We start from the raw sequence: 50,371 nt of genomic DNA on the forward strand, positions 1-50,371 counted from the left end.
CCCGCCACGCCGATCGAGGAGGCGATTTTGCTTCCCGAACTCACGGCAGCATAATCAAATAACTGACCTGCACGGTGTCGAGAAAACTCCACCACTCAGCGGGACGTAACCACGGAACCCGGTTCGAGTCGCACCTCGGGCACAGCATGGCCTCTCGTGAGAAGGCTCTTTTGGTTTACATGTGTGCACTAAGAGAGTAATCCGAAACGCGCTCAAGCCAGCCATCCCACAGCACCAGGCCTTTACGCCGGCAGCGTTTCACAATCGCGGGGAGGAAGACACGCCTTCACAGGCTCGAGAACGCTGCCCAGCCTGCCCTGGGAGCTGAACCCCCTCAATCAAGCTCGCAGTGCCGCGCGGTCTCGCTTGGTCTGGAGAGGCGGGGCGGGGGGAGTTACGGCGTCTTCGGTCGAAGCGCTACCAGCCAGCCGGCCCACTCGCGGGCGGCGCTGAAAGTCCACGTCTTCGCCCCGCTTGGCCCCGCGATCGCCTGAATGCCGTCCGCAACCTCGAAGCGGCGTGCGCCGGCCTCGACTGCCTGGGCCATGCCGCCCGGCGGAGTGAGGCTGGCCGAGCTGGAGTTGACGCTCATGCAGCCGACGAGCATCGCGTTCGCTGTTGTGCTCGTTACCGCCGGGACGGTTCCCGAGGATGCCGCCGCGCCGGCCGCCGACGTCGCGGCAGTGTCAAGCCCTGATGCGCCGGAATACCTCGCGATACCCCCTCCGCTCGTCGTAGAAGTCGTCGTCCAGGAATAGCCCGCAGACTCGGACGCAGTGGCCACCTTGTAGTAGCCGTAGACTTTCGGATTTGCGATGGTGGTCACCGCGGCCAGCCGTGTCCAACCGGCCGGGACACCCGTCGCGGTGATGCTGCCACCGTTCAGTGAGAGACAGCTGACCAGGAGATCTCCCGGGGCGACGTTGGCGGGTTTGGGGATCGTGAGAGTCGTGCCCGCTGTGGTGTTCGTTGCCTGGCTGACCGACTCACGGACGATGATGCCGCTGCCGCCTCCCGGGTCGCTGGGGCTGACGCTCCAGGTCTGCGTCGCTGCCGTCGCATCGGTGTTGCCGGCCGCGTCGGTGGCCCAGACCCCGAAAGTGTGGGACCCGATCGACAACCCGGTGTAGGTCTGGGGCGACGTGCATGCGACGCGCGGCGCACCATCCAGGCTGCACTGAAACGTCGAATTGGCTTCACTCGAGGTGAACGCGAAAGAGGCGCTGGTCGACGTCGATGCCGAAGGTGGTCCCGACGTGATCGTCGTCTCCGGGGGCACAGTGTCCGCCGGCGGTGGGGTCGTGTCCACGGTCCACGTATAGCTGGCGGGAGTCGGGTCGGCGCCGTTCTGGTCAGAGGCACGAACCTGGAAGGTATGCACGCCAGCAGACAGTCCTGTGTACGACACCGGACTGATGCAGTTGGCGAATGCTGCCGAGTCGAGCGAGCAGGCGAAGGTCGCGCTGGTCGACGTCGAGGTGAAGCCGAACTGAGCCGATGTGGAGCTCGTCGGGCTGGCTGGCTGGCTCGTGATCGTCGTGTCCGGCGGTTGAGAGGTGGGGGTCCCAGCCCCGATTTTGCGCGGGTCGTAGGCAGCATCGACGAGTAGAGCAGGTGTGTAGGCGGCAGCGATGGACTGCCATGGCACCGCCTTGAAGTTCTGGTGCTGCCCGTTGTCGTTGCCGGTGTCCTGCGTGACGAAGAAGCCCTGGGGGAAGGGCCCGCCGACGCCGAAGTTGGTGACGTCTATCCCGTCCATGCCGGTCACAGCGTCGATCCCGTTCCCGGCCGGGATGGCGAAGGCTCCCAGTGGCCGGTTGTCGTCGCGGGCGTAGGCGTGGAATCGGTTGGAGCCCTGGCTCGCGGCCAGCAGGTAACCGGCGCCACCGCTGCCGTAGTAGATGCTGATGCCCTTGATGTCCTGGACGATGTCGCCGCCATTCTCGGTGGTGCTGACAACTTTCGTCCCGACGGTCGAGTCCCCGGGCTCGGCGCCGAAGCGCCAGATCCCGCCGATGTCCTCCTGCGCGATGTAGAGCCGCTTCATCTCATCATCGGCCACCAGGCCCTCGGTGTGGGCGGGCCCGCTCACCTTCCAGCTGCGCACGAGCCGTCCGGTTACTGATCCGGTGGAGCCATCAAGTTCCCACTGCTCGACCTTGCCGATATCGGTGACATAAGCGAAATACTTACCGGTGTCTGGGGAGTGGTAGAAGGAGAACCCGCGGGGCGTGCCGATGTTGGCGGTGGGAGCGAAGCTGCCGACCTTCGTCAGCGAGCGGTCCGACTCGTTGACCTTGTAGAAGTCAAGGCTCCTTACTCGGTTCGAGACACCGACCAAGCCGACGCGGCTGCTGCCGAGGGGGAAGTTGTAGCGGACATCAACATTGTTCATCCGTCCGTCGGGGTAGTAGAACAACTCCCGTCCAGACAGGTCGTAGACGACAAGACCGCGCCCATCTGTGCTCTTGTCCGTGCCGATGATGGTGCTCTTCGACGGGTCGGTGGGGTGGATCCAGATGGCCGGGTCGTCAGCGGCATCCCCTGATCCGTGGATCGGGGCCGTTTCGACCGTTGCGCTCACCTGCGCCACGGCCGCACTCGCGATCGGAGCGGCGAGCCCCACATGGAGTCCAGCGAGTAGTCCAGCCACCGTCAGCATGGCAGCAAGCTTCGATTTAGGTGTCACCTCTGGCCTCCCAAAGTTAGCTGCCGAGAGTTCCGGGCGACCGACGAGAAACTTGGCGGATCAAACAGGCTGCACATCGGCCGCCTCCGACTTCAGTCCTGCCGGGGCAGGTGCGGCAATCCGCGGTGCGACCCAGTGAGGCTGCCGGCCCATGACCGGAGGGATGATGGCCGGGTGAATTGACGCCCGGCGCCTTCCGGAGTCCGCGCCCGGACCGCGCGGTCTATATCGATTCGGAAGACTGCGCACAGACATCACGCCCTTCGTTCTGCCAAGCGCGGGCGTCCCAGCGCCGAACCGTGAGTTGTTTCGATGATTTTGAGGCCAGTGAGACTTGCCAGTGTATGCCCGGGATAAGAGGCCGAACAGCGTGGCAAGGGCTTCCCGCTACTCGTTTTTTCGCTTGCACTACCCGTCTTTTCAGATCCGGGCCAAGGCCGGTCTATGTGGTCGATGGTTCGGGCCTTTGTTACTTCTTCATGGGGGGGCAAAGCAGCCGCGAGCGAGCAGACGGCCTTCTTGATCCGCTGAGAACCGTTTCGTCAACCGGTCACGGAGTTGGGATGGTTTGATTAGTCCGTGCTCCGTCTAAAACGCCTTATGGTTTTCAGCCTGTTCGCAGTGTGCGTCATCACTGCGTTCTCGTTCTGGGTAACCCGGCAGCCCGGCGCAGACTCCCGCGGGACCCTCTCTGCACCTCCGCAGGCAGGGGCGAAACTTAAAATGTTGTCCACAGGCATGGCCACTGCCGTAAACGTAACGCCGAGCCCGGATGCCCGGTGGCTCATCCGGGCTGCCGAACAGACCGGGATCCCTGCCCGCGCGCTCCGGGCCTATGTTGCCGCTGCAGCCACGGCCAACGCTTCCGCTCCGACGTGCCGGATCGGCTGGAACACCGTGGCAGCTGTCGGCTTCGTCGAATCCGCGCACGGAACTTACGGCGGCGGCAGCCTTAACGCCGCTGGGCAGGCGAGCGGCGCACTTGTGGGCCCGAGCCTCAACGGCGCCGGGTTCGCCGCCATCGCCGACACGGACGCGGGTGCCCTGGACGGCGATGCCCGCTGGGACCACGCCGTCGGACCTATGCAGTTCATTCCCTCCACCTGGCAGCTTGCAGGGCGGGACGGGAACGGGGACGGAACGGCGGACCCGTTCAATATCGACGATGCCGCCCTCAGCGCGGCGACCTACCTGTGTGCCCGCGGCCGTGACCTCTCAACCGCGCACGGGTGGACCGACGCCATCTACTCCTACAACCAGTCCGATCCCTACATTCGCCAGGTGCAGGCCCAAGCCACCGCATACGCCGCGAAGACGGGCACCGCCGAATCAGTCCACGGCTGAAGGCCATGGCGGTGAATGGAAGTGGGTCCGGTGGATCCACGAGGTGCTTCAGGCCGCTGGCGACGATGCGGGAGGCGATGCCTTCCTCTGACTTGGCCAGCAGCTCCCTGAAGGGCTGCCGGCCGAACATCACTTCGAGAACGGAGGCGTGGAGGCCGACGGCGTGCACGGCGTCGACGGCGTCGACGGAACCTACGGCCGCTGGCTCGACTCCCTCGGCAGCCCGGAAGCGCCGAAAGACGGGGTGCTGATCGGGCCGGACTTCCACCTCGACGGTGCCGGTGCCGCCTGGGAAGCCCCGGACCCCGCCGCAGGTTTTCTTGTCGGGCTTCATGCCCGCGATCTGGCCACGGCATCACAGGTGCGGTCCGGCTGGGGCGGACTCCCTTCCGTCGGAGTTTGCGGGCGACCGTTGTTAGTGCGCGGAAGTAGGCCTCCGCTGTGGGCACGGCCCCACTCCGGGGACCGCTCCAGGAACCACCGTCACGGGTCAGGAAAGCCCTCGATTGCCCGCGTCCTGGACACTACGGAACAGGAAAGACCTTGCCCGGTGTCTGTTTGAAGTGAACTACGTGGGCGAGGGAATCAAGGGACCCATGCGACGAAACGGACCAGTGGTCCAGACGGCCGTGCCGCCTCCGTTGCCGCAGGGTAACCGTTACGCCCTGCTTAACGGCGTCAAGGCCTCTGCGGGGAAAGTCAAATCTCCAACGGGCATCTGCCCTAGCATGGGAGGCAGCCGCGGCATCGGGCTGCACTTTCGGACAGGATTTCACGATGAAGGCCCTGCAGTACCACACCATTGGCGCACCCCCGGAGGTCTTTGAGCTCGAAGTCCCCGAACCGGGGCCAGGACAGGTCCGGCTCAAGATCACCGCCGCCGGTGTCTGCCACTCCGACGAGTTCATCATGAGCCTCCCCGGGGACGTGTACCGGGCCAGCTACCCGCTGCCCCTGACGCTTGGCCATGAGGGGGCCGGCAAGGTCGACAAGCTTGGAGAGGGCGCGACAGGCTTCGAGGTGGGTGACTCCGTAGCTGTCTATGGCCCGTGGGGGTGCGGCTACTGCTACCCGTGCTCGAAGGGGCATGAGAACTACTGCGAGAACGCCGCGAAGCTCGGCATCACACCGCCCGGTCTGGGTAGCCCGGGGTCCATGGCCGAGTACATGATTGTCGACAGCGCCCGCCACCTCGTGCCGCTGGGTGACCTCGATCCGATCCAGAACGTCGCTCTGACTGACGCCGGCCTGACCCCGTACCACGCGATCAAGGAATCGGTTGGCAAGCTGATGCCAGGTTCGGTCGCCGTCGTCATCGGAGCCGGCGGCCTGGGCCACGTGGGCATCCAGATCTTGCGCGCCATCACCTCGGCCACGGTGGTGGCCCTGGACCTTAGCGAGGAGAAGCTGGGCCTGGCGAAGGAGGTGGGCGCCCACTATGCATTCCTGTCCGACCCCGGGGCGGTGGACAAAGTCCGGGAGCTGACCGGGGGCCGCGGCGCGCACGCCGTGTTCGACTTCGTGGGGGCACAATCAACCCTGAATCTGGGCCTGGCCATGATCCGGGTCGGCGGCGACCAGGTGGTTGTCGGTGTTGGTTCAGGCACTCTGCCGGTGGGCATGCTGGACAAGCCGTGGGAGTCCTCCATCCGCGCGCCCTATTGGGGCTACCGCTCGGAGCTGTTCGAGGTACTCGAACTCGCACGCTCCGGAGCCATCCATGTTGCTGCCGAGGTCTTCTCGCTCGACGACGCCCCGGCGGCGTATGAGAAGCTGCACGCCGGGCAGTTACGCGGACGCGCGGTAATCGTCCCCTGACGGTGACGGTCAGTAGGGGACCGACGCCGCATCCCGATCGCCAAGGGAAGACCGGGACGCGGCGTCGTGCCCTTTAGCCCGTGGATGAGCCGTTGCCGCGTTGGGATAAGCGCTCGATATGGTGGCTTCCACGGCCCAGGAGGGTCCGTTGCCCGCGTCTGGTCCGGCGCCCGCCGGGAATTTTCGGTCCGGGCCTGCGTTGGGTTTGAGTATGAAAGCAATCGTGTACCGTGCCACCGGCGATCCGTCTGTTCTCGAGCTCGTCGACCGCGAGATCCGCGACCCGGGCTCTGGGGAGGTGCGCGTGCGGATCATGGTCTCCGCGGTGAACCCCACCGACTGGAAGACGCGCCGCGGCGCCAAACCGGGCGAGGCGTTGCCCTTCGCGGAGGTCGTGCCGAATCAAGACGGCGCCGGAATAGTGGACGCCATCGGACCCGGCGTCGAGCACCTCCACGTCGGTGACAGGGTCTGGCTGGCCTTGGCCGCTTACCAGCGCGCCGACGGCGGGACAGCGCAGGAGCTCGCCGTCCTGCCAGCCGAGCGGGTCTTTCCGCTGCCGGACAACGCCGGGTTCGACCTCGGCGCAAGCCTGGGCGTTCCCGCGATCACCGCCCACCGGGCCCTGACCATCGCCGAGGACGGCCCGCGGCGGCTGCACCCGGGAGTGTTGGAGGGCAAGGTAGTACTCGTTGCTGGAGGGGCTGGTGCCGTGGGCCATGCGGCGATCCAGCTCGCCAAGTGGGCCGGCGCCGTTGTGATCACAACCGTGAGCGGACAGGCGAAGGCTGCACTGGTCACGGCCGCCGGCGCCGACCACGTCATCAATTATCGGGAAACCGATGCGGCAGTGGAGATCCGCCGGATCGCTCCCGACGGTGTCGATCAAATCGTGGAGGTGGCGCCCGCGCAGAACGCGGAACTCGACCTGGCAGTGATCCGTAACCGCGGCTCTATCGCGGTTTACGCCAACAACGGCGGCGATCAGGTGACCCTGGACGTGCGCAGGCACTTCAGCCTCAACGTCCGCTACCAGTTCGTGCTGCTCTACACCGTTGGTATGGCCGCGGTGCAGGCCGCCGCCGAGGACATTAATGCGGCCATCGCCGACGGCGCCCTTCCGGTGGGAGAGGCCGCGGGCCTGCCGCTGCACCGCTTTGACCTGGCTGCCACGGCTGCGGCCCACGAAGCGGTGGAAAAGAGCATCGTCGGCAAGGCGCTGATCGATGTGGCAGAGGGGTAGCCGATACTGCTCAGGGAGCCTCGCGGATCCGCCCAGTAGGCGTCGTAGCGGATCAGGCGCGCCGGGCGGTGCAGCCACTTCGCAGTGCTCGAGCAGGTAGTCGGCGGCCGGGCCCCATCTCGTGGGAGTGACGGCAGGATCGTTGCGCTGCTTTTGCGTCAAAGCGACCCGACTGGGGCAGACCGTGGCCCTCCCCGGCTCGGTCCGATTGATGGTGTCCCGACAGGTACAGCCCTGCGTGGTCAATGAGCCAGTCAACGGACGGGTCCACCGCGAACCAGGTTTGTTACTATGTCAGCACAAAGCGGAGGGCCTGTGCCTCCCGTGAGAATCGATATCGACCCTAAGGCGGACTAACATGACCGGGAACGCTCGCTCCCTGGGTCTCGCGTTCCAGAATCCCGCGATGCACCCCCGCTCCGCTGGGGGATCATGGGTCCCGGCTGGATTGCGGAACGCTTCACGGAATCCGTGCAGGCGCACACCTCGCAGGTGATTGCCGCGGTCGGATCTCGCTCGCTGGACCGCTCCGAGGAGTTTGCCGGTCGGCACGGCGTCCCAGGAGCCTTTGGTAGCTATGAGGAGCTGGCAGCCTCCGACGTCGACATCGTCTACGTGGCCGAATCCATCCGGACCATGGCCGTCGCCGACGCCATCAGGGATCGGCTCGGAATCGAGTTTCCCGGCGAAAAGCCACGGAATCCATGAACCCACAGGCCTGGGGCTGCCTCGAGGGTTTGCGCCGACGGCGTAGGATTTTGGCTGTTGGAAGGAGCGGGGTTCCTCCGCTGATGGGCAGGCCCGCTCTGTGCTTCCGGGACAACAGGATCGCCCAGAAGGTTCATCCGGCGAGGTCTGCTCCCCGGTGGGGGGCGGTCAATCAGCATTTTAGGCCCGATACGGCCATTCGACGTCTTCCTTCAGCACCTGAAGTCTTCCCTACCCTTGCCAGCTACGGGTAGGGAAGCCTGGAAGGACTTCCGTGCACTCAGCGCTGCGAAACCGCTGCCACATAACACTGTAATTCACACCAGATGATGCCTTGGTAAACAACAGTTTTTCGAGACACGATCCAGAGCTCAACTGAACCCGCCGAGTGGCTGAGAAAGCCGGGCTCCCTTCGCTCGGAAGACGTCTCACCATGGATCGTCTCGACGAGGGCGCGTTGGGGACTTTCTGAGTCGGAATGGCCTTTTGAGACAACCGGGTGGGTTCTACGTGGACAAGATGTCCCGGGGCCGCCACAAAACCGGCCCGGACATGCACGCTGGAGGACCGAATAGTCCGGTGATCGTCCGCCTTTTTCTTCCCCTGGCGGGTAAGAGCTAAGGGGCGGGATCGACGCTACGTTTCGTGGGCCGATAGCCGGCGAGTGCGGCGCGGACGTCGCCCTCTTCGTGCACGCTCTTCTCCTTGCCGAACGGCAACATTTTGAGTAGCGGGTGCAAGATCGTCATGACGATGAGGCCCCAAGCGAGGCCGAGGACGGCGGAGCACAGGGTGTTGACGAGCCAGGCCAGGAAGCCGCCCACCGCCGGGATCCCGGCGAAGGGGGCTTCGAGGAGATGGACGAAGTCGTAGGGCACGTGCCAGCCGAGGTCGGATGCTCCCTGCAGCATGATGTGACCACCAACCCAAAGCATGGCGATGGTCCCGACGAGGGTTATTCCGGCCAGCACGGCGGGCATCCCGTTGACGAGCAGCTGGCCAAAGCGCTGGGAGCCCGAGGAGTCCTTCGAGGTCAGGTGCAGCCCGATGTCGTCCATCTTGACAATGAGTGCGACGGCACCGTAGACGAGCACCGTGATCAGGAGCGCTACGACGACCAGGATGAGCGCCCGGACCCACAAGGACTCAGCTGCCACCTCGTTCATCGAGATGACCATGATCTCGCAGGACAGGATGAAGTCGGTGGTGATGGCGCCCTTGATGACCTTAGCCTCCGCCTCCGGACCCCGTTCGACCGCCGGCACCTCTTCGTCCCCGTGGTCGCCGCGGAACTTGTGCCAGACCTTCTCGGCTCCCTCGTAGCAGAGGTAGGTGCCGCCCAGCATGAGGATGAACGGGATGGCTCCTGGTGAGAATGCGCTGACGAGCAGCAGGGCCGGCAGGATAATCAGCAGCTTGTTCCGAAGCGAGCCCCAGAAGATCCGCTTGATCATCGGCAGCTCGCGGGACGGGTCCGCCCCCGAAACGTACTGCGGGGTAACGGCGGCGTCATCGATCACCACGCCGGCGGCCTTGGCTCCAGCCTTGGCCGCCCCGGCAGCGACGTCGTCTACGGAGGCGGCCGCTATGCGGACCAGGGCTGCGACGTCATCCAGCAGGGCGACGAGTCCGCCGCTCACAGACCGCTCCCGCACTGCTCGAGGGGGGACTGCAGGGCATGGAGGCCTCGGTTGAGGCGCGTGGTCGGCATGCTCCGATTATACGGTGGCAGGCAGTCCGTTGACTGGGAGTGGCGTGCGTTGCCGGGGACGCACGCCAGCGGCGCTGGCTGGTTGGTGCACCGTGACCGCTGAGTGGCGTCGAGCTGTCCTATACAAAGAAGTGCAGTGTCCACTTTTCGCGGGTTGCCTCGGCGGACTCCGACCGGTTCTGGATCCATGGACTTGTTTTGGCCCCGCAGCCGCATTTCCAGTGCCAGCCGGCGTGGGCGTCATCCGGCAGCAATGCCGTCGCGTAGCGGGCACCGATCAGGCCGGTTTAGGCCAGGAACCTCCGGGGCGGAAGACACGTCATGGTGGATATTGGCCACACACCCGGGTGTGGACCATGCCGTTGCTACTTGGTGGCTCCCGCCTTGCCCATTTCTGGACCGTGTCAGAAGCGGCTGCTGCCCATTCTTTTCAGAGCCCGGATGCCTTCGCGGCTTTGATGGCGGCCTTGGCAGCCTGCTTGTTGGCGCGTACTTTTTTCAGCGACTCGGGGTCCACGATGTCGGCGACAGAAAGGAATGCGCTCTCCTGGCCATAGGGGCCAGCAGCCTCACGCCAGCCTTGTGCCTGCAGTCCGCACTGCTTGCCTAGTAGTGCGAGGAAGATCTTGGCCTTCTGCTCCCCGAAGCCGGGCAATCCCTTCAGCCTGCGCAGGACTTCCTGGCCGTCAGGGTCGCCCTGGTTCCAGATGGCAGTTGCGTCCCCATCCCAATCTCGCTGTACGGTCGCAGCGAGGTCCTGGACGCGGCTGGCCATGGAGCCGGGGAAGCGATGAACCGACGGACGCTCCTTGAAGATCTCAACGAAGCCGGCCGGTTCATATTCGGCGATTGCTTCGGGGGATATGGACCCGAGCCGCGTCCGGATCTTTTCGGGTCCGGCGAACGCGGACTCCATGGTCACTTGCTGGTCAAGCAGCATGCCGACGAGAAGTGCGAACGCGTCATTGCTGAGCAGTTGGTCGGCGGCGGGGTCGCCAGTGATGTGCAGTTCCATGCGCCCATCCTCCCACCTGCTCCGAGCCGCGTCATGGCACGTCGGTGCATATGGCGCCGCCTTCTGGAGTTTGCGGGCGGGATGCACACCGGTTCTGCCCGGTCCGGGCAGCCTGCGGGCGTGCGCACGACGGCGAAGCACGCCGTCGCGATATCGTTGGTCCAACACATCGAATCCGGAGGCCGCATGCCATACGTTGTTGACTTCAAGACCGTTTCGACGGTCGGCCTGGAATCGTCTCCGGTCACCGAGGCGCTTGCTGGCTTGCGCGCCAATGAGGGGCGCTACTACCGCAACAAGTACGACCACGTCTTCACCGTTAGCCCGGCAAGCGAGGTTCCGGAGGTGGTCGACCGGGTCAGCCGGATCCTAAAGGGCGAACGCGACATCGTCATCGACTCCCGGCCGCTCGAAGCAACCGCTTTCGAAGTCGACGGTTTGCGGATGGATTACGTGTTTTACGAGTCGGGGCTGTCGATCAACGTCATGTACAGCATTGAGGACGGCGGGAAACGAGCGGTCGGATTCAAACTGGCCGAAGGTATGGAGATTCCAGAGGAACTGGCATCACGGTTCAAGTTCGCCCGCCAGAGATCAAAGCTGGCAGGCGTTATCCGCGGCTCCTACTTCGTGATCAAGGGCGAACACTGATCAGCGGACGTTCCGAGCCCCGAGCCGCCCACCCCCGGGTGCGGATTTCGACGTCCTGCTGACGGAATACATAGTCAGCACCCTTGCCGCTGCACAGCGTACGCACGCACGGAGAAAGGCCAATTCGGGGAGTTTTTGGCGGGCCGCCTTCGTGGCAGCTAGAGACAGGCTGACCTGACCATTTTTCGCAACTGCATAGCCTGCGTGTCGACGGCGGTTGGCAGGACGTAATCTCGGCGGCGGCGGCGGTGAGAATGACTTCGAGCGGGTAGTGCGGGCCCCGCCTGCATTCCTGTTTGGGGCCGCCCGACGTGGCGTTTTCACGAGCTCTGCGGATTGAATGGGTTGGCGGAACGCCGTGGTGAGCCGATCGTCGTCGACTTCCAGTTCATTGGAGCAGGGCCATCCGGCAGCATAACCGTGCCGTGGAAAGTCGCCGCAGAGGCATGGATCTGGTGTTGCACTTAGGCGGACGCTTGCGGGTGCGGCGGGGCAGATGACGGCGCAGGCCCACGGGTAAGGCGACGGACGCTGCGGCGAAGACGTCGCCGGCCGGGGGACCGGGCCACTCCGAATCCGGTGGTGTCAGGACCCGGGCCGCCCGGGCCACTCTTTGCCCGCCCAAGGGTCGTAGTCAGCGATGAGCTCCTGTGGCGGCCGCTCGTTTTCGGGGACGTGCTGCAGGTTCACCCGCACCCGGTACCAGAGCGAACTCGAGCCGCGCATTCCGTCAACAAGGACATCGGCAGGATGCAGGGCCGGGACCAGGTCCGCATGCCGCGACTTCCATTCCTCCAGCGCCGTGAGGGCCTCATCCTTGGTCCTGGTACGGGCCACTTCGATCAGCGGCATCACCGACTGCCGGCGGCCCGAGCCGCCGCCGCCGCGCGGCGGCTTCTCAGCTGGGCCCAGCTCTGCAGCCAGGCCGAGGAGCCCGTCGAGAGACCCGGCCGCGTCGTCGATGCCGGCGTGGGGGTCGCCCACTGCTGCGAAGCGCTCGAGCACCGTGGGCACCGTAAATTGCTCCGGCCGGGTGGAGGTAACCTCGTCCCAGGTGAGCGGCGTCGAGACCCGGGCGTCGGGCAGGGGCCGGATCGAGTACGCCGACGCCACGGTGCGGTCCTTTGCGTTCTGGTTGAAGTCGACGAACACACTCTCGCCGCGCTCCTCCTTCCACCACCGCGCGGTGGCGAGACCCGGAGCGCGGTTTTCCACCTCGCGGGCGAGGGTCTCGGCGGCAAGCCTCACGTCGCGGTATGACCACTCGGGCGCTATGCGCACCAGGATGTGCAGTCCCCGTGACCCGCTAGTCTTCGGCCACCCCATCAGCCTCACGTCGTCGAGCACCTCCTGCGCGACATAGGCGACGTCGACAATCTGCTTCCAGTCGACGCCGGGCATCGGGTCGAGGTCAACCCGGAGTTCGTCGGGGTGCTCGAGGTCCTCGGCGCGCACGGGGTGCGGGTTGAGGTCCAGGCAGCCAAGATTCACGACCCAGGCCAAGCCCGCAGCATCCCGGATGACGGCCTCTTCGGCTGATGTCCCCGACGCGTAGTGCAGCGTCGTCGTGTCGATGAAGTCCGGGTGGTTGTCCGGCACCCGCTTCTGAAAGAACGGCTCAGCGCCGATCCCCTTCGGGAAGCGCTTGAGCACCATGGGCCGTCCGCCGGCGCCCCGGAGCGCACCGTCGGCGACGGCGAGGTAGTAGTGAACCAGGTCGAGCTTCGTGAGCCCCGGCTCGGGGAACACCACCTTGTCCGGACTCGAGATGCGGACCTCGGTTCCGGCGATGTTGAGGATCTCGGCCGGTGTCTTTGACGGGCTCATTCCGCCACGCTAGCAACGAACGGATCTCCCGGCCAGAGCGGCCCCCGGGTCAGCTCTGCTGCCGGTACCTCGTCAGGACGTCGCGGGCGGTCGTCCACTTCCGGCTGCCGTACCGGTGATTGGTGGTGTACCGCAGGATCGCATCGCCGCTGAACATGCTGGCGAAATACTGCATGCCCTGCCACGGTGGGAACGGATCGTCAGAGGCCGCCGTAAGGGCCTTCACCGCCCGGCTCGTAGCGGCCAGGGATCCGACGCTGCCCGCGTAAAGCAGCCGGAAATGCGTCCCGGTCAGCTCGGTCATCGTGCCTGCCAGGGTTCGTGCCGTGACCTGGTCCCCGGCGATCTGGAGGACGCGGGGCGCCCGCTCATCGAGGGCGGCCGCTGCGGTGTAGGTGGCAGTGTCGTCTTTGGTGGTGAAGTCGAGCACCTGGTCTGGATCGGACCAGAACAGCACGCGGTGCCGGGAGTGCAGGATCAGTGGTGCCTGTCCGGTGAGCATGTCGGTAAAGGCGCCGTTGAGGATCGAGGTGGCCTGGATTTCGGGTCGCGTCCAGTCTCTGCGCGAAGTCCCTGCGGAGCTGGAGGTTCCGATTGCTTCGGGGCCGGATGCCACGGTAGTCAACGGAGAAATCGGACGGGATGAAACGCGGCACCCCCGCGTCCGCGGCGGCCTCCAGCAGGCGCGATTGGGCACCGATGATTGCGCTGTCGAGGCCGTTGATCGCGGAGACGACGCAGTCGACGTCGGTGCAGGCTGTGCGGAGGCCGTCCGGATCGTCGTAACCGGTCTGGGTCACCTCGGCCCCCTGGGCGCGGAGCTGTGAGATCCGTGCCGTGCTGGTCCCCGGTCGTGCCAGGACTCGAACGGTGGCCCCCAGGGTGACCAAATTCTGCAGGATCCGTCCGCCGAGATCGCCGGTGGCACCGGCAAGAAGGACGGTGCCTGGCGGGGGTGGCGTCGCGGTCATGGGGCACACCTCGCGTGATGTCCGGTGGAAAGTGATCGTCTCTAAAGACTATCTACTGATCCCCACTGAGGGTGTCCCCATGCCGATGGGCAACTTTCCATTCGCCGTCTTCCCTTCGGTACACCTGGGTGGCCCGCAGGGTGAAGGTGCGCGGCTCACCGCTGACAGAGGTCGAAATGTGTTCTAATCCGGCCGTGTAGGCCGCGTCGCCCACCACGGCGTAAGCCAGCAGTTCGAAAGCATAGGACGTGCAGTCGGAGAAACTCTCCGCGAGCCGGGTAAACAGCTCATCCAGTTCATGCTGCCCGAACGCGTTGCTCCATGCACCAAGGACGCTCACGGGTTCGTTATCGGACCAGAGCGCCCGGCGGGGTGCAGAGTCTCCGTTGTGCAGCGCCAGCTCCGCTTCGTACAGCGCGGTCTTGATCCAGGCCAGAAAGTCATCGGGATCGCTCATGCCCCCATTGTGCTCCCGGCCCCGCCGGGTGTGCATCAGGAAAGCGAGACGATCAGGATGTGACGATGAAGAGCGGATGGGGATATATAGTTGAAGCTGCAAGTAATTGAACAAACCTGGGAGCTGATACTTCGAATGAACACCTCACTGCGCGACGTGCGCTCGCACGAGTGGACCACCGACGTCGTTCACGATGCCGTCGCACTTTTCCTGCATGGCTTCGGCTCCAATGAGCACGACCTGGGCTCGCTGGCGCCGGCGCTGGGGCTGAACCTGCCCTGGGCGTCCCTGCGGGCACCGATTGAGCTCGGCAACGGCGGGGCGGCATGGTTCTCGATTACCACGCCAGGGATTCCCGACGCCGGGCCGGTGGAGGCTGCGACGGATGCCATCTGGGCCTGGGTCGATGAAAACCTGGACCCCGCCTCCCGCGTCGTTCCCATCGGGTTCTCGCAGGGAGGGCTCATGGCCAGCCAGCTGCTGCGCTCGCGGCCCGAACGGGTCCTGGCCCCCGTCGTACTGGGCGGGTTCGTGCTGGGCGCACTTCAGTCGGGCGACGAGACACTGCGCGGCAGCCGCCCGCCCCTGTTCTGGGGCCGCGGCGCCGAAGACAATGTCATCGCCCCCGTGGCGATCACCCGCAGCAGCGAGTTCCTTCCGCAGCACACTTCGCTGATTAAGCGGGTGTATCCGGGACTGGGACACAGCATCAACGCGCAAGAGCTCGACGACGTACGCGACTTCCTCACCGCGGAGGTCGGAGCCCAGGCGGTGGCCCGCCGCTAAGCGCCATCACCAGACATTCCCTTTCCTTCTGCGAGCGCGGTCTGCCATTGAAGGTTCCGCGACGGTGGACTCTCGGCGGCTCATTGCAACCTAAGGGTCCACCCATTGCCTAAGCCGGATGGCGGGCCAGTTAAAGTGATGGGCGCACAAGGTGCGAACCTGCCACCACGGAGTTGCGAGGCCCCGCCCGACTAACGCGGTGCCGGCCCGGTTGAGGGCGGTGGGTGGGTGGGCATCACGGACCGGCTGCCGGTGCCGCCGCCCGCCAGCGGGTTCAGCTGTGCCAGCAGCACACAATGCAGGCGGTCATTCCGCTGGGCACGGCGGCGCCCGCGGTTGCCGCGCCGGACTGTGTCTTGGGCCCTACGTGTCAGGCGGGAGCGGTTCCAAACTGCGGACTTCCACGCCGCGCTCCTCTGCCGCCTCCGACGGGGCGGACCAGCGCCGTGTGCTGGACTGGGAGGTAACGGGACCGGCCACGTAGGCAATCCGGGTGTGGCCCAGCGGGATTGTCGGGGGTCGTTCTGTCAGGAGGCCGGGGCGCCGTCGATGGTCAGGATAGTTCCGTTGGTATATCCCGACCTCGGGGATGCCAGGAACACTACTGCGCTGGCGATTTCCGCCGGGGTCGCGGATCGGCCGTACGGCAGTGCCGCGTTAAGTTCCATCCATCTGTTCTCTTTGTTCGAGGGCGGCCACGATCGCGTCGCGCTCAAGGGACTCGAGTTTGGACAGTTGGCGCCTGCCCGTGTTCCTGAGATGTTCCGGGAGGTCATTGGCCTGCAGCACGCGTCCGGGATGCGCCCGCCCGAGTGACTCGAGGGTGGCTCGCAGTTCGGCGACGTTTCCTGGCCAGCGCCAGCGCATGAGTCCCTGAAGTGCCACGGCCGAGAGCGTGGATCTCTCTGCGGGCGCGGCCGCGTCCAGAAACAGTGCCGCCAGCAAAGGGATCCGTTCCTTGGACTCGGACAGCGAAGGCACAGTCACGCGGGCGGCGATTTGGGCGACCGCGTCGGCGACAAAGTCCGGGCAGGCCTCGGGGTTCATGGTGAGCACCAGCCGGGCAGGTGACCGCGTGGCCGCGTCGTGGTTCCGTGTTGTGCCGTTCGGTGTTGTGCCGTTCGGCCGGCCGCCCGCCGGCAGCCCGGCCGGCTGCTGGCGAACCTCCGCGTCCAGGGCCTTGAGTCTGTTCAGCTCGCTGCGGGGAAGGTCCTCAAGGTGCCGCAGGACAACGGTTCGGCCTTCTGCGATGGCCTCGCGGGAAGCGGAGAACCACGTGGCCTCCTTATCGCCGGGAAGCGGGCAGGCGTCGAGGATCAGCGGATTGGGACCGGAGTCCTGCCCGTTGAGCCAGGCGAGCGTGTGGTGGAGCTTGCCCGAGCCGCCCTGACCGCAGACGGCGATCGTCCCCGGTCCCTGACCTGCCCGGCCAAAAGCACTCCGCATGACGTGCGGAAACATTGCCCCCACGCCCGGCGAATCGCTGTCGGGCGCCCCGGCCTCGGCTTTCGGCGGAACGCCCGGGGCATCCGGAATTCGGGAGAGCTCCAGGGCGAAGGCAGAACTCCCGCCGGAATCGTCAAGCCGCTGGACCGTGGCATCCACGTTAAGGGACGGGATTTCGGTCGTTTGTTTGGCGTCGGTCCATTCCAGACCCCGGGGTTGTTCCCACAGGGTGGTGTGCAGTTCGCTGCTCATGACGGCCAGCCCGGAGACGTTGGTCATCACAGCCTGGGCGTCCAGCATGATCACGGGGCCCTTCGAGGAGCTCAGCCGCAGTTTCGACATCCCGAGGGCGAGTCCCGTGGCGCTGCCCAGATCGAGCAAGCGACGTTCAATCTGGCTGCTGGCTTCCCGGGACATGGCCAGCATGAGCGGATTGTCCAGGCCGGTGTCGCACGCGAAGGAAATGGATCCGATCACCCGGCGCGTGACGGGATGCATGATGGGTGCCCCGGCGCAGGCCAGGGTTGCGAGTGCCTCGTTGAAATGCTCGGCTCCCCTGACAGACACGGCCTGGCGTCTCTCGAGGGGGTGCCAAGCCCGTTGGTGCCGACAGCACGCTCCGCAAAACTGAATCCTTCGGCAGCGTTGGACTCGTCGAACCGCCCGCCGTGCGCGCGCGGGGCCATCGCGATGGGCCACCCCCTCGGCGCCTCCGGCGGCCGGATCCTCGGCACCCTGGCCCGGTCCCTGCAGGCCTCCGGGCAGCGCTGGGGCGTCGCCGCGATCTGCATCGGCGTCGGCCAGGGCCTCGCCGTCGTCCTCGAAAACGTCACCGCAACGAAGGGCTGAACTACTCGGCGGCCGGCCGCTGCCGCTGCCGTTTGGTTGCTGAGCGCTGTTGCTTGGTGGCCAACCGCCGCCGGTCCGATCCCCGCGTGGGCTTTGTCGGGCGGCGGTTGGGCGCATCCGGGGCCAAGCCCCCGGTGATGAGTTCGGCGAGTTTGTCCAAGGCGAGCTCGCGGTTGCGGAGCTGGGAACGACGCTCGGAGGCGGTCACGGTGATCACTCCGGAGATGAGGCGGCGTGCGAGCCGGGTGATTAACATCGTCCGCTGTTCGTCGGAGAGCACAGCCGACGCGGCGACGTTCCAGGAGAGCTCGGCACGGCTGTCCGAGGTGTTCACGTGCTGACCGCCGGGCCCGGAGGAACGCGAGAACCTCCAGCGCAGTTCCGACGCGGGAATCGTGAGCGCCGGCGACACCTCCAAGTCCATGCGCCAAGTCTTACACGGATGCGTCCAACAGCAGCCGGGGCGTTGCCGGGTTCATGAGGGCTGCCGGACGTGCCAGCTGGTCGGGAGCGACTTCAGGCCGTAGACAATCGTGCTGTCCATCCGTTCGAGGCTGGATTCCGGGGCGACGGTCAGTCCAGGCAGCCGGGACAGGAGTGCCCCCAGCGCGATCCGTGCTTCAAGTCGTGCCAGCGGGGCGCCGAGGCAGAAGTGAATGCCGTGGCCGAACGCCAGATGCCGGATCTGATCACGCTCGATGTCGAACTGGGCAGGACGCTTGAATTGCCGCTCGTCGCGGTTCGCGGAGCCGATCCAGGCCACCAGCGGCGCGCCGGCCGGTATCGGAACGTCGCTGAGCGTCGTGTCCTCAACCGCCACCCGGTACATGGACTGAACGGGTGACCGAAAGCGGAGTACTTCTTCGATGGCCTGCGGGAGCAGTGACGGCTCTTTGAGCAACCGGTCGATGGTGCCGGGAAGTTCAGCGAAGCAGAGAACCGCGTTGCCGATGAGATTGGTGGTTGTTTCATTGCCGGCGACGAGCAGCAGGCTGCAGAAGCCCAGGAGCTCGACCACGCTCAGTTTCTGCCCGTCAATCTCGGCGGAGAGCAGATTGCTGATCAAATCATGGCCGGGCTTGCTCCGACGCTGGTCAATCAGGTTCAGGAAGTACTCGGTCATCTCCGCGTTGGTGGCGTGGTGGTCCTCGTTCGCGGAACCGGCCCGCGTCTGGCTGACGATGACGTCGGACCACTGCTTGAAGCGGTCACGGTCCTCCGCAGGTATGCCCATCAGTTCCGAGATGACGATGACCGGCAGCGGGTAGGCAAGCTCCCTGATCAGGTCCGCTGTTCCGAAGGACGCGATCCCCTCCAGCAGCTCGCCCGTGAGCGCTGCGATCCGGGGAGCCAGAGCGTCCACAGCCTTTGGTGTGAACGCTTGGGTCACCAGGGAGCGTAATTTCCGGTGCCGGGGCGGGTCGGTGGTGATCAGGCTCTCGGCGAACAGCCGGCCTGTCTCGGAGGGGTCGTCGCCGCCCATCCGTGAGGAGAACCTGGCATGTTCGGACAGCACCCGCTGTACGTCGTCATAACGGAAAACATGCCAACTGCCAGATGATTCATCGTGATAGACGGGCGCGGCATCCCGCATTCGCTCGTAATGGGGAAAGGGATCCAGCGGGTGCTCGTTGGCCGGGACGAAGTCCATGGCTGGCCTCTCTGCTCAGCCCGGCGATTTATCGGTCAGGCCGAAGCGTCGGGGCATCGGGTTGGTGGACCGTGGGACCCTGATTTTATCCGACGCCCGCTCCTCGCGTCATCAGGCAAGGTTTGCGCTTCCATGGAGGTTCCTCACCCGGAGAATTTCGAGGTGCTCCATCCCGGCCGAGAGATTCCGCCGTTCATCGAGCTCCTGATACAGGGGGTCCGGTCGCTTCAGGTCCGGGATGAGGCCGCCGCACGGGACGAGGGGACAACCGCCGCAATAATCGGAGCAGCATTATCGGTCGCCGAAGTTCTCATCGCCGTCCACGATTGGCGCCAGACCGGGGGACCGCCGGCCATTGGCATGGGCCCGCACGAAACGCGCCGATGTCCACGGTTCGCTGCCCTAACGATGAGGGGGCCGCCGCGGCAACCTAGCCCCGGGTGTCCGTCCACTCCGCGCCCATACCCCGCCTGTTTGCCCGCAGTGCCCCTCCACCTGCCCCTTTGGGCGTCCTTTTCACAGCATGGGCCTCGAAGATTTAATTCAACGACAGTAGCAGGGTCCGGGTGAGACAGCTTGTGTCCAAACGCCAAGAAAGAGGGTTCTTCGACCTGCCGCTGGGGTGTTTGCCCCGACGGCCGTCGTCGGTTGCATTCCTGGCCTTAGTTCTGCTGGTGGTCCTGGATTTCCGGGCGTCGTGGCCTCCGGTTCCCCCACCGACCCCCGCAGCTGCGACGGTTTCTGCCCAGCGGCTAGCCGTCACGGCAAAGTCCGCGGAGCCGACCGGTAACCCAGGGACCCGGCCCCTGACGCCAGGAGAATCTCCTCCCGTGGTCGCGGACCCTGCTGGTCTGCTCTCTTTTGACCGGGTCATCGTTGAGACCATCGCAGCGGACGGTACCCGAAAAATGACCGTGGCCTCGCATGAACTCGTGCGCCCCTTCGCAGGGGCCCTGCTTGCGCCGCTGGAAGTTCTAAATCCGACGTCGCACTTTGGACTCCGAATGAATCCACTCAGTGGCGCTGCTGGGGAATTTCACTGGGGGCAGGACTTCGGGGCGCCGTGCGGCACCCGTGTCTACTCCGCCGACGCAGGCGTGGCCCGGGCAGTTGGATGGCATGCCTGGGGCGGCGGTAATCGTGTGGAAATCGATCATGGCAACGGGATCGTCACAACTTACAACCATGTAGAATCCAGCGCCGTCAAACAGGGCCAGTCTGTGAAGGTCGGTGAGGTCGTGGCGCGTGTCGGCACGACCGGGTCGTCCACGGGATGCCACCTGCATTTCGAAACAATCGTCAAGGGGATACACACGAATCCCCTCAATTGGACGCTCCTGCCAGTCGCCCAATTGGACCGGCTCGATGACCTCCCCGCATTGAGATTCGAACCAGGCCACGGCACCCCAGCGGACCACCCTCCGGTCTGGGCAGTTCCGTTAACGGACGCCGGCAAACGCAACGTCACTGGAGGCGACAACGAGGCCCCGGTGACCAAACCGCCGCCTGATCCAAGAGATCCCCGGATCCCGCCGGATCCAAGGGACCCGTTGCCGCCGGTGCCGCCTGATCCGCCGGTGCCGCCTGATCCGCCGGTGCCGCCTGATCCGCCGGTGCCGCCTGATCCGCCGGTCCCGCCTGATCCGCCGGTCCCGCCTGACCCGCCGGTGCCGCCTGACCCGCCGGTGCCGCCCGATCCGCCGGTCCCGCCTGACCCGCCGGTCCCGTCTGACCCGCCGGTCCCGCCTGATCCGCCGGTCCCGCCTGACCCGCCGGTCCCGCCTGACCCGCCGGTGCCGCCCGATCCGCCGGTCCCGCCCAGTCCTGGGGACCTTCCGGTCCCGCGGGGCCCCGTGGACCCGGCAATCGAGCCTGCCCCGGGGGAGGCGCCCTCCGGTTCGGAGGCGCCCGTGACCGTGATGCCGGCCGCCTGAGGATTCAGAATCCGCGTGCGATCGGGGCTGCTTCGCCGGCCCTGACCAATCAGTGACGACACAAACCGCGAAGGTCCACCGCGGGCGCGGGCATCCGTGTCAGGATCGTTTATGCCCCGCCTGATGCTGCTCGACACCGCGTCGCTGTACTTCCGTGCCTTCTACGGCCTTCCCGACACGATCCGTCGCGCCGACGGGACGCCCGTGAACGCCGTTCGCGGCCTCCTCGACATGATCGCCCGCCTCACGACTGACTACGACGCCACCCACCTCGTCGCGTGCTGGGATGACGACTGGCGTCCGCAGTGGCGGGTGGATCTCATGCCAACGTACAAGTCCCATCGGGTCGCTGCGGAGGTTGCGGGTGCCCCCGACGTCGAAGTTGTGCCGGAGGCGCTCGTGGTACAGATTCCGATGATCCGCCGGGTGCTCGAACTCGCGGGCATCGCCGTCGTGGGGGCCGTGGAACATGAGGCCGACGACGTCGTTGGCACGTATGCCAGCCACGCCGAGCTTCCCGTCGACGTCGTGACGGGCGACCGCGATCTATTCCAGGTCGTCGACGACGCCCGCCAGGTGCGGGTGATCTACACGGCGCGCGGCATGAGAAACCTCGAAGTCCTGACCGACGCCGTCGTCGTCGGCAAGTACCGGGTGCTGCCCGAGCAGTATGCCGACTACGCGACCCTGCGCGGCGATGCCTCCGACGGCCTGCCGGGCGTCGCCGGCATCGGGGAGAAAACCGCGGCGTCGCTGCTGGGGGAGTACGGCACGCTCGACGGGCTGCTCGCCGCGGCGGCGGACGCCGGCAGCGCGCTGTCCGCATCCGTGCGGACAAAGCTCGCCGCGGCGGAGGACTACCTGTCAGTGGCGCCCACTGTCGTGCGGATCGTGCGCGACCTCGAGCTGCCGACGCTCGAGGAGGCGGGCGCGCAACTTCACCCTATTGTCGGCGACGCGCGCGCAGACCTTGAGCGCCTCGCGACAGAATGGAACCTCGGTGGCTCCGTGAGGAGACTCCTCGAAGCGTTTGACCGGCATCCTTGAGGGGAGCGCCGCTGGGTCGCTGCCGCCGGTTCTGCTTGACGGGACCGGAGGGCTCCACCGACACACGGAAAGGCCGGTGCAGGGGCGGTCTCCGCCCCTGCACCGGCGACTAATTTCCGGACTCCTGGATCATTCCCGGGATGGGATTCGATCCGGAGTGCTGCCGGCTAGCGGGCCAGATACTGCTCGTGCTGGCGGTGCGCCTCGGCCACCTCGGCGCGGATCGTGTCCACGTCCTTGGCCTTGTTCCGGTACTTCGGCTCCATCTGTTCGATCTGCCGTTCTTCCTCCAGCAGGGCGTTGTAAATCCGCTCGCGCTCGGCGGGGTCCGCGGTGTATTCCAGGTCAAGGTAGCTGACGGCGTGCCGGCGGGCATTGTTGATCGCGGTCTGTGCCTTGCCTGCCTTGCTCAGCAGCGATGCCACGACGGTAATGACCAGGGCGCCAATGATGACTGTCAGGGACAGGCCCGTGCTGATCTCCACGACCGGGACCGCCTGGCCGCCGTTGACGAACGGCAGGTTGTTCTCATGGAGGGCGTGCAGGATCAGCTTGACGCCGATAAAGGCCAGGATGGCCGCCAGCCCGTAGGCCAGGTAGATCAGCCGGTCCAGCAGGCCGTCGATCAGGAAGTACAACTGGCGCAGGCCCATCAGCGAGAATGCCGTGGCGGTGAAGACGATGTAGACGTTCTGGGTCAGGCCGAAGATGGCCGGGATCGAGTCAAGCGCGAACAGGATGTCGGTACCGCCGATGGCCACCATGACCAGCAGCATCGGGGTCAGGACCTTTTTGCCGTTCTGCATGGTGAACAGCTTGTCGCCGTCGTAATGCTCGGTGGTGTGGAAGATCCTGCGGGCCAGACGGATGATGAAGTTGTCAGCCGTGTCGTCGCCGTCGGGTTCGGGCTTGAGCAGGTTGCCGGCCGTGATCAGCAGGATCAAACCGAAGGCGTAGAAGATCCAGGCGAAGGAATTGATCAGTGCCGCGCCGAGGAAAATAAAGCCGGTGCGGGCAATAAGCGCGAACACAATGCCGAAGAGCAGCACCTTTTGCTGGTCCTCGCGTGGAACGCGGAAGCTGGCGATGATGATCAGGAAGACAAACAGGTTGTCCACCGAAAGCGCCTTCTCGGTGATGTACCCGGCGAAATACTCCGAGCCCATAACCGGGCCGCCGAAGATCAGAAGGAGAATGCCGAAGATGACGGCGATGCCCACATAGAGGGCGGACCAGAAGGCCGCTTCCTTCAGCGTGGGGACGTGGGCCTTGCGGATATGGAAGAAGTAGTCAAAGGCCAGGAGGGCCAGAATGGCCACAATGGTGATGCCCCAGATCAGGGGAGAAACAGTCAAGGTGTTCCTGCTTTCGTAAGGTGGGTAGCAGCGAGCCTCATAAGTCTCTCCGCCCGCCGTCCGGCTGGCCGCTGCACCCGGCCAGGCAACGGTGCCTGACGTGTTGACGGATACAGCGCTTCGGAATACTCCCCTACGCACGTTCACTCTAACCGGGATTGCGGCCCGAGGCGAATCCGCCGGTCGGTTCGAAACGGCCTCGGACCCCTGGGGCGGCAAGGCTGCGGCGGTCGGGAAGCGGGAAGCGCCCGCCCGTTAGCGCCGGGAGGGCGTTTCTGCTGCTGCCAGCAGGCACAACCGGCTACAGAACGTTGGCTACCGCAGGCTCGTTCCGATGTCCCTTTCAGACCACCGTTCCCGGCGGAGGAGTGAGCGTCCGACGGCGATGATCGGGCGCCGCCCTGACCGCAGGGCGACGGCGGTGGGCAGTATGCCCGGCGGCAGGACTTGGGAGGCGGCTTGTCATGGGTCTGGTTGGCCGTCTCCTGAAACCTAACTCCACTCCGGCACTCCATTGGGCGCTGCGTCTCGATGTAATCCTTCGTTTCATGTCCCTGGCGCTTATAAGTGAACCCTTGGTCGTTACTGGGGTTTTGCCTGATGTGAGGACGCTCACGGGGATAGAGAATGGCACGTATACCCTCTGCCGCTTGGGCTGGAGCCTGGTTCCCGGACCGCCCGACCAAGCCGTACCAGCACACTCTCCAACGAAGGAGCAGGTCATGACCGAGAACCTGAACCATGTCCGCGAAGTCCTTGCCGACGCCGTGATTGATGATCGTGAAAATGGCGTCATCCGTGCCAAGCGCGAGATCTTCACCGATCAGGACATATTCGAGCTCGAGATGAAACACATCTTCGAAGGCAACTGGGTCTATCTCGCCCACGAATCCCAGGTCCCCAATGTCGGCGACTACTTCACCACCTATATCGGCCGCACTCCCGTTGTTATCACGCGGGACAAGGAAGAGAAGATCAATTGCCTCGTCAACGCCTGCTCGCACCGCGGTGCGATGCTGTGCCGTCGCAAGACCGATAACCGAACCACTTTTACGTGCCCGTTCCACGGCTGGACGTTCAAGAACTCCGGGGAGCTTCTGAAAGTCAAGGACTCGCGCAACGCCGGATATCCGGAGACCTTTAACAAGGAAGGCTCGCACGACCTCACCAAGGTCGCCCGTTTCGATTCCTACCGCGGCTTCCTGTTCGGCTCCCTGAGCGCGGACGTCCTCCCGCTGGAAGAGCATTTGGGTGACGCCACCAAGGTGATCGATTCGATCGTGGACCAGTCCCCCGAAGGGCTTGAGGTTCTGCGCGGGTCTTCGACCTACACCTATGACGGCAACTGGAAGGTCCAGGCTGAGAACGGGGCCGACGGCTACCACGTCACCGCCGTGCACTGGAACTATGCGGCAACTACGGCCCGCCGGAACTCCGGTGACTCCGCCAACAAGACCAAGGCCATGGACGCCGGCAAATGGGGCAAGGTCAAGGGAGGCTTCTATTCCTATGACCACGGACACCTCCTGCTGTGGCAGGAGTGGACCAACCCGCAGGACCGTCCGCTGTGGGACCGCCGGACCGAGCTCGTGGAGAAATACGGCGAAGAAATGGCCAACTTCATGATCAACATCTCGCGCAACCTGTGCCTGTACCCCAACGTCTACATCATGGACCAGTTCTCCTCGCAAATCCGCCACTTCCGCCCTATCTCCGCGGACCAGACGGAGGTCACGATCTACTGCATCGCCCCGAAGGGTGAGTCGCAGGAAAACCGCTCCAAGCGCATCCGCCAGTACGAGGACTTCTTCAACGCGACCGGCATGGCCACGCCCGATGACCTTGAGGAATTCCGCTCGTGCAACAAGACCTACTGGGCGACCACGGCCCCGTGGAACGATATGACGCGCGGCTCCACCCACGAGATCTCCGGCCCGGACGAGCAGGCTCAGGCGCTTGGCATGACCCGGGTGATCGCCTCAGGCGTGCGCACTGAGGACGAGGGGCTCTACCCGATCCAACACGGGTACTGGAAGGAAGTCATGGACAAGGCTCTCGCGGAGAAGGAACGCTCCTCCCTGGAATCCGTTCCCGTCACCGCCTGACCGAGACCACTTCGAATCCAAGAGAGAGCGTGCTGAACATTATGGCCAACCTGCTGAACCCCCTGACGGCGTTGAAGACCGCCGAGGAGATCGCGACCCTGGAGACCGTCCGGGCATTCCTCTACAGGGAAGCCCGCTTGCTGGATGAACGCCAGTTCGACGAGTGGCTTGAGTGCTACCACCCGGACTCCGAATACTGGATGCCGGCGTGGGACGTCGACGGCCGTCTCACCGAGGACCCCCAGAACGAGATTTCGCTGATCTACTACGACAACCGCGGCGGCATCGAGGACCGCGTGTTCCGCATCAAGACCGACCGGTCCTCGGCCACGTCGCTGCCCGAGCCCCGCACCGGGCATAACATCACGGACATCGAAGTCGTGGAGCACGACGGCGATCAGGTGAAGGTTCGCTTCAACTGGTTCACCCTGTACTTCCGCTACGACACGACTGACACATACTTCGGCACGAGCTTCTACACGATTGATCTCTCAGGCGATGCGCCGGTGATCCTCAAAAAGAAGGTCATCCTGAAGAACGACTACATCCACCACGTGGTGGATGTCTACATGATCTGACGGACTCGCAGAACGCGCCCGCCCCGGCGGGCGCGTTCCGCGGTCTTTTCCGACAATACTGCTCACTCGAGCACACCGCACTTACTTTTGGGGTCGCGAGGACGCGACCCCAGCCAGGAGGAAATCATGGGCCACCAGGTAGCCCTTAGCTTCGAGGATGGCGTCACCAAGGTCATCAAGGTCGGCGACTACGAGACCGTCATGGATGCTGCCTACAAGGCGCGCATCAACATACCCTCGGACTGCCGGGACGGGGCGTGCGGCACGTGCAAGGCGTTCTGTGACTCCGGCTCCTTCGATCCGGGAGACTTCATCGACGACGCCATGACCGAGGCGGAACTCGAGAAGGGATACATGCTCACCTGCCAGGCTGTCCCCGAGTCTGACCTGACCATTCAGATTCCGGCCACCTCGGAATCCGCCAAGACTTCCGCCGCCACGTTCACGTCCACCATTAGAGAGCTCAACAAGCACTCGGAATCCACCATCTCCTTCACGCTGGAGGTGCAGACCCGGGAGGACCTGGCGTTTCTGCCTGGCCAGTATGTCAACCTCAAGGTGCCGGGAACGGACGCCGAGCGTTCCTACTCCTTTAGCAGCGGCCCTGATTCTGACCATGCCTCGTTCATGGTGCGCATAACCCCGCAGGGCGCCATGTCCGAGTACCTTCGCGACCGGGCGGCCGTGGGTGACGTCCTTGACTTCACTGGTCCCTACGGATCGTTCTTCCTGCGCGAGCCGAAGCGCCCCCTGCTCCTGCTAGCCGGCGGCACCGGCCTGGCCCCGCTCCTGTCAATCCTGGAGAAACTTTCCGGGAACCCGCCGGCCACTCCGGTCCATCTGATTTACGGCGTCGCCCGTGAGGCGGACATCGTCGGGCTGGATTGGCTTCGTGCCTACGAAGCCAAGCTGCCGAACTTCACGTGGGACTACATCGCGTCCGAGCCGGGCACCTCCGCCCCGCACACCGGCTACGTTACCCAGATCATCGAGCCCTCCCACATCAACGACGGCGAGGTCGACATCTACCTGTGCGGGCCGCCTCCCATGGTCAACGCTGTCTCAACGTGGCTGGACACTGAGGGTATTCAACCGGCCAACTTCTACTTCGAGCGTTTCGCCCCCAAGGAGACCACCGGGGGTGACGCCGAGACGGGCGCCCCGGTCCCCGTGCAGCAGATCGAGACCGAGGGCGACAAGATCTCCCGCTCACGGGCCATCTCCTCCATGGAGACCGGTCGGCTGGATTTCGGCAAGGAAGACAGCTTCGCGCATCTGGAAGCCCGTATGGGCCTGGAGCTCGCAGTTACCGAGCTGATGCTCGGTCGCCTCAGTGATGAGCAACTCCAGCAGTTCCGCCGGCTCGCGGAGGCCACCACCCGCTCCGTGGAGGCAGGCACCGTTCAGGACCCCGAAGAGTACGTGCAGACCAACGAGGCGTTCCACGAGTACCTCTTCTTGATCTGCAGCAACCCCATGCTCCTGGAGTCCTACCGACGGCTCGATGTCCATGCCCAGATGGCGGCAACTTTCGAGAAAGGTACTGAAATTTTTGCGCGCGTCTCACAGGACCACCTCGACGTCGTGGAAGCGTTCGAGCGCCGTGATAAGGAGGGCGCACGTCAGGTCATCATGGCTCACACCCGTGACGCCAAGGAAACCATGTCCGGGGCGATCGACGCCGTGGAGGCTGGTTCTTGATGGCGGCGCCGACCACCGGGCCGTTCGTCACACCGGGCCGCTTCGCCGGAAAGGTGGCGATAGTGACGGGTTCAGCCCAGGGCATCGGGCAAAAAGTAGCGGAGCGGATCGGGGCCGAGGGGGGTTCGGTCGTCCTCGTGGACCAGGCCGAACTTGTGCACGAGGTTGCCCGCGGGATTCAGGACGAGGCGCAGAGGTCCGGCTCGGGGGGGACCGCCACTTCGGTGACCGCTGACCTGGAAACGTTCACCGGAGCACAGCAGGCGGTAGACGGCGCACTGGCCGCTTATGGGCGCGTGGATGTGCTCGTCAACAACGTGGGCGGCACCATTTGGGCCCGCCCTTACGAGGAATACGACGAGGAACAAATCGAGAGGGAAATTCGCCGCTCGCTCTTCCCGACCCTCTGGTCGTGCCGTGCAGTGCTGCCGACCATGCTGGATCAGGGCTCCGGCACCATTGTCAACGTCTCCTCCGTGGCCACCCGCGGAATGAACCGAGTCCCGTACGCCGCTGCGAAGGGGGGTGTCAACGCGCTGACGCAGTCTTTGGCCATGGAGGTTGGGGAACGCGGCGTCCGCGTGGTCGCTACCGCCCCCGGCGGCACTGATGCTCCGCCAAGAAAGGTCAAGCGCGGGCCGGGGGCGGATTCTCCCACCGAGAAGGCGTGGTATCAGACGATCGTGGACCAGACGGTCCAGTCCTCCTTCATGAAGCGCTATGGCACCCTCGATGAGCAGGCCGCTCCGATCGTGTTTCTCGCCTCCGACGAGGCGTCCTATGTCACGGGTAGCATTCTCCCGGTGGCCGGCGGGGACCTGGGCTGATGTCGGTGTGAGGGAAGCCCGGCGGCGCGGCAGCGGAGCCCGCACGGATAGACTTGCAACCATGACGGCGGGCCTTTATCACAGCGGCACTGGGGAGGAGTCGCCTCTCTTCGGCCGGGCCGAAGTTTTCGAGAGACTGCAGGAAACCCTCCGCACGGTGCGTAAGGGGAACGTGCGCACCGTGGTGCTCAGCGGCCCGCCTGGTTCTGGAAAAACAGCTGTGCTCGATCAGTTTCTGAACCATTGCCATTCGATTACTCGTGGAGTGCGGGTGCTCTCCGCAACAGGGGACGAGTGGGAAGCGCAATTCGCACTCGCCGGTTACTCCCAGCTCATGCTCTCCGCGCCGTTGCGCTCGGCCAAGGTTGGCATCCGCGATGCGGGGCCGTCCCCAGTCCCCGGGGCGGACTTGACCCCTGCCCAGGTCCTCAAGTACGCGTCAACCCTTAGCGCGCACCTTGAGGCGCTGCAGTTGCACGGCGCCGTGGTTGTTGCCGTTGATGACATTCAGCACCTCGACGCTGAGAGCCTCCACGTTCTCGTTTTCGTCATGCGACGGCTGCAGGGCAAGCGGGTCCTGTTCGTGGTCACTCTCGACGCGACGCAGGCTCCGCTGGTACCGACAGGAGTACTCGATTTCCTCACCGGTCACCAGGTGGTTCGCGTACCGCTGAAACCGCTTTCGCCCCAAGAAATCCAAGACCTCGCTCGGCGCTCATTCGGCATCGAACTGGATACGACGGCAGCCCACGGACTGTTGCGGCACACGGGAGGAATGCCCCAGCACATCGTGGAGCTGCTTGGCGAGCTTCCCGCGGAAACCTGGCATGCATGGTTTCCGTCCCTTCCTGCGAGCCCCCGGGTGCGTTCCCGGGTCCGTAGTCTCCTCAACGCTGCGTCGCCCGGGCTGATCGCGGTAGCGGAGGCAGTATCAGTGCTTGGGCGCTCCGCTGGTCTAACGGAGGTATCCCACGTCAGTGAAGTGGCGTCCGTGATGGAGGCCTTCGACGAGGGACACCGGGCGGGACTGATGGGCCTGTCAGTGGAGCAGGCCCGTTCCGTGGCAGCGTTCCTGGAGCCAGGTACGGCTGAGGCGGTCTACGAGCAGGTCGTACCCAGCCGGCGCATTGCCCTGCATCGCCGGGCTGCAGATGTCGTCCAGCTCGAAGGCGAGCGTCTGGGACACCGCGTCTCGGCCACCCCGGGCGCAGACGAGGGGCTGGCGGCTGAACTTGAGGAGTTCGCCCGCCGACAGGCCCAGGTTGGGGCCTGGCAGGATGTTTCTACGGCGCTGTTCTCCGCGTCCCGGCTCTCCTCCCACATTCGCTCCCGCAACGACCGGCTCCTTCGGGGGGTGGATGCCCTCGTGGGCTCCGGGAACATTGCTCAGGCGCAGACGTGGACGGCGGCCGTCGACGCGATGCCGCCCTCCCCATTGCGCTCGTCCGTGCTGGGCTATCTCTCCACGGCGTCGGGGCAAAAAGACAGCGCAGGGTCCCTGCTGGAGATGGCCTGGCGCACAAGCAGTCCGGACCGGGACCCCGCGGCCGCCGCGCAGGTGGCGCAGCGCCTGGTTCTGCATGGGGTGGCCTCCTGGGACGGTCCGCTTATCACCGGCTGGGCTGAACGGGCGATGTCCCTGACAGAGCCCGGGACGCCCGCACACATTGAATCGGAGGCGATCTACGGGCTGGGCCTGTTTGCGCAGGGGCGGTTGGGGGAGGCCGAGTCGTCTTACCATCGGGCCTTTGAGCACGCCGCGGAGAACGCCCAGAAGCAGCGCGTGCAGATGGGTGCCGGCTGGCTGGCCTTACGACTCGACGACGCCGAGTCAGCACTCGTGAACTTTGAAGCCGCGGCTCCTACCGACTACCGGGGCGGTTCGCTGCGGATCTCCCTGTGGGCCGAGGCCTGGCTGGCCCGCACCCACCTGGTGCTCGGTAACTGGGACGCGGCCGCCGCCACCGTCGCCCGCGCTTCTGTACGCCTTGAGACCTCGCGGATGCCGCTGATCCGCCCGTTGCTGTACTGGACCGCCGCTGAACTGTGGTCTATGCGGGGGGACTGGGACAGGGCGAGGTACTACGTCTCCCAGGCTGCGGTGCAGCCGGGGACGTACCGGGCCATGCAGGTTCCGGCCAGTCTGGCCCGTGCGCGGTTCCATGAGGCTCGTGCGGACTATGAGAGCGCTTTGGATGTGCTTCAGCCGTTGACGGCTCTGGACCCGTGGACGGAAGACCGGGTGTCCTTCTGGCCTTGGCAGGACTCCTACGTCAACGCCCTCGTAATGACCGACCAGCTTGACAAGGCGGATGCATTCCTGACGTCGTTTGAACAGTTGCGGCGAGAGCGGCCCATACCTTCCGACCTTGCTCGGATGGCATGGGCCAGGGGCCGTCTGGTGGCCGCCCAAGGTGATCCCGATACTGCCCGGGAGCACTTCGAGGCCTCCCTGAGGCATCTGGCGGGACTGAACAGGCCGTACCTGCGAGCCAGGGTGAGTTTCGCGTTTGGGCAAAGCATGCGACGCGCGGGCAAAAAGCGCCTGGCGTCCTCGGTGCTGCGCGCCGCACGGGATCTCTACGAGTCTCTGGGCGCGGTCACCTATGTGGACCGGTGCGACCGGGAACTCAAGGCGACTGGTCTGGAGGCAGGCCACGTGCCCGACCCCGCTGACCCCGTGCTTTCTGCTGCTGCCCGCTCACAGGTCCAGCTCACCCCTCAAGAGCAGGCAGTATCCGAGCTGGTTGCCGCCGGGGCTACCAACAAGGAGGCAGCCCGTGCACTCTTCCTGGCAGAGAAGACCGTGCAGTACCACTTGACACGCGTCTACGGCAAGTTAGGGGTCCGCTCACGAAGCGAACTTGCCGCCCGTTTCCGGGCTACGGAGTGACGGGGCCGGTCCACCCTGGCAGCGCCTTACGGTTAGCGGGGGCGGTTCCCATGGTTGACGTCCCCACCACATCGAGGAAGTTGTGCAGGAGCGCGGAGCGGTCATCGCGCCGCCACGCGACGGCTAACTCCACCTCGGCGGCGTCTTCGATAGCGCAGTAAACCACGCCCTCAAGCTGGAGGGCGCGCACACTGTCAGGGACGATGGCTATCCCACCGCCGGTGGCCACGAAGGAGAGCAGGGTGGACGTCTCGCCAATTACCTGAGCGATGCGGGGCCGGAAGCCGGCACGGCGACACATGTCTGCAGTGGTGCGGTACAGCACAGATTCCGGGGGATAAGCGATGAAGTCCTGATCCTGCAGTTCGTGCATGCCGACAGGCCGACCCGCCGCCAGGGGACTGAAGGAGGGCACCGCCACGACCAGTGGCTCACGCGCCACGATACGATAATCGATTTCCTGGGCTGCGACGGGCGGGCGCAGCAACGCTGCGTCCAGCGTGCCCTCCCGCAGACCAGCTTCCATGGCTGGCGTTAGCATCTCGCCGCGCAGAGCCAGGGAGATCCCGGGCAGTAGCTGCTTGACCCGGCGGACGATAGGGGGCATGACCCCGTAAGTGGACGAGCCGGAAAAGCCAACGCGCAAAACGCCAGCGGCGCCCTGACCGACCTGGTACACATCGGCTTGAAGCGTCTCCACCGCATTGACTATCTGCCGTCCCCGGCTCAACAGCTCCTCACCGGCGGCCGTGAGGTCTACCCGGCGGGTGGTGCGGTTAAGTAATTGCACGCCCAACTGCTCCTCCAACTGGCGGATCTGCTGCGAAAGAGGTGGCTGCGCCATGTGTAAGCGAGTCGCTGCGCGGCCGAAGTGACGCTCCTCCGCCACGGCGATAAAGTACTTGAGCTGGCGAATCTCCATCGTCTAAGCGGTCTTTCGGGTCGGAGCGTGTAGTTCCCTGGATATCTGACTCATTTATATGCAGGATAATCCCAATGCGCTCCACTAGTACAGTTCAGCGAATGATCGGGAACCTCCGAAGCTTACTCACTCCAGAGATTCCCGATCATCGGGCTTTTGCTGTGGCCTGCTTTTAGGACGCGTAACCGCGGCGATACCCGCGGGCTGGAACGGGTGCTGTCCGGCTTAGGGGTGGAGCGTGGAAGAAACGGTCAGGCCGTCCGCGGAACGATGGTCGGCGATTTCCTCCACCTTGTGCTCGGCTTCCTCCAGCTTCCGCTGATGAGGGACCAGGACGGTCACGGCTGCGCCGACGAGGGCTACGCCACCATAGAGGTAAAACGCCGTGGCCCCGCCGATGCCGGCGGCAGCCAACCAGCCACCGATGATAGGTCCTAGAATCCCACCGAAGCGCCCTACGCTGGCGCACCATGCCACGCCGGCGGCCCGGGCATTGGTGGTGTAGTAATTGGACTGGAAACCATAAATCAAAACCTGGGTGCCCAGAGTTCCTACGCCGGCAACGGCGATAAAGGTGAACAGCAAGGGGAGCGGGAAGCTGAAGGTCATCAGTACCAGGCTGATGGTCGCGAGTACAAAGGTGGAGGCGATGACCCGCTGGGGGCCGCCCTTGTCAGCGACGCGCGACAGCAGCAGCCCGCCCGCGACGGCACCCAGGTTCAGCGCCAGGGGGAAGAACAGGGAGTATGTACGCCCGTAGCCGTACCCCTCCATGATCTTCGGTAACCATGTGTTCAGGCCGTAAGTCAGCAGTAGGCCACAGAACGACATCAGGCCGAGCAAAATGGATGCCAAGGCGAACTGCCGGGAGAACACCGCGGCGAAACCTGCCTTTTGCGGTGCGGCGCCCACCTCTTGAATGATCCGTTCCTCGATAAGCGGAACGCCAGTGCGCTGGGAAGCGGTTTGAGCCTCCTGCTCGCGGCCGCGGGACAGCAGCCATCGCGGAGACTCGGGGAGCTTGAACCACGCGATGGGTACAAGGAGGACGAGGGGCACGGCGCCGATCATGAACAGCCCGCGCCAGCCAATATTATTCAGGAACAGGATGCCCATGACCGAGGCGAACACACCGCCGGCAGGAATGCCGGAGTAGACGATCGCATTGTAAAACTGACGCCGTCCGTGCGGCGCAAACTCCGCCATGGTGGCGCCGGCGGTGGCTATAACCACTCCAAGCCCGAGACCGGTTATGAAGCGCATCGCGCCGAAAGCTAAGACGCTAGTGGTCAGCGCCGTGACGAACATCCCGACCGAGAACCACGCGATGCCCAGGAGCAGGAGCCTGCGGCGGCCGAAGAAGTCCCCGACCGCGCCGCACAGCAGGGATCCGACCAGCACCCCGATGAGGGCCCAGGAACCGAGGACGCCGGCTGTGGCCAAATCGAAGGCACCGATTTGGCTCGGGTCCGCCAACAGGCCGGGCAGGGCCGTGCCGTACACAACGAGATCGTAGCCGTCGAACAATAGGGCTGCGCAAATGACGAATGCCACCCAGTTGGCAGTTTGCGCCTCTTTGCGCGGGTCTTCAGCGATGGCAGTATTCGCTTTGGTCATGTCCGGGTTCCTCTCTGAACGGAACATGGTGCGTGGCGGAGTCGGGCCGTTAGGTCCCTCCTTGTTGCCTTCCATTCTCACAAAGGCGTGATGTGGGTCATATAAGGCAAATGCCCGGACTTAGTCAGGGGTGCTATTCATATTGAACACATATCAAAGTCATGATTTGAGCGATCCTGGAGTAAAAATTGGCACGGAAGCCCGTCCGCCCGTGGTGCCGGTTGGGGAACGCTCTCTCGGCGACGCCCTTGTTTGGAATCCGATGGCCGGCGTCGACACATGGGAGCCGGGACTGTGCCCGGTGCCGGTGGCCTGAACTATGGCGTTTGGTTAGAGTACGAACATGATGAACACCACACGCTTGCACTCAGACCTATCCCGACTCGGCCGGGAGAGTGAGATGCTACTGGCCACTGTTGAGTCCTTGTCGGATGACGAACTGACCGCCCCTTCCATGTGTGAGGGGTGGACCAGGGCTGACGTGATTGCTCATCTCGCCTCCAACGGCCGCGCCTTGGTAAAGCTCGTCGATTGGGCTGCCACCGGTCAGGAACAACAGCTGTATGCGTCGACTGAGGCGCGCGCTCGGGAGATCTCTGCACTCGCCGCTCTGACCCGTGAAGAACTTGTTGGCCGGCTGCGGGATTCTGTCCAGTTCTTCGCCGAGCAGGCACAGCGGCTGGGTGGGGATCTCGCGGTCGGCGAAGTGCTCCTGAACGGCAAGCAGATCCCTGCGACTTCTATTGTTGGACTTCGGATTGCCGAGATAGTCGTCCACCACCACGATCTCAACACGGCCTGGACGATCGAGGAGGCTGACCCGGATTCGTTGCTGGACGCCTTGGAGGCCGCCGTCCGCACTATGCGCGCTAAAGCCTGCCCGGGCATGACGCTGGTGACCGAGGAGCGGGACGAGTGGGTCATCGGCGACGGCGCCCTGCGCATCACTTCCGACCGTGAGGGCATGCTTGAGTGGTTGGCCCGCGGTGATGCAGAGAACGTGGAGTCGGATGGGCCACTGCCGAGTCTGCCGTCCTGGTGAGAGTAGTAGCACGAGAGCTCGGGGTGCCGAGCTTGGCGCCCTGCGAACGTGCTCCTGCAGGTCCCGGCTGCCGGCTGCTCACAGCACAGCTCCGTTGAAGGCGACCGGCACCTCTCGGAGGGCATTGCATCGGCCGTCAAGCGCGAGCTGGTCCTGCGCCCCGATAGCCGGGACAGTTGCACCCGACGCCGAAGCCCCCTGCGACTTCGGACTGGACGCAGTCCGCGCCTGAGCCGGACGGCGGTCACAGCCAGCTCAAGGAAACATCCAGAGAAGGAAGAACACATGCCCTGTGCTGTCCCAACGGATGCCCGCGTCAGGTCCGGCTGCGGCCCGTGGCGTTAGCGTCGAGGACCCCGCCCGCGCCGCCATCGCGTGAGGCCGGGCCGCTGAACCTTCGCGCCGCGATGTCCGGGTCCGCAGTTATGGCCGGGCTGGTCGCCGTCGTCGTGTCGTACTCGGGTCCGCTGCTGGTAGTCCTGCAGTCAGCCAAGAATGCGGGACTCAGCTCCGGGCAGACCACATCCTGGGTCTGGGCGATTTCGATTGCCAGCGGCGTGGTCTGCTCGGTTCTCAGCCTGGTCACCAGGCAGCCGGTGATGGTTGCCTGGTCGGTGCCGGGAGCCGCGCTGCTCCTGACCGCGCTGGGGAACTATTCCTATTCCGATGCCATTGGTGCGTACCTGGTTGCCGGCGTCCTGGGCACCGTGCTCGGGGTTACCGGGCTCTTCGGCCGGCTGCTGTCAGTTGTGCCCAGGCCGATCCTCGCTGGCGTGCTGGCGGGAGTGCTGTTGCCGTTCGTGCTCAACGCGGCCGGCGCCGTCGTTTCCTCGCCCCTGGTGGCGGGCGGGCTGGTCCTGGCGTACTTCGCCGGGAAGCGGTTTGTTCCCCGCTACGCGGTTGTTGTGGCGCTGTTCGCCGGTGCGCTGCTGGCGATCCTGGCTGGCGAAATTTCCACCCCGCAGCTGTCACTTGCGATGAACGGTCCCTTGTGGACAGCACCGACTTTCAGTTTTTCGGCGGTGATGGGAATTGCCGTGCCACTGCTGATCGTCACGACGGCGGGCCAGAACGGACCGGGGCTGGCGATGATGCACAGCAGTGGATACCTGCCAAACGACAGGCTGCTCCTGGGCGGAGCCGGCGTCGCTTCGGTGATCTTTGCCCCGTTCGGGAGCCACGCCATCAACCTTGCCGCCATTACGGCGGGCATTTGCGCCGGGCCTGAAGCCCACGAGGATTCCCGTCGGCGGTACGTCGCCGGTCTGGCCTGCGGAGTTTTTTACCTGATCTTCGGCACCTTCAGCACGGCCGTGGTGGCCTTGTTCGCGGTCATCCCTGCGCCCATGCTGACCGCCCTGGCGGGGGTGGCACTGCTCGGCGCGCTCCAGGGAGCCGTCCGGGATGTGGCCGTGGGCGCTGAGGGGCGCCCTGCAGTCCAGGAGTCCGCTCTGGTCACGCTGGCAGTGACCGCGTCCGGCATTGCCCCGTGGGGAATCGTGTCCCCGTTTTGGGGATGCCTGGCGGGCCTCGGCGTCTATCTGCTGGGGCGAAGCAGGCCCACGGTCTGACCACCCTGGGACGGAGGGTTGCGGGCCTGGTTAGGGCCAGGACGCGGCTGCCAGGAGCGCGAAGAGCGGTTCGAAGTCGTACGCGCCGGTGCTGTTGCTCATGACGACCATGCCGAGGCTGCGGTCGGGGTAGAGGCGCATAGCGTTCCAGAAGCCCGCGCCGGCGCCGAAATGCTCCACCCACGCATCCAGGGCTTTGGTGGGCCGGCGAAACCAGCCGGTTCCGTGGTCGAACGGCTTGCCCGCCTGGTCAATGGTGCGCATGCGGCGGGCGGACCCAGGGGACAGAATCCGGGTTCCATCGATCTCGCCGTCGCGAAGATGCATCCGAAGGAATCTGCCCGCGTCCCAAACATCGCCCACCAGGCCGCCGTAGGCGGGACCGTCCACATAGAAGGGGTTCAGCGACAGGTACGGCCCTTGGCGGTCCCCGGCGATCCCTGCGGGCAGCACGCCGCGCAGCAGCGGGTCCAGAATTCGGGGCGCCTTGACGTAGCCGGTCGCCCTCTCCGCGTCCGCCTGATAGTGGAACCCGGTGTGATGCATGCCCACAGGCTGCAGGATGGACCGCTGGAGGTAGCCCTCGAACGGCATTCCGGCCGCGGTTGCAATGACCTGTCCGGCGGCGAGGTAGCCGACGTTGGAGTACCGGGCGCTCTGCCCGGCCGGGTAGCGGAAGGCGTGCCGCTTGCCCGTCAGCCGGCGGAGCAGGGCCACTGGGTCCGGGGCCTCCGCGTCGGCCGCATGCACCCAGCGAATCGGAAGCGGGTTGCCGAATCCGGCGGTGTGGTTGAGCAACTGGCCCACGCTCGGCGCCGTCGTCCCGGCCGGCAGGTAGTCGAGGTAGTCGCGGACCGGGGCCTTCAGGTCCAGGCGTCCCTCGTCCACGAGCCGGATCGCCGCCGTCGCGGTCACGATCTTGGACATCGAGAACCAGAGGTACGACGTCGACGCCGTTGCGGGCGTGTTCGCTGCCCGGTCGGAGAGACCGTAGCCCGCGGCCAGGAGTACCCTTTCGCGGTTCACCACGGCCATGGACAGGCCCGGGACGCCGCCGCGGCTCATCATCCTCATCACGGCCGCCGTCATGCCGGGCGGCGGTGTCCCCGCCGCGATGCTTTCGGCCGGCACTTGAGGAGTGCTGCCGTCCGTGAACTTTCCGTTATCTGACGGGCCGCCGGCCCGACCGGGCCTCCACCGCATCCTCGATGCCGCCCCCTTCTCGCTCGACCTCGTCCAGGTAGAGTCTGCCGGCTACTATCAGGCCGTCCTCGATCTCGAAGAGTGTCACACCCCGGACATGGAACGGCTTCCCGTCGGTGCGGTTGCCGGTCCAGGACCATTCGCTCCAGGTTGTGTCGCCGTCGTCGACCGAACTGATCGACTCGGCATGGAAGTCAGGAATACCGGCGAACATCGCTGCCCAGTTCGCGCGCATTTGCGCCCGGCCGGTGAAGGCCCTGGCCGGATGCGCGGGCTGTTCACTGCGGTAGTCCTCGTGGAACAGCGCCGCGGCAGCTTCCAGATCATGGGCATTAAACGCTGCCACGAGCCGGTCCATCACTTCGCTCATCTTTTGTCCCCTGCCGTGCATGCACTCCGCGGGCAGGGCCGGGCGGGGTGCTCCGATCTTGCGCAAATCTACGCCTATCCATCCCCGGTCTCCAGACCCCGCGGGTCCTGCCCGGCCGATCCCCGTCCAATTGGGAGCAGCGAGGGAAGACCTTGACGGGGAGATCGAAGGCGGAGGACTCTCGTTAGAGGCCCTCCGGCAGTCCCGACCCCCGCCGGTCACTAATGCCACAGGTCAGCACCCTTGACCCCGTCTTGAGGAGAACACCATGAGCCCACAATTCAACGAACTGCTGACCCGCCAGGTCGCTAACGAGTTCGCAGCGTCCCAGCAGTACATCGCCATCGCCGCCTGGTTCGACGGGCAGGACCTTCCCCAGCTTGCCAGGCATTTCTACCGCCAATCCCTGGAAGAACGGAACCACGCCATGATGATGGTCCGGTACATCCTGGACCGTGGAATCAGGGTCACCATCCCCGGGATCGACCCGGTCCGCAACGACTTCAGTTCGGCGGAGGAGCCGCTGGTCCTGGCCCTTGCCCAGGAGTTGGAGGTCACGGACCGCATCAAGGAACTCTTCGCCGCGGCACGGGCGGAAAACGACCCGCTGGGTGAACAATTCATGCTCTGGTTCCTTAAGGAGCAGGTCGAGGAGGTGGCGTCGATGTCCACCCTGCTTAACGTCGCCCGCCGGGCCGACAACCTGTTCGACGTTGAGACTTTCCTGGCCCGCGAACGGGTCGGTGACGCCGGCCAGCACGGGGGAGGGTGCGGCGGACATCACAGTCACGGCGGCGGCGGACCCTTTGAGGACCCGGGCACCCCCGAAGTTGCGGGCGGTTCGCTCTAGCTTCAGGCCAGCCAACCCCCGAACTCCTGGCCTGTCAGCAGCGACATCACTTGTGCAATACGTTAGCGAACGCTAACGTATCAACGGTGCCTGATCTTCTGGAAGTTGCAACGGAGCCGAACAGGCGGGCGCTGCTGCGGCTCCTGGCGGCCGGGGAGAAGTCCGTGTCGGAGCTGTCCGGGCACTTCCCGGTCAGCCGTTCTGCGATCTCCCAGCATCTGTTGCTGCTATCCGAAGTGGGACTTGTCTCTGCCCGTAAGGACGGCAGGAACAGGTATTACAGTCTGGACGCTGCAGGGATGGTCCGGCTGCGTGAACAATTTGACTCGTTCTGGACCATTGAACTCGATTTGCTGGTGGCTGACGCCGGCAGGCTCCACCCACCAACGTCGCAAGGAATCTGATGACATTCAATAAAACTGTTTTCCTCCCGGTTGATCCGGACACCGCCTTTGCGCTCATCACGGAGCCGGAGAGGCTCCGACGTTGGCAGGCCGTCGCGGCGAGGGTGGACCTTCGCGTCGGCGGGGACTACCGCTGGACCATCACGCCCGGGCATTCGGCGATGGGAACCTTTACGGAAATCGAGCCGGGAAAACGTGTTGCCTACACATGGGGCTGGGAAGGGGACGGCCAGTTGCCGCCGGGCGCCTCCACCGTCACACTGCATCTGGAAGCGGTCGACGGCGGCACCACGGTGCAGCTGATCCACGAGGGGCTGACGGGGGAGCAGGAAATTAGCCATGCGGAGGGCTGGAACCACTTCCTGGACCGGCTCGTCCTGCTGGCCACGAGAGGCAATGCTGGCTCCGACGATTGGTCGGCGGCTCCGGAACCCATCGATGAACTTGCCAGCGCCGAAGCCGCCCTCGCCGTGGCCCAAGGAGTTCTATGGCAAATCAAGGATACGGACATGGATGCCCGCACACCGTGCGCGGAATTCACCGTTCACGATCTGCTGGAGCACCTCTTCGGGTCGATTGCATCTATTGGAAAGGCGCTGGGCGCGACTGTTCCTGCCCATCCGACGGCGCCCCCGGAAGTCCGAATCGCCGACGCCGCCCAGATCACGCTGGAAGCTTTCCGCATCCGCGGCCTGGAAGGGAACCTGGACATGGGATTCGCCGAACTCCCGGCGACGCTGGTCGCTAACATCCTGAACCTGGAGCTACTGGTCCATGCCTGGGATTTTGCCAAGGCCACAGGCCAGGAGCTCACAGTGTCGCCGGTGCTCTCCGGTTACGTGCTTGACCTCGCGCGGAACACCATTAGCCCGCAGATGCGGGGCACCAGCTTCGCTGAGGAAGCGTTCGTCGACGAATCCGCTGCGAGCATGGAGCGTCTCATCGCGTTCACCGGCCGCGAAGTAGCCAGCTTCTGATGCGTGCCGGAAGCCGGCGAGGGAGGGGCAAGCCCACTGTTGATGTAGTAGCGGAGATTGTTATCCAGCGGCCGCGCGAGGTGGTGGCGGGCTACGCCGGGGACCCGAACAACGTCCCCGAGTGGTACACCAACATCAAGGAAGCCCGCTGGGAATCCCGGCCGACCCTGGCTGTCGGCTCCCGTGTGGCCTTCCGGGCCCGGTTCCTGGGGCGCAACCTGGACTACGTGTACGAATTCACGGAACTGGACCCGGGTTTGAAGCTGGTGATGCGAACCGCCCAGGGCCCATTCCCGATGCAGACAACGTACACCTGGGCGGACGCCGGCGGATCGTCCACGCGCATGGCGCTTCGTAACACCGGCCAGCCAGCTGGATTCTCCGCCGTCGTAAACCTCGTCATGGCCCCGATGATGCGCCGGGCAATGCGAAAGGATCTCACCCGGCTGAAACGGCTGCTGGAAGCCACCTGACGGGCGCTGGTGCGCACGGGATCAGCCACCTCGAGAAATTCGGCCCGGGTGCGCTGTAGTCTTCCAACAGGTCTGACCGCGGGCCGCCCGAGAGGAATTGAATGGCACACGCCGAAAACGAAATCACCATCGACCGCCCCGCTGCTGAGGTCTACGCTTTCCTGGCGGACGGGCTGAACAACCCGGCGTGGCGCCGGAGCGTCCAAAGCATTGCGCTCAAAAGCGGCGCACCCGGCGAGACCGGCGCCGTGTACGGGCAGACCCTGACCGGTCCCCGCGGAAGGTCCATCCAAGGCGACTACCGGATCACCACCGCGGATCCCGGCCGCGCCCTGGCATTCGAGGTCATTGCCGGCCCGGCACGTCCGGAAGGTCAGTACTTGCTGACCGAAGCCGGGGGCCGCACCACTGTCCGGTTCATCCTGGACCTCAAGCCCTCCGGCCTGATGAAAGTCCTCGACGGGCTCATCAACAAGACGATGCAGGCCGAGGTCAGCCAGCTTCAGGATCTGAAAACGGTCATCGAGCAAGACTAGGGCTGCGCCGACCGGGACGCAGGGGAGAACTGACGCTGTGAACAATCGCAATCCGGAGGTTGACGTCTGGCTGAAGCACTATGAGAACCCGCAACGGGAGCTCGTTGCGGGAATCAGGGACTTCATCCTGGACATGGATCCTGGACATGGATCCCGGGGTGACCGGAAGCATTAAATGGCAGGCTCCGACGTTCATGTACAAGGGGACCGTTGCGTCGTTTTTTCCCCGATCCAAGAAGAATGTCACTCTGATGTTCCATCAGGGTGCCTCCCTCGCGGATGAGCTCGGTCTGCTGGAAGGCGAAGGCGAGGTCTCCCGGGTGGCGAGATTTGCCGACGACAGTGATTTTGAGGCAAAAAAGCCGGCGCTCAGGGCAGTGATCGAAAGCTGGATCCGGGACCACGCCTGGCCCTCGGCACTACCGGGGCCAGCGCGGGGAAGACCACCCTGTATAGGCCGATCCTGCCATAATCGGACCATGGTGCTGAGGTATACCTTCACGGCCAGGCTGTGGCTCTATCCGGGTGAAGCCGGATGGCACTTCCTCACCGTTCCGGCGGACGTCGCAGCGGAGATCCGGGACGACGCGGTGGTCCTGCGCCGGGGCTTTGGCTCTGTCAAAGTCACCGCCGGAACTGCCGGGCAGAGCTGGTCCACGTCACTGTTCCCGGACAGCGCGAGCGGTGCCTATCTGCTTCCCGTCAAGAAGGCCATCAGAATTGCCGCAGGCATCACAGCAGGCGACCAAGTTACCGTTCACCTCGAGCTGGCCGGAGGCGGCTGACCGGCCCCGCGCGGCCTCCTGTCCGATCCGCACTGGTATGGACAACAGCAGCGGACGAGAATGGGCTCGTGCTCTCGCCTCGCGTTGGCGCGGACGGCAACCAGATGAACGCCGCCGCCCGGAAAATCCAACTCATCTATCTCACGCTGACGTTGGGCAATACGCTGGCGGCGTCGTTCATCTGGGGGATCAACACTCTTTTCCTGCTGGACGCTGGACTCAGCAACCTGGAGGCTTTCGCCGCGAACGCCTTCTTCACAGCCGGAATGGTCCTGTTTGAGGTGCCGACCGGGGTGGTCGCCGATGGTTGGGGCCGCCGCGTTTCCTTCCTGCTGGGCACCACGACCCTGGCCGCGTCGACCTACCTCTACTACGTGCTCTGGCAGCTTTCCGCGCCCTTCTGGTGGTGGGCGGTGGTGTCGGTGCTGCTGGGTCTGGGCTTCACGTTCTTCTCCGGCGCGGTTGAGGCCTGGCTCGTCGACGCGTTGCGCTTCTCGGGGTATGAAGGCGGGCTTGAGGCCGTGCTCGGCCGGGGCCTGATGGTGTCGGGTGTTGCGATGCTGGTCGGCTCGGTGGCCGGCGGTGTCATCGCGCAGGCCACCAACCTGGGCGTGCCCTTCCTGCTCCGCGTGGGAGTGTTGGCGCTGATGTTTGTCGTGGCCTTTTGGCTCATGCGCGATGTCGGTTTCACCCCGGACCGCTCAGCCGGTCCGTTCCAGGCGACCCGCGCCGTACTGTCGGCCTCGATCGACGGCGGATTGAAGAACCCGCCGGTTCGATACGTGATGCTGGCCGCGCCGTTCAGTTACGGCGTCGGGATCTACGTGTTCTACGCCCTCCAGCCGTACCTGCTTGAGCTCTTTGGCGATCCCCACGCGTACTCCGTGGCGGGACTGGCGGCGGCACTCGTGGCGGGAGCCCAGGTCCTCGGCGGCTGGATGGCGCCACGCATCCGGAGACTGGTCCGCAAGCGCACCACGGTGTTGATTCTGGGCAGCATCATTGGCTCCCTGATCCTGGTGGTGCTCGGGTTCACCAAGGTGTTCTGGGTAGCCTTGGTGCTGCTGGCGCTTTGGGCTCTCGTCTCCTCAGCAGGCACGCCGGTGCGGCAGGCCTACCTCAACGACATGATCGCCTCCAAGCAGCGGGCCACGGTACTGAGCTTCGATTCACTCATGGGGAACACCGGGGGCGTGGTGGTGCAGCCGCTGCTGGGACGGTCAGCAGATCTCTACGGGTACCCTGCCTCGCTGGCGGTCGGAGGCGTGATCGCGTTGATGGCCGTGCCTTTCCTGCTGTCGAGCCGGCAGCAGCGCCCACCGGCCGATCAGGCCAGCGACTCCGGCAGGGCGGACAAAGAGCCGCGGCCGTCATAGCCGCGAAAACGGGCTCAACAGGGCGGCATCGACTCGGTCTTGACTCTCTCTGCCCCAAGCCTACGATTATGCGCATCAGCACCTGTTAGAGGGAGATCTGTGGTGTCCACGGCCGGTGCTGGCAATCAGCCGACCCGGGTGTTGAGCCCGGGTGCACACGACGTGGCCGGGTTCGCCAAGATCGCGGCGGACGTCACTGGCAGTGGATGGCAGCTGGGGTGACTTCCACGAACCTGAACAACGCTGATCAAGATGGAGGAATGAGTCATGCTGAAGGATCTCGAAATCATCGCAGTCCTCCCCGCGAAGGACATTGACCGGGCACGCAGTTTCTATCGTGACGTGCTGGGACTCGAACCCGCGGACGCCATGGACGAAGAGAACCTGATGTACCGCTGTGGCAAGGGAACGGCTTTCCTGCTCTATAAGACCGACAATGCAGGAACAGCGAAAAACACCCAGATGGGCTGGGCAACGGACGACCTTGAGGCCGAGGTTAAGGACCTGCGGGGCCGCGGTGTTGTGTTCGAGGAGTACGACTTTCCTGGACTGAAGACTGAGAACGGGATCGCTTCGACACCGGTCGGCAAGGCTGCGTGGTTCCTGGACACGGAGGGCAACATTCTTAATCTCTTCCAAGGCCAATAGCACTCGTCCACTAAGGGTGCCGCCCCTGCAGCGGGGGACTCTGCGGAGGCGGCGCACTCTTACGCGGAGCGGCCATTCAGCCTAGAGTTGGGCTTCCAGTACCGTCGACAGGAGTGCCTTGTGATTACCCTGCAGATCGAACACCAGGTCCGGGACTTCAGCATGTGGAGAAGAGCTTTCGACAGCGACCCGCTGGACCGCGCAGCTTCCGGAGTGCGGTCCTATCGGATCTCGCGTCCCCTCGACCAGGAGGACTACGTGATGCTCGAAATGGATTTCGATACGCAGGAGGCCGCCGTGGACTTCCTCGGCCGGCTGCAGAACGATACGTGGAAAACCGGAGTGACCGCTCCGGCGCTGGTCGGAGAGCCATCCACCAGGATTATCGAAACGGTCGCCATCGAGGAGGTGGCCGCCGCTAGGCCCTGAACCGGGTGCGGACAGCCAGCCCGGCGAAAAGAACCACGGCCAGGCCGCCAGGGGGACCGGCGGTAACCTTGAGGTATGACTGCCGAAGCCCCGTCCACCGTCGCCCTTGATGGCCGCTTTGACGGCCGGCTCGCCGGCCGGTTCGCGCGCGATCTGGGGGAGATGGCCATTCCCTGGCAGGCGGAGGAGGCTCCGGACCCGTGTCTTCTCGTACTCAACGAGCCGTTGGCCGCGGAGCTGGGCCTGGACCCGGTCTACCTGCGGGGTTCCGCGGGCTTACGCCTGCTGATCGGTAACCTGGTTCCCTCCGGCGCCACCCCCGTGGCGCAGGCCTATGCGGGCCACCAGTTCGGCTGGCTGGCCCCCCGTCTCGGCGACGGGCGTGCGCTGTTGCTGGGGGAAATCACCGACACGGAAGGCCGCCTCCGCGATGTCCACCTCAAAGGCTCCGGGCGCACCCCGTTCGCCCGGGGCGGCGATGGCCTTGCGGCGGTCGGTCCGATGCTGCGCGAGTACATCGTAAGTGAAGCGATGCACGCCATGGGCATTCCCACCACACGGTCCCTCGCCGTCATTGCCACGGGCCGGCCGGTGCAACGCGAAACCATGCTGCCGGGCGCCGTCCTCACCCGGGTCGCCGGCAGCCATCTGCGCGTGGGCAGTTTCCAGTACGCCCGTGCCACGGGTGGGATCGACCTCCTGCGCCGCCTCGCCGACCATGCGATCAACCGGCACTATCCCGCCGCCGCGGGTGCCGAACGCCCCTATCTCGCGCTATTCCAGGACGTGGTTGCCGCCCAGGCGTCGCTGGTGGCCCGGTGGATGCTGGTGGGGTTCGTTCACGGAGTCATGAACACCGACAACATGGCAATCTCCGGCGAAACCATCGACTACGGGCCCTGCGCCTTCCTGGACGATTTCGACCCGGCAGCGGTGTACAGCTCGATCGACGAGTCCGGACGCTACGCCTACCGCAACCAGCCGGTCATGGCGGAATGGAACCTTGCACGCCTGGCAGAGTCTCTCCTGCCCCTTTTCGACGACGACCAGGAACAGGCGGTCGCCCTTGCGCAGGAGGCCCTCATCGACTTCCGGCGCAAATACAGCGCCGCATGGTCGGACGGCATGCAGGCAAAACTTGGTCTGCACCCGGGGCTCGACGACGAGGAAACCCCGCTCCTGGTGGACGAGCTGCTCCGGCTCCTCCAGGAAGGGAAAGTTGACCACACGTCGTTCTACCGCCGCCTGGGCTCGGCCGCCCGCGGCCACGGCGAACCCGTACGGCGCCTGTTTCCCGACCCGGAAGCCTTTGATGCGTGGGCAGGGCGCTGGAGCTCCATGGGTCCGGACGCCGACGCGATGGACCGGGTCAACCCTGTCTACGTCCCGCGCAACCACCTGGTGGAGGAGGCCCTCGAGGCCGCATCGGATGGTGATCAGGGGCCGCTTCAACGTCTCCTGGGCGCAGTGACAGACCCGTTCACCGAACGCTCCGGACTCGGACGCTATGCCGACGCCGCGCCGGAAGAGTTCGGCACCTACCGGACGTTCTGCGGCACCTGATTCCCCGCACGCATTTCGTGGGACAAGCGTGCGTTTTTTCCTGACTCGGTTGAAGAAGCACCGGCCCGGAGAGGCCCCGGAGGCATCGACGGCGGTTCCACGCGCACCGGGCCCTCCCGCTGCTGCCGGCTCTCATCCTGTTTCTGGGCGGGGATGCCGTCGTCATCAGCTGGCAAACGGCGGATACGACCGGGACTGATGGCGCGCCAGCGCTTCGACCTTCGCTCTGACGGTCCGCGGCGGGCTGCGAGCCGTTGGCCCCGTGGCCGGGTCCGCCGAAATCCAGCCGCCTAATGTCTCCAACGCCTGGTTTTTCGATAGGTCAAATATACCCCTATAGGTATTTTGACTACCCCTGGGGGTATCTGTAATACTCGGTGGGGTATTCATGTTTTGTTTGAACCTCTCGAAAGGACACCCATGACGTCCCCTTCCTCCTCCTCCACTCAGCCCGCTCCCACTCCGCAGGCAGTCACCGCCCTGGCCCCGGAAACGCTCCGCAGCTGGTTCCAGGAGCACCAGGACCTCATCGTGCTTGACGTCCGCTCGGCCGCCGAATTCGAAAGCATGCACATCCGCGGCTCCTACAACGTCCCGCTGCCGCTGCTCGCCGAGCACACCGAGGAATTGGCGGCCCGCCTGGGCAGCCGCGTTGTGCTCGTCTGCCAGTCGGGTGCGCGCGCCGAGCAGGCACGGCAGCGGCTGGGCGGGGCAGGTATCGGTGCCGCCTACGTCCTGACCGGCGGCGCCCCCGCGTTCGCAGCGGCAGGCGGAGAGGTGATCCGCGGCAAGGCCCGCTGGGACCTGGAGCGCCAGGTCCGGCTCGCCGCCGGCTCCCTCGTGGTGCTGGGTCTCGCCGGAGGCAGGTTTGTCTCGCCGAAGGTCCGGCTCCTCGCCGGCGCCATCGGAGCGGGCCTGACCTTTTCAGCCGCTACCAACACGTGTGCCATGGGCCAGGCAATCTCTGCCATGCCCTGGAACCAGGCTGCCCAGGAGCCGACCCGCGAGTCCGCCATCCTGCAGTTCCCCCTCGTGGACTCCCTGACCCCGGCGGCCACAGCCTCATGACCGCTACCCTGATCCTCGTTCTCGCCCTGTCCGTTCTCATCGGCCTGTCGCTCGGCGTGCTCGGCGGCGGCGGATCCATCCTGACGGTGCCGATCCTGGTCTACGTGGCCGGATTCGAAGCGAAGGATGCCATAGCCGCTTCACTGTTCGTAGTCGGCGTAACCTCGGCGGTCAGTGTCTTCAGCCACGCCCGCGCCGGTCGCGTTATGTGGCGCACCGGCCTGTTGTTCGGCGCCGCCGGCATGGTCGGCGCCTTCGTGGGCGGCCTGCTGGGCGGGCACATCCCCGGGCAGATCCTCCTCGTCGCGTTTGCCCTGATGATGGTCGCAACTTCGATCGCCATGATCCGGGGGCGCAGGAAGAAGGCTGAAGCGGGCACCGCTGCGCCCAGGCACACCGAACTGCCGCTCTTCCGCGTTCTGCTCGACGGCCTCGTCGTCGGTCTGGTCACCGGTCTGGTCGGCGCCGGCGGCGGATTCCTGGTGGTCCCGGCCCTCGCGCTGCTCGGCGGCCTGCCGATGACCATCGCCGTCGGTACCTCCCTCGTGGTGATCGCGATGAAGTCCTTCGCCGGCCTGGCCGGTTACCTGACCACCGTTGAACTGGACTGGGGGATCACGCTGTCCGTTACCGCAGCCGCCATCGTGGGAACGCTGATCGGCTCCAAGCTCGCCGGGCGGATTCCGGAAACAGCCCTCCGCAAGGGCTTCGGCTGGTTCGTGCTGGTCATGGGTGCCTTCGTCCTCATTCAGCAGGCCCCGGTGGACCTGCGCGGACCAATCGCCCTCGGTGTCGCCGGGGCCGCGCTCGTTGCGGCGGCGATCTGCTGGTTCTTCGTCAGCACCTGCCCGCTCCGCAAGTCCAACCGCACCACCCGCGAACGCGACATCCAGACCCTCCCGGTCTGACACACGCCCTGAACCGAAAGGCACCACCATGGCAGAAATCAGCATCACCGAAGCGGATCAGCGCCGGAGCCGGGCGCAGGTCCTGGACGTCCGCGAGGACTTCGAAGTCGCCGAAGGCATGATTCCCGGCGCGATCCACATCCCGATGGGCGAGTTGCAGGGCCGGCTGTCCGAGCTCGACCCGAAGGTTCCGGTCATTGCCATCTGCCGCAGCGGCAGCCGTAGCGCCCGGGTGGCGGATGCCCTCAACGCTGCCGGCTTCACTGCCGACACGATGGACGGCGGCATGATCGCCTGGACCCGGGCGGGCCTGCCGACCGGCTGACCCGGCCTTCCTCCCCAGCATTGACAAGGCGTCACCTGAACCAACATGACGCCGTTGACTCCATCCTGGAACCCTGTTGAATCGCCGGGACACCGGCATCCGTCACCTTGCAAGATACCCCCCGGGGTATTATTGTTGTTAGTAGTCGGCGGGGAGACCCGCACCTCTTTACGAAGGAGAGCACATGCTTCTGGAACGCATTTATGACGAGGACCTTGCCCAGGCGAGCTATTTGATTGGCTGCCAGGCCAAGGGCGAAGCAGTCGTAGTGGACGGCCGCCGTGACATCGCGGTCTACCAGGCCCTGGCCGCAAAGAACGGCATGAAAATCGTGGCTGTCACCGAGACCCACATCCACGCCGACTACCTTTCCGGTACCCGCGAACTGGCCGCCGCCACCGGCGCGAAGATCTACGTTTCGGGCGAAGGCGGACCGGACTGGCAGTACGGGTTCGCCGGCGAACGGCTGCTCGACGGCGACAAGATCATCCTGGGCAACATCAGCATCCAGGCACTGCACACCCCGGGCCACACCCCGGAGCACCTGTCCTTCCTGGTAACAGACGGCGCGTTCAGCGACCACCCCGGCTACCTGCTCTCCGGAGACTTCGTCTTCTCCGGGGACCTGGGCCGGCCGGACCTGCTGGATGAAGCGGCCGGCGGGATCGATACCCGTTTCGTAGGGGCGAAGCAGCTCTTTGCCAGCCTGCGCGATAAGTTCCTGACGCTGCCGGACTATGTCCAGGTCCATCCGGCGCACGGCGCCGGCAGTGCCTGCGGCAAGGCCCTGGGCGCCATACCGTCCTCCACGGTCGGCTACGAGCGGCTCTACGCGTGGTGGGCACCCTACCTCGCGGCCAACGACGAACAGGGGTTCGTCGATGAACTCCTCGACGGCCAGCCCGATGCGCACGCGTACTTCGGCCGGATGAAGCGCGAGAACCGGGAAGGCCCTGCGGTAATGGGCGGGCGCGCCCCCCTGCAGCAACTGGACCTCGCCGCTGTCGCGAAGGATCTCGCCGCGGACACGGTGACGTTCATCGACACCCGTCCCAACGACCAGGTCCACCAGGGCACCGTGACGCGTTCACTGAACGTTCCGGCGGGAAAATCCGTCGCCAGCTTCGGCGCCTGGGTCGTGAACCCCGAGACGGACAAGAATCCGCTGGTGCTCCTGGCAGCAGACCAGGAGCAGGCCCAGGACATGTGGGACCACCTCATCCGCGTCGGCATCGACAACGTGGCCGGGTATGTCTCGAGCCTCGACGGCCTGCCCCTGTCGACCCCCAAGCTGATCCAGCCCGCCGATCTGGCAGACTTCGACGCGGCGATGGTGCTGGATGTCCGCAACCGCACCGAACACGCCGCCGGGCACATCCCGGGCTCCTACCAGCTCAGCGGCGGCAGGGTGATGTGGCACCTGGATGAACTTCCCGCCGAAGGCACCATCGTGTCCTACTGCCAGAGTGGAGTCCGGAACTCCGTCGCCGCCAGTGCGCTGCGCCGCGCGGGCTACGACGTCGTCGAACTCGACGGCAGCTACGCCGCCTGGACCGCAGGGCAGTACACGCTGGAATCCGCTTCAGCCAACTAGTCCCCGGCCTCGCCACATCTGACTGGCACCGCTGGGGGGGGGGGGGGGGGGGGGGGGGGGCGGCGGGGGGGATGGGGCGGCGCGAGAAGAGGGGGAGAGGGGAG

Annotated in this window: 44 protein-coding genes and 2 pseudogenes; 30 read left to right on the forward strand and 16 right to left on the reverse strand. The window is 65.2% G+C overall.

Annotated elements, in window-relative coordinates:
- Window positions 1-394: 394 nt before the first annotated feature.
- The gene (locus tag AC50YM_RS17315; protein WP_494958186.1) at window positions 395-2,689 is read right to left on the reverse strand and encodes a phytase; all 2,295 of its coding nucleotides are present in this window, start codon (window positions 2,687-2,689) and stop codon (window positions 395-397) included.
- A gap of 738 nt (window positions 2,690-3,427) precedes the next feature.
- On the opposite strand from AC50YM_RS17315, the gene AC50YM_RS17320 reads away from it, so the two are divergent.
- The 4 genes from AC50YM_RS17320 (at window position 3,428) to AC50YM_RS17335 (ending at window position 7,802) form a co-directional block, all read left to right on the forward strand.
- Window positions 3,428-4,033: a lytic transglycosylase domain-containing protein gene (locus tag AC50YM_RS17320; RefSeq protein ID WP_494958187.1), complete on the forward strand. Its 606-nt coding sequence runs from the start codon at window positions 3,428-3,430 to the stop codon at window positions 4,031-4,033.
- A gap of 777 nt (window positions 4,034-4,810) precedes the next feature.
- Window positions 4,811-5,851 carry an NAD(P)-dependent alcohol dehydrogenase gene (locus AC50YM_RS17325; protein ID WP_494958188.1) on the forward strand — a complete coding sequence of 347 codons (1,041 nt, stop codon included), beginning with the start codon at window positions 4,811-4,813 and terminating at the stop codon, window positions 5,849-5,851.
- A 211-nt stretch (window positions 5,852-6,062) separates the two neighbouring features.
- A complete protein-coding gene (locus AC50YM_RS17330) occupies window positions 6,063-7,094 on the forward strand; it encodes an NADPH:quinone reductase (RefSeq protein ID WP_494958189.1) in 1,032 nt (343 codons plus the stop codon).
- A gap of 429 nt (window positions 7,095-7,523) precedes the next feature.
- Entirely contained in the window at window positions 7,524-7,802 is a 279-nt protein-coding gene (locus tag AC50YM_RS17335; RefSeq protein ID WP_494958224.1) for a Gfo/Idh/MocA family oxidoreductase, read from the forward strand.
- A 617-nt stretch (window positions 7,803-8,419) separates the two neighbouring features.
- On the opposite strand, the gene AC50YM_RS17340 is transcribed toward AC50YM_RS17335, so the two are convergent.
- Window positions 8,420-9,442, reverse strand: a complete 1,023-nt coding sequence (locus tag AC50YM_RS17340) for a DUF808 domain-containing protein (protein ID WP_494958190.1) — start codon at window positions 9,440-9,442, stop codon at window positions 8,420-8,422.
- A 501-nt stretch (window positions 9,443-9,943) separates the two neighbouring features.
- Window positions 9,944-10,528, reverse strand: a complete 585-nt coding sequence (locus tag AC50YM_RS17345; RefSeq protein ID WP_494958191.1) for an HhH-GPD-type base excision DNA repair protein — start codon at window positions 10,526-10,528, stop codon at window positions 9,944-9,946.
- Window positions 10,529-10,714: 186 nt separating this feature from the next.
- Here AC50YM_RS17345 and AC50YM_RS17350 point away from each other — a divergent pair, with 186 nt between their 5' ends.
- Complete coding sequence (locus tag AC50YM_RS17350) at window positions 10,715-11,179, forward strand: DUF8821 family protein (RefSeq protein WP_494958192.1); 465 nt, start codon at window positions 10,715-10,717, stop codon at window positions 11,177-11,179.
- Window positions 11,180-11,764: 585 nt separating this feature from the next.
- Here the strand turns inward: AC50YM_RS17350 and ligD are convergent.
- The 4 genes and pseudogenes from ligD to AC50YM_RS17370 form a co-directional block, all read right to left on the reverse strand.
- Window positions 11,765-13,006 carry a non-homologous end-joining DNA ligase gene (gene ligD, locus AC50YM_RS17355; protein ID WP_494958193.1) on the reverse strand — a complete coding sequence of 414 codons (1,242 nt, stop codon included), beginning with the start codon at window positions 13,004-13,006 and terminating at the stop codon, window positions 11,765-11,767.
- A 49-nt stretch (window positions 13,007-13,055) separates the two neighbouring features.
- On the reverse strand, window positions 13,056-13,631 hold the full coding sequence (locus AC50YM_RS17360) for a Rossmann-fold NAD(P)-binding domain-containing protein (RefSeq protein WP_494958228.1): 576 nt from the start codon (window positions 13,629-13,631) through the stop codon (window positions 13,056-13,058).
- A gap of 52 nt (window positions 13,632-13,683) precedes the next feature.
- A pseudogene (locus AC50YM_RS17365) lies at window positions 13,684-13,977 on the reverse strand (NmrA family NAD(P)-binding protein); the annotation flags it as partial.
- Window positions 13,978-14,029: 52 nt separating this feature from the next.
- Window positions 14,030-14,434, reverse strand: coding sequence for a nuclear transport factor 2 family protein (locus AC50YM_RS17370; RefSeq protein WP_494958194.1), 405 nt, complete (start codon window positions 14,432-14,434; stop codon window positions 14,030-14,032).
- A gap of 135 nt (window positions 14,435-14,569) precedes the next feature.
- Here AC50YM_RS17370 and AC50YM_RS17375 point away from each other — a divergent pair, with 135 nt between their 5' ends.
- Window positions 14,570-15,220: an alpha/beta hydrolase gene (locus AC50YM_RS17375; RefSeq protein ID WP_494958195.1), complete on the forward strand. Its 651-nt coding sequence runs from the start codon at window positions 14,570-14,572 to the stop codon at window positions 15,218-15,220.
- Window positions 15,221-15,747: 527 nt separating this feature from the next.
- Here the strand turns inward: AC50YM_RS17375 and AC50YM_RS17380 are convergent.
- Entirely contained in the window at window positions 15,748-15,888 is a 141-nt protein-coding gene (locus tag AC50YM_RS17380; RefSeq protein WP_494958196.1) for an SDR family oxidoreductase, read from the reverse strand.
- Window positions 15,878-17,365: an AAA-type ATPase lid domain-containing protein gene (locus tag AC50YM_RS17385; RefSeq protein WP_494958197.1), complete on the reverse strand. Its 1,488-nt coding sequence runs from the start codon at window positions 17,363-17,365 to the stop codon at window positions 15,878-15,880. Before AC50YM_RS17385 ends, AC50YM_RS17380 begins: the two co-directional genes overlap by 11 nt.
- Between AC50YM_RS17385 and AC50YM_RS17390 the strand changes: the two are divergent.
- Window positions 17,345-17,515 (forward strand): annotated as a pseudogene (locus AC50YM_RS17390) (3-oxoadipyl-CoA thiolase); the annotation flags it as partial. The gene AC50YM_RS17385 and the pseudogene AC50YM_RS17390 overlap by 21 nt on opposite strands.
- 1 nt (window position 17,516) lies before the next feature.
- Here the strand turns inward: AC50YM_RS17390 and arfB are convergent.
- Together arfB and AC50YM_RS17400 are read right to left on the reverse strand one after the other, a co-directional pair.
- Window positions 17,517-17,939 (reverse strand): alternative ribosome rescue aminoacyl-tRNA hydrolase ArfB, encoded by a 423-nt coding sequence (gene arfB, locus AC50YM_RS17395; RefSeq protein WP_494958198.1) that lies wholly within the window; start codon window positions 17,937-17,939, stop codon window positions 17,517-17,519.
- A 51-nt stretch (window positions 17,940-17,990) separates the two neighbouring features.
- Window positions 17,991-19,166, reverse strand: a complete 1,176-nt coding sequence (locus AC50YM_RS17400) for a cytochrome P450 (RefSeq protein WP_494958199.1) — start codon at window positions 19,164-19,166, stop codon at window positions 17,991-17,993.
- Between the two features lie 1,004 nt (window positions 19,167-20,170).
- Between AC50YM_RS17400 and AC50YM_RS17405 the strand changes: the two genes are divergently transcribed.
- Together AC50YM_RS17405 and AC50YM_RS17410 are read left to right on the forward strand one after the other, a co-directional pair.
- Window positions 20,171-21,100 (forward strand): M23 family metallopeptidase, encoded by a 930-nt coding sequence (locus AC50YM_RS17405; RefSeq protein ID WP_494958200.1) that lies wholly within the window; start codon window positions 20,171-20,173, stop codon window positions 21,098-21,100.
- A 123-nt stretch (window positions 21,101-21,223) separates the two neighbouring features.
- Window positions 21,224-22,147 (forward strand): 5'-3' exonuclease, encoded by a 924-nt coding sequence (locus AC50YM_RS17410; RefSeq protein ID WP_494958225.1) that lies wholly within the window; start codon window positions 21,224-21,226, stop codon window positions 22,145-22,147.
- A gap of 167 nt (window positions 22,148-22,314) precedes the next feature.
- Here AC50YM_RS17410 and AC50YM_RS17415 read toward each other — a convergent pair whose 3' ends face one another.
- A complete protein-coding gene (locus AC50YM_RS17415; protein ID WP_494958201.1) occupies window positions 22,315-23,502 on the reverse strand; it encodes a TerC family protein in 1,188 nt (395 codons plus the stop codon).
- Window positions 23,503-24,224: 722 nt separating this feature from the next.
- Here AC50YM_RS17415 and benA point away from each other — a divergent pair.
- The 5 genes from benA to AC50YM_RS17440 all read left to right on the forward strand — a co-directional run bounded on the left by benA (window position 24,225) and on the right by AC50YM_RS17440 (window position 31,606).
- Window positions 24,225-25,607, forward strand: coding sequence for a benzoate 1,2-dioxygenase large subunit (gene benA, locus AC50YM_RS17420; RefSeq protein WP_494958202.1), 1,383 nt, complete (start codon window positions 24,225-24,227; stop codon window positions 25,605-25,607).
- 41 nt (window positions 25,608-25,648) lie between these two features.
- Window positions 25,649-26,185, forward strand: a complete 537-nt coding sequence (gene benB / locus AC50YM_RS17425) for a benzoate 1,2-dioxygenase small subunit (protein WP_494958226.1) — start codon at window positions 25,649-25,651, stop codon at window positions 26,183-26,185.
- 126 nt (window positions 26,186-26,311) lie between these two features.
- A complete protein-coding gene (gene benC / locus AC50YM_RS17430) occupies window positions 26,312-27,886 on the forward strand; it encodes a benzoate 1,2-dioxygenase electron transfer component BenC (protein WP_494958203.1) in 1,575 nt (524 codons plus the stop codon).
- Window positions 27,886-28,713: a 1,6-dihydroxycyclohexa-2,4-diene-1-carboxylate dehydrogenase gene (locus AC50YM_RS17435; RefSeq protein WP_494958204.1), complete on the forward strand. Its 828-nt coding sequence runs from the start codon at window positions 27,886-27,888 to the stop codon at window positions 28,711-28,713. The genes benC and AC50YM_RS17435 overlap by 1 nt, the downstream gene beginning before the upstream one ends.
- Before the next feature lie 61 nt (window positions 28,714-28,774).
- A complete protein-coding gene (locus AC50YM_RS17440) occupies window positions 28,775-31,606 on the forward strand; it encodes an AAA family ATPase (RefSeq protein ID WP_494958205.1) in 2,832 nt (943 codons plus the stop codon).
- On the opposite strand, the gene AC50YM_RS17445 is transcribed toward AC50YM_RS17440, so the two are convergent.
- Complete coding sequence (locus AC50YM_RS17445; RefSeq protein ID WP_494958206.1) at window positions 31,596-32,528, reverse strand: LysR family transcriptional regulator; 933 nt, start codon at window positions 32,526-32,528, stop codon at window positions 31,596-31,598. The two genes, AC50YM_RS17440 and AC50YM_RS17445, sit on opposite strands and share 11 nt — an antisense overlap.
- Window positions 32,529-32,753: 225 nt before the next feature.
- Window positions 32,754-34,145 carry an MFS transporter gene (locus tag AC50YM_RS17450; RefSeq protein WP_494958207.1) on the reverse strand — a complete coding sequence of 464 codons (1,392 nt, stop codon included), beginning with the start codon at window positions 34,143-34,145 and terminating at the stop codon, window positions 32,754-32,756.
- Window positions 34,146-34,488: 343 nt separating this feature from the next.
- Between AC50YM_RS17450 and AC50YM_RS17455 the strand changes: the two genes are divergently transcribed.
- A complete protein-coding gene (locus AC50YM_RS17455) occupies window positions 34,489-35,187 on the forward strand; it encodes a maleylpyruvate isomerase family mycothiol-dependent enzyme (protein WP_494958208.1) in 699 nt (232 codons plus the stop codon).
- A 407-nt stretch (window positions 35,188-35,594) separates the two neighbouring features.
- Window positions 35,595-36,758 (forward strand): benzoate/H(+) symporter BenE family transporter, encoded by a 1,164-nt coding sequence (locus tag AC50YM_RS17460; protein WP_494958209.1) that lies wholly within the window; start codon window positions 35,595-35,597, stop codon window positions 36,756-36,758.
- Window positions 36,759-36,788: 30 nt separating this feature from the next.
- Here AC50YM_RS17460 and AC50YM_RS17465 read toward each other — a convergent pair whose 3' ends face one another.
- Both AC50YM_RS17465 and AC50YM_RS17470 read right to left on the reverse strand, forming a co-directional pair.
- Entirely contained in the window at window positions 36,789-37,889 is a 1,101-nt protein-coding gene (locus AC50YM_RS17465; protein ID WP_494958210.1) for a serine hydrolase domain-containing protein, read from the reverse strand.
- Between the two features lie 31 nt (window positions 37,890-37,920).
- The gene (locus AC50YM_RS17470; protein ID WP_494958211.1) at window positions 37,921-38,331 is read right to left on the reverse strand and encodes a nuclear transport factor 2 family protein; all 411 of its coding nucleotides are present in this window, start codon (window positions 38,329-38,331) and stop codon (window positions 37,921-37,923) included.
- Between the two features lie 268 nt (window positions 38,332-38,599).
- On the opposite strand from AC50YM_RS17470, the gene AC50YM_RS17475 reads away from it, so the two are divergent.
- The 14 genes from AC50YM_RS17475 to AC50YM_RS17540 all read left to right on the forward strand — a co-directional run bounded on the left by AC50YM_RS17475 (window position 38,600) and on the right by AC50YM_RS17540 (window position 50,267).
- Window positions 38,600-39,181, forward strand: coding sequence for a ferritin (locus tag AC50YM_RS17475; protein ID WP_494958212.1), 582 nt, complete (start codon window positions 38,600-38,602; stop codon window positions 39,179-39,181).
- Window positions 39,182-39,267: 86 nt separating this feature from the next.
- Entirely contained in the window at window positions 39,268-39,585 is a 318-nt protein-coding gene (locus AC50YM_RS17480; protein WP_494958213.1) for an ArsR/SmtB family transcription factor, read from the forward strand.
- Window positions 39,585-40,562 (forward strand): TIGR03086 family metal-binding protein, encoded by a 978-nt coding sequence (locus AC50YM_RS17485; protein WP_494958214.1) that lies wholly within the window; start codon window positions 39,585-39,587, stop codon window positions 40,560-40,562. Before AC50YM_RS17480 ends, AC50YM_RS17485 begins: the two co-directional genes overlap by 1 nt.
- Complete coding sequence (locus AC50YM_RS17490) at window positions 40,562-41,035, forward strand: SRPBCC family protein (protein WP_494958215.1); 474 nt, start codon at window positions 40,562-40,564, stop codon at window positions 41,033-41,035. Before AC50YM_RS17485 ends, AC50YM_RS17490 begins: the two co-directional genes overlap by 1 nt.
- 101 nt (window positions 41,036-41,136) lie before the next feature.
- Window positions 41,137-41,571, forward strand: coding sequence for an SRPBCC family protein (locus tag AC50YM_RS17495; protein WP_494958216.1), 435 nt, complete (start codon window positions 41,137-41,139; stop codon window positions 41,569-41,571).
- 80 nt (window positions 41,572-41,651) lie between these two features.
- A complete protein-coding gene (locus tag AC50YM_RS17500; RefSeq protein WP_494958217.1) occupies window positions 41,652-42,356 on the forward strand; it encodes a DUF1905 domain-containing protein in 705 nt (234 codons plus the stop codon).
- Window positions 42,357-42,460: 104 nt separating this feature from the next.
- A complete protein-coding gene (locus AC50YM_RS17505) occupies window positions 42,461-43,732 on the forward strand; it encodes an MFS transporter (RefSeq protein WP_494958227.1) in 1,272 nt (423 codons plus the stop codon).
- Window positions 43,733-43,999: 267 nt separating this feature from the next.
- Window positions 44,000-44,380 carry a VOC family protein gene (locus tag AC50YM_RS17510; RefSeq protein WP_494896522.1) on the forward strand — a complete coding sequence of 127 codons (381 nt, stop codon included), beginning with the start codon at window positions 44,000-44,002 and terminating at the stop codon, window positions 44,378-44,380.
- Between the two features lie 120 nt (window positions 44,381-44,500).
- Window positions 44,501-44,809, forward strand: a complete 309-nt coding sequence (locus AC50YM_RS17515; RefSeq protein WP_494958218.1) for a hypothetical protein — start codon at window positions 44,501-44,503, stop codon at window positions 44,807-44,809.
- 75 nt (window positions 44,810-44,884) lie between these two features.
- Window positions 44,885-46,372, forward strand: coding sequence for a protein adenylyltransferase SelO (locus AC50YM_RS17520; RefSeq protein WP_494958219.1), 1,488 nt, complete (start codon window positions 44,885-44,887; stop codon window positions 46,370-46,372).
- Window positions 46,373-46,792: 420 nt separating this feature from the next.
- Entirely contained in the window at window positions 46,793-47,440 is a 648-nt protein-coding gene (locus tag AC50YM_RS17525) for a rhodanese-like domain-containing protein (RefSeq protein ID WP_494958220.1), read from the forward strand.
- Window positions 47,437-48,348 carry a sulfite exporter TauE/SafE family protein gene (locus AC50YM_RS17530; protein ID WP_494958221.1) on the forward strand — a complete coding sequence of 304 codons (912 nt, stop codon included), beginning with the start codon at window positions 47,437-47,439 and terminating at the stop codon, window positions 48,346-48,348. Before AC50YM_RS17525 ends, AC50YM_RS17530 begins: the two co-directional genes overlap by 4 nt.
- Window positions 48,349-48,376: 28 nt before the next feature.
- Window positions 48,377-48,673, forward strand: a complete 297-nt coding sequence (locus tag AC50YM_RS17535; RefSeq protein WP_494958222.1) for a rhodanese-like domain-containing protein — start codon at window positions 48,377-48,379, stop codon at window positions 48,671-48,673.
- Window positions 48,674-48,857: 184 nt separating this feature from the next.
- Window positions 48,858-50,267, forward strand: a complete 1,410-nt coding sequence (locus AC50YM_RS17540; protein WP_494958223.1) for an MBL fold metallo-hydrolase — start codon at window positions 48,858-48,860, stop codon at window positions 50,265-50,267.
- The last annotated feature ends 104 nt before the right edge of the window (window positions 50,268-50,371 follow it).

The sequence above is a fragment of the Pseudarthrobacter sp. RHLT1-30-1 genome (assembly GCF_059383415.1).

Bases quoted from the DNA above. Each gene is read 5' to 3' on its own strand.
- AC50YM_RS17320 (WP_494958187.1), top strand. From the start codon at position 3,428: ATGGCCACTGCCGTAAACGTAACGCCGAGCCCGGATGCCCGGTGGCTC.
- AC50YM_RS17325 (WP_494958188.1), top strand. From the start codon at position 4,811: ATGAAGGCCCTGCAGTACCACACCATTGGCGCACCCCCGGAGGTCTTT.
- AC50YM_RS17330 (WP_494958189.1), top strand. From the start codon at position 6,063: ATGAAAGCAATCGTGTACCGTGCCACCGGCGATCCGTCTGTTCTCGAG.
- AC50YM_RS17345 (WP_494958191.1), bottom strand. From the start codon at position 10,528: ATGGAACTGCACATCACTGGCGACCCCGCCGCCGACCAACTGCTCAGC.
- AC50YM_RS17350 (WP_494958192.1), top strand. From the start codon at position 10,715: ATGCCATACGTTGTTGACTTCAAGACCGTTTCGACGGTCGGCCTGGAA.
- ligD (WP_494958193.1), bottom strand. From the start codon at position 13,006: ATGAGCCCGTCAAAGACACCGGCCGAGATCCTCAACATCGCCGGAACC.
- AC50YM_RS17370 (WP_494958194.1), bottom strand. From the start codon at position 14,434: ATGAGCGATCCCGATGACTTTCTGGCCTGGATCAAGACCGCGCTGTAC.
- AC50YM_RS17375 (WP_494958195.1), top strand. From the start codon at position 14,570: ATGAACACCTCACTGCGCGACGTGCGCTCGCACGAGTGGACCACCGAC.
- AC50YM_RS17380 (WP_494958196.1), bottom strand. From the start codon at position 15,888: ATGGAACTTAACGCGGCACTGCCGTACGGCCGATCCGCGACCCCGGCG.
- arfB (WP_494958198.1), bottom strand. From the start codon at position 17,939: ATGGACTTGGAGGTGTCGCCGGCGCTCACGATTCCCGCGTCGGAACTG.
- AC50YM_RS17400 (WP_494958199.1), bottom strand. From the start codon at position 19,166: ATGGACTTCGTCCCGGCCAACGAGCACCCGCTGGATCCCTTTCCCCAT.
- AC50YM_RS17405 (WP_494958200.1), top strand. From the start codon at position 20,171: ATGAATCCACTCAGTGGCGCTGCTGGGGAATTTCACTGGGGGCAGGAC.
- AC50YM_RS17410 (WP_494958225.1), top strand. From the start codon at position 21,224: ATGCTGCTCGACACCGCGTCGCTGTACTTCCGTGCCTTCTACGGCCTT.
- benA (WP_494958202.1), top strand. From the start codon at position 24,225: ATGACCGAGAACCTGAACCATGTCCGCGAAGTCCTTGCCGACGCCGTG.
- benB (WP_494958226.1), top strand. From the start codon at position 25,649: ATGGCCAACCTGCTGAACCCCCTGACGGCGTTGAAGACCGCCGAGGAG.
- benC (WP_494958203.1), top strand. From the start codon at position 26,312: ATGGGCCACCAGGTAGCCCTTAGCTTCGAGGATGGCGTCACCAAGGTC.
- AC50YM_RS17435 (WP_494958204.1), top strand. From the start codon at position 27,886: ATGGCGGCGCCGACCACCGGGCCGTTCGTCACACCGGGCCGCTTCGCC.
- AC50YM_RS17440 (WP_494958205.1), top strand. From the start codon at position 28,775: ATGACGGCGGGCCTTTATCACAGCGGCACTGGGGAGGAGTCGCCTCTC.
- AC50YM_RS17445 (WP_494958206.1), bottom strand. From the start codon at position 32,528: ATGGAGATTCGCCAGCTCAAGTACTTTATCGCCGTGGCGGAGGAGCGT.
- AC50YM_RS17450 (WP_494958207.1), bottom strand. From the start codon at position 34,145: ATGACCAAAGCGAATACTGCCATCGCTGAAGACCCGCGCAAAGAGGCG.
- AC50YM_RS17455 (WP_494958208.1), top strand. From the start codon at position 34,489: ATGATGAACACCACACGCTTGCACTCAGACCTATCCCGACTCGGCCGG.
- AC50YM_RS17460 (WP_494958209.1), top strand. From the start codon at position 35,595: ATGTCCGGGTCCGCAGTTATGGCCGGGCTGGTCGCCGTCGTCGTGTCG.
- AC50YM_RS17470 (WP_494958211.1), bottom strand. From the start codon at position 38,331: ATGAGCGAAGTGATGGACCGGCTCGTGGCAGCGTTTAATGCCCATGAT.
- AC50YM_RS17475 (WP_494958212.1), top strand. From the start codon at position 38,600: ATGAGCCCACAATTCAACGAACTGCTGACCCGCCAGGTCGCTAACGAG.
- AC50YM_RS17485 (WP_494958214.1), top strand. From the start codon at position 39,585: ATGACATTCAATAAAACTGTTTTCCTCCCGGTTGATCCGGACACCGCC.
- AC50YM_RS17490 (WP_494958215.1), top strand. From the start codon at position 40,562: ATGCGTGCCGGAAGCCGGCGAGGGAGGGGCAAGCCCACTGTTGATGTA.
- AC50YM_RS17495 (WP_494958216.1), top strand. From the start codon at position 41,137: ATGGCACACGCCGAAAACGAAATCACCATCGACCGCCCCGCTGCTGAG.
- AC50YM_RS17500 (WP_494958217.1), top strand. From the start codon at position 41,652: ATGAGAACCCGCAACGGGAGCTCGTTGCGGGAATCAGGGACTTCATCC.
- AC50YM_RS17505 (WP_494958227.1), top strand. From the start codon at position 42,461: ATGAACGCCGCCGCCCGGAAAATCCAACTCATCTATCTCACGCTGACG.
- AC50YM_RS17510 (WP_494896522.1), top strand. From the start codon at position 44,000: ATGCTGAAGGATCTCGAAATCATCGCAGTCCTCCCCGCGAAGGACATT.
- AC50YM_RS17520 (WP_494958219.1), top strand. From the start codon at position 44,885: ATGACTGCCGAAGCCCCGTCCACCGTCGCCCTTGATGGCCGCTTTGAC.
- AC50YM_RS17525 (WP_494958220.1), top strand. From the start codon at position 46,793: ATGACGTCCCCTTCCTCCTCCTCCACTCAGCCCGCTCCCACTCCGCAG.
- AC50YM_RS17530 (WP_494958221.1), top strand. From the start codon at position 47,437: ATGACCGCTACCCTGATCCTCGTTCTCGCCCTGTCCGTTCTCATCGGC.
- AC50YM_RS17535 (WP_494958222.1), top strand. From the start codon at position 48,377: ATGGCAGAAATCAGCATCACCGAAGCGGATCAGCGCCGGAGCCGGGCG.
- AC50YM_RS17540 (WP_494958223.1), top strand. From the start codon at position 48,858: ATGCTTCTGGAACGCATTTATGACGAGGACCTTGCCCAGGCGAGCTAT.